Source organism: Bacillus sp. 2175 (assembly GCF_057812155.1).
This window is the reverse complement of the sequence record NZ_CM173819.1, coordinates 4,481,097-4,536,784: the sequence shown is the minus strand read 5'-3', so window position 1 is coordinate 4,536,784 and position 55,688 is coordinate 4,481,097. Positions and strand designations below refer to the sequence as shown.

At 34.6% G+C, this 55,688-nt stretch carries 66 protein-coding genes, 3 pseudogenes and 2 riboswitches (1 of these 71 only partly in view); of the genes and pseudogenes, 38 read left to right on the top strand and 31 right to left on the bottom strand.

Features of this window, described 5'->3' with window-relative positions; genetic code table 11:
* Positions 1-58: 58 nt before the first annotated feature.
* Entirely contained in the window at positions 59-586 is a 528-nt protein-coding gene (hpt, locus tag ACXKY9_RS23570) for a hypoxanthine phosphoribosyltransferase (RefSeq protein ID WP_001019298.1), read from the bottom strand.
* A gap of 161 nt (positions 587-747) precedes the next feature.
* On the opposite strand from hpt, the gene ACXKY9_RS23565 reads away from it, so the two are divergent.
* The 6 genes from ACXKY9_RS23565 to ACXKY9_RS23540 all read left to right on the top strand — a co-directional run bounded on the left by ACXKY9_RS23565 (position 748) and on the right by ACXKY9_RS23540 (position 5,436).
* The gene (locus ACXKY9_RS23565) at positions 748-963 is read left to right on the top strand and encodes a hypothetical protein (RefSeq protein WP_002101491.1); all 216 of its coding nucleotides are present in this window, start codon (positions 748-750) and stop codon (positions 961-963) included.
* Positions 964-1,146: 183 nt separating this feature from the next.
* Positions 1,147-1,479, top strand: coding sequence for a hypothetical protein (locus ACXKY9_RS23560; RefSeq protein WP_000415613.1), 333 nt, complete (start codon positions 1,147-1,149; stop codon positions 1,477-1,479).
* 179 nt (positions 1,480-1,658) lie between these two features.
* Positions 1,659-2,150 (top strand): LPXTG cell wall anchor domain-containing protein, encoded by a 492-nt coding sequence (locus ACXKY9_RS23555; protein ID WP_000728022.1) that lies wholly within the window; start codon positions 1,659-1,661, stop codon positions 2,148-2,150.
* Positions 2,151-2,239: 89 nt separating this feature from the next.
* Positions 2,240-2,860, top strand: coding sequence for a class D sortase (locus ACXKY9_RS23550; RefSeq protein ID WP_000771590.1), 621 nt, complete (start codon positions 2,240-2,242; stop codon positions 2,858-2,860).
* A 39-nt stretch (positions 2,861-2,899) separates the two neighbouring features.
* Positions 2,900-3,589, top strand: a complete 690-nt coding sequence (locus ACXKY9_RS23545) for a response regulator transcription factor (protein WP_000041848.1) — start codon at positions 2,900-2,902, stop codon at positions 3,587-3,589.
* A complete protein-coding gene (locus ACXKY9_RS23540; RefSeq protein ID WP_000715407.1) occupies positions 3,586-5,436 on the top strand; it encodes a sensor histidine kinase in 1,851 nt (616 codons plus the stop codon). Before ACXKY9_RS23545 ends, ACXKY9_RS23540 begins: the two co-directional genes overlap by 4 nt.
* Positions 5,437-5,644: 208 nt before the next feature.
* Here the strand turns inward: ACXKY9_RS23540 and thiT are convergent, their stop codons facing one another.
* Complete coding sequence (gene thiT / locus ACXKY9_RS23535; protein WP_001246585.1) at positions 5,645-6,313, bottom strand: energy-coupled thiamine transporter ThiT; 669 nt, start codon at positions 6,311-6,313, stop codon at positions 5,645-5,647.
* 86 nt (positions 6,314-6,399) lie between these two features.
* Positions 6,400-6,501: riboswitch (TPP riboswitch) on the bottom strand.
* A gap of 194 nt (positions 6,502-6,695) precedes the next feature.
* On the opposite strand from thiT, the gene ACXKY9_RS23530 reads away from it, so the two are divergent.
* Genes ACXKY9_RS23530 through ACXKY9_RS23520 form a run of 3 tightly spaced genes read left to right on the top strand, consistent with a single transcriptional unit; the run spans position 6,696 to position 9,095 of the window.
* Positions 6,696-6,923, top strand: coding sequence for a FeoA family protein (locus ACXKY9_RS23530; protein ID WP_000060512.1), 228 nt, complete (start codon positions 6,696-6,698; stop codon positions 6,921-6,923).
* Positions 6,920-8,908 carry a ferrous iron transport protein B gene (gene feoB, locus ACXKY9_RS23525; protein ID WP_001044844.1) on the top strand — a complete coding sequence of 663 codons (1,989 nt, stop codon included), beginning with the start codon at positions 6,920-6,922 and terminating at the stop codon, positions 8,906-8,908. The genes ACXKY9_RS23530 and feoB overlap by 4 nt, the downstream gene beginning before the upstream one ends.
* Positions 8,909-8,924: 16 nt before the next feature.
* Entirely contained in the window at positions 8,925-9,095 is a 171-nt protein-coding gene (locus tag ACXKY9_RS23520) for a FeoB-associated Cys-rich membrane protein (RefSeq protein WP_000989593.1), read from the top strand.
* Between the two features lie 36 nt (positions 9,096-9,131).
* On the opposite strand, the gene ACXKY9_RS23515 is transcribed toward ACXKY9_RS23520, so the two are convergent.
* Positions 9,132-9,710, bottom strand: coding sequence for a lipoprotein BA_5634 family protein (locus tag ACXKY9_RS23515; RefSeq protein ID WP_000737499.1), 579 nt, complete (start codon positions 9,708-9,710; stop codon positions 9,132-9,134).
* A gap of 403 nt (positions 9,711-10,113) precedes the next feature.
* Between ACXKY9_RS23515 and ACXKY9_RS23510 the strand changes: the two genes are divergently transcribed.
* From ACXKY9_RS23510 to ACXKY9_RS23495, 4 genes are all read left to right on the top strand, one after another.
* Complete coding sequence (locus tag ACXKY9_RS23510) at positions 10,114-10,779, top strand: PspA/IM30 family protein (RefSeq protein WP_000110280.1); 666 nt, start codon at positions 10,114-10,116, stop codon at positions 10,777-10,779.
* A 79-nt stretch (positions 10,780-10,858) separates the two neighbouring features.
* Positions 10,859-11,263, top strand: a complete 405-nt coding sequence (locus ACXKY9_RS23505) for a DUF350 domain-containing protein (protein WP_000220321.1) — start codon at positions 10,859-10,861, stop codon at positions 11,261-11,263.
* Between the two features lie 21 nt (positions 11,264-11,284).
* Positions 11,285-11,791, top strand: coding sequence for a DUF4178 domain-containing protein (locus ACXKY9_RS23500; protein WP_000051746.1), 507 nt, complete (start codon positions 11,285-11,287; stop codon positions 11,789-11,791).
* Between the two features lie 12 nt (positions 11,792-11,803).
* Positions 11,804-12,622 carry a DUF4247 domain-containing protein gene (locus ACXKY9_RS23495; RefSeq protein WP_000071185.1) on the top strand — a complete coding sequence of 273 codons (819 nt, stop codon included), beginning with the start codon at positions 11,804-11,806 and terminating at the stop codon, positions 12,620-12,622.
* A 259-nt stretch (positions 12,623-12,881) separates the two neighbouring features.
* On the opposite strand, the gene ACXKY9_RS23490 is transcribed toward ACXKY9_RS23495, so the two are convergent.
* Positions 12,882-13,754 (bottom strand): YitT family protein, encoded by an 873-nt coding sequence (locus tag ACXKY9_RS23490; RefSeq protein ID WP_000411244.1) that lies wholly within the window; start codon positions 13,752-13,754, stop codon positions 12,882-12,884.
* Positions 13,755-13,941: 187 nt separating this feature from the next.
* The gene (locus tag ACXKY9_RS23485) at positions 13,942-14,979 is read right to left on the bottom strand and encodes a YdcF family protein (protein WP_000990102.1); all 1,038 of its coding nucleotides are present in this window, start codon (positions 14,977-14,979) and stop codon (positions 13,942-13,944) included.
* Positions 14,980-15,652: 673 nt separating this feature from the next.
* Between ACXKY9_RS23485 and ACXKY9_RS23480 the strand changes: the two genes are divergently transcribed.
* Complete coding sequence (locus ACXKY9_RS23480) at positions 15,653-15,886, top strand: spore germination protein (protein WP_002062565.1); 234 nt, start codon at positions 15,653-15,655, stop codon at positions 15,884-15,886.
* A 168-nt stretch (positions 15,887-16,054) separates the two neighbouring features.
* Here the strand turns inward: ACXKY9_RS23480 and cydB are convergent, their stop codons facing one another.
* A complete protein-coding gene (gene cydB / locus ACXKY9_RS23475; protein WP_000017662.1) occupies positions 16,055-17,083 on the bottom strand; it encodes a cytochrome d ubiquinol oxidase subunit II in 1,029 nt (342 codons plus the stop codon).
* Positions 17,073-18,422: a cytochrome ubiquinol oxidase subunit I gene (gene cydA, locus ACXKY9_RS23470; RefSeq protein ID WP_001286194.1), complete on the bottom strand. Its 1,350-nt coding sequence runs from the start codon at positions 18,420-18,422 to the stop codon at positions 17,073-17,075. Before cydA ends, cydB begins: the two co-directional genes overlap by 11 nt.
* A gap of 224 nt (positions 18,423-18,646) precedes the next feature.
* On the opposite strand from cydA, the gene ACXKY9_RS23465 reads away from it, so the two are divergent.
* Entirely contained in the window at positions 18,647-19,210 is a 564-nt protein-coding gene (locus ACXKY9_RS23465) for a beta-class carbonic anhydrase (RefSeq protein ID WP_000838164.1), read from the top strand.
* Here the strand turns inward: ACXKY9_RS23465 and yidD are convergent.
* Positions 19,207-19,443: a membrane protein insertion efficiency factor YidD gene (gene yidD / locus ACXKY9_RS23460; protein ID WP_000809330.1), complete on the bottom strand. Its 237-nt coding sequence runs from the start codon at positions 19,441-19,443 to the stop codon at positions 19,207-19,209. The two genes, ACXKY9_RS23465 and yidD, sit on opposite strands and share 4 nt — an antisense overlap.
* A 128-nt stretch (positions 19,444-19,571) precedes the next feature.
* Here yidD and luxS point away from each other — a divergent pair, with 128 nt between their 5' ends.
* Positions 19,572-20,045 (top strand): S-ribosylhomocysteine lyase LuxS, encoded by a 474-nt coding sequence (gene luxS, locus ACXKY9_RS23455; RefSeq protein ID WP_001141371.1) that lies wholly within the window; start codon positions 19,572-19,574, stop codon positions 20,043-20,045.
* 50 nt (positions 20,046-20,095) lie between these two features.
* Here the strand turns inward: luxS and ACXKY9_RS23450 are convergent, their stop codons facing one another.
* The 4 genes from ACXKY9_RS23450 to ytzI form a co-directional block, all read right to left on the bottom strand.
* Entirely contained in the window at positions 20,096-20,341 is a 246-nt protein-coding gene (locus ACXKY9_RS23450; protein WP_000916672.1) for a YczI family protein, read from the bottom strand.
* 353 nt (positions 20,342-20,694) lie between these two features.
* Positions 20,695-20,922: a DUF3953 domain-containing protein gene (locus tag ACXKY9_RS23445; protein ID WP_000911652.1), complete on the bottom strand. Its 228-nt coding sequence runs from the start codon at positions 20,920-20,922 to the stop codon at positions 20,695-20,697.
* 12 nt (positions 20,923-20,934) lie between these two features.
* Positions 20,935-21,165, bottom strand: a complete 231-nt coding sequence (locus ACXKY9_RS23440) for a DUF3953 domain-containing protein (protein WP_000944457.1) — start codon at positions 21,163-21,165, stop codon at positions 20,935-20,937.
* Position 21,166: 1 nt separating this feature from the next.
* A complete protein-coding gene (gene ytzI, locus ACXKY9_RS23435) occupies positions 21,167-21,316 on the bottom strand; it encodes a YtzI protein (protein ID WP_000472791.1) in 150 nt (49 codons plus the stop codon).
* An 83-nt stretch (positions 21,317-21,399) separates the two neighbouring features.
* On the opposite strand from ytzI, the gene ACXKY9_RS23430 reads away from it, so the two are divergent.
* The 3 genes and pseudogenes from ACXKY9_RS23430 to ACXKY9_RS23420 form a co-directional block, all read left to right on the top strand.
* Positions 21,400-21,717, top strand: coding sequence for a hypothetical protein (locus ACXKY9_RS23430; protein ID WP_000448409.1), 318 nt, complete (start codon positions 21,400-21,402; stop codon positions 21,715-21,717).
* 84 nt (positions 21,718-21,801) lie between these two features.
* Positions 21,802-22,281 (top strand): antimutator 8-oxo-(dGTP/GTP)ase, encoded by a 480-nt coding sequence (mutTA, locus tag ACXKY9_RS23425; RefSeq protein WP_000276385.1) that lies wholly within the window; start codon positions 21,802-21,804, stop codon positions 22,279-22,281.
* Between the two features lie 113 nt (positions 22,282-22,394).
* Positions 22,395-22,517 (top strand): annotated as a pseudogene (locus ACXKY9_RS23420) (DUF3267 domain-containing protein); the annotation flags it as partial.
* 14 nt (positions 22,518-22,531) lie between these two features.
* On the opposite strand, the gene ACXKY9_RS23415 reads toward ACXKY9_RS23420, so the two are convergent.
* Positions 22,532-23,197 (bottom strand): HAD family hydrolase, encoded by a 666-nt coding sequence (locus ACXKY9_RS23415; RefSeq protein ID WP_000617254.1) that lies wholly within the window; start codon positions 23,195-23,197, stop codon positions 22,532-22,534.
* A 92-nt stretch (positions 23,198-23,289) separates the two neighbouring features.
* On the opposite strand from ACXKY9_RS23415, the gene ACXKY9_RS23410 reads away from it, so the two are divergent.
* Both ACXKY9_RS23410 and ACXKY9_RS23405 read left to right on the top strand, forming a co-directional pair.
* Complete coding sequence (locus ACXKY9_RS23410) at positions 23,290-24,402, top strand: hypothetical protein (RefSeq protein WP_000737830.1); 1,113 nt, start codon at positions 23,290-23,292, stop codon at positions 24,400-24,402.
* A gap of 227 nt (positions 24,403-24,629) precedes the next feature.
* Positions 24,630-24,857 carry a hypothetical protein gene (locus tag ACXKY9_RS23405; protein WP_000849112.1) on the top strand — a complete coding sequence of 76 codons (228 nt, stop codon included), beginning with the start codon at positions 24,630-24,632 and terminating at the stop codon, positions 24,855-24,857.
* Positions 24,858-24,891: 34 nt separating this feature from the next.
* On the opposite strand, the gene ACXKY9_RS23400 is transcribed toward ACXKY9_RS23405, so the two are convergent.
* The 3 genes from ACXKY9_RS23400 to ACXKY9_RS23390 are packed head-to-tail and all read right to left on the bottom strand — an operon-like array spanning position 24,892 to position 27,474.
* Positions 24,892-25,698 (bottom strand): ABC transporter permease, encoded by an 807-nt coding sequence (locus ACXKY9_RS23400; RefSeq protein WP_000368771.1) that lies wholly within the window; start codon positions 25,696-25,698, stop codon positions 24,892-24,894.
* Positions 25,691-26,455: an ABC transporter ATP-binding protein gene (locus ACXKY9_RS23395; protein WP_000009025.1), complete on the bottom strand. Its 765-nt coding sequence runs from the start codon at positions 26,453-26,455 to the stop codon at positions 25,691-25,693. The genes ACXKY9_RS23400 and ACXKY9_RS23395 overlap by 8 nt, the downstream gene beginning before the upstream one ends.
* Before the next feature lie 11 nt (positions 26,456-26,466).
* Positions 26,467-27,474, bottom strand: a complete 1,008-nt coding sequence (locus ACXKY9_RS23390; RefSeq protein ID WP_000733151.1) for an ABC transporter substrate-binding protein — start codon at positions 27,472-27,474, stop codon at positions 26,467-26,469.
* 120 nt (positions 27,475-27,594) lie between these two features.
* Between ACXKY9_RS23390 and ACXKY9_RS23385 the strand changes: the two genes are divergently transcribed.
* The 3 genes and pseudogenes from ACXKY9_RS23385 to ACXKY9_RS23375 form a co-directional block, all read left to right on the top strand.
* Positions 27,595-27,891, top strand: a complete 297-nt coding sequence (locus ACXKY9_RS23385) for a DUF3986 family protein (RefSeq protein WP_000455580.1) — start codon at positions 27,595-27,597, stop codon at positions 27,889-27,891.
* A 10-nt stretch (positions 27,892-27,901) separates the two neighbouring features.
* Positions 27,902-28,132, top strand: coding sequence for a hypothetical protein (locus tag ACXKY9_RS23380; RefSeq protein ID WP_000578981.1), 231 nt, complete (start codon positions 27,902-27,904; stop codon positions 28,130-28,132).
* 65 nt (positions 28,133-28,197) lie between these two features.
* Positions 28,198-28,269 (top strand): annotated as a pseudogene (locus tag ACXKY9_RS23375) (DUF2196 domain-containing protein); the annotation flags it as partial.
* Between the two features lie 82 nt (positions 28,270-28,351).
* Here the strand turns inward: ACXKY9_RS23375 and ACXKY9_RS23370 are convergent.
* Positions 28,352-29,605 carry a glycosyltransferase family 39 protein gene (locus ACXKY9_RS23370; protein WP_000956220.1) on the bottom strand — a complete coding sequence of 418 codons (1,254 nt, stop codon included), beginning with the start codon at positions 29,603-29,605 and terminating at the stop codon, positions 28,352-28,354.
* 289 nt (positions 29,606-29,894) lie between these two features.
* On the opposite strand from ACXKY9_RS23370, the gene ACXKY9_RS23365 reads away from it, so the two are divergent.
* The gene (locus ACXKY9_RS23365; RefSeq protein ID WP_000873637.1) at positions 29,895-31,964 is read left to right on the top strand and encodes an LTA synthase family protein; all 2,070 of its coding nucleotides are present in this window, start codon (positions 29,895-29,897) and stop codon (positions 31,962-31,964) included.
* Positions 31,965-32,174: 210 nt separating this feature from the next.
* Here the strand turns inward: ACXKY9_RS23365 and ACXKY9_RS23360 are convergent, their stop codons facing one another.
* A complete protein-coding gene (locus ACXKY9_RS23360) occupies positions 32,175-32,984 on the bottom strand; it encodes an alpha/beta fold hydrolase (protein ID WP_000498275.1) in 810 nt (269 codons plus the stop codon).
* A 250-nt stretch (positions 32,985-33,234) separates the two neighbouring features.
* On the opposite strand from ACXKY9_RS23360, the gene ACXKY9_RS23355 reads away from it, so the two are divergent.
* Complete coding sequence (locus tag ACXKY9_RS23355) at positions 33,235-34,488, top strand: ATP-binding protein (RefSeq protein WP_000664896.1); 1,254 nt, start codon at positions 33,235-33,237, stop codon at positions 34,486-34,488.
* Positions 34,485-35,705, top strand: a complete 1,221-nt coding sequence (locus ACXKY9_RS23350) for an ATP-binding protein (RefSeq protein WP_001032636.1) — start codon at positions 34,485-34,487, stop codon at positions 35,703-35,705. The genes ACXKY9_RS23355 and ACXKY9_RS23350 overlap by 4 nt, the downstream gene beginning before the upstream one ends.
* A gap of 228 nt (positions 35,706-35,933) precedes the next feature.
* On the opposite strand, the pseudogene ACXKY9_RS23345 reads toward ACXKY9_RS23350, so the two are convergent.
* Together ACXKY9_RS23345 and ACXKY9_RS23340 are read right to left on the bottom strand one after the other, a co-directional pair.
* A pseudogene (locus ACXKY9_RS23345) lies at positions 35,934-36,149 on the bottom strand (collagen-like protein); the annotation flags it as partial.
* Positions 36,150-36,400: 251 nt separating this feature from the next.
* A complete protein-coding gene (locus ACXKY9_RS23340; protein WP_000946543.1) occupies positions 36,401-37,051 on the bottom strand; it encodes an HAD family hydrolase in 651 nt (216 codons plus the stop codon).
* A gap of 108 nt (positions 37,052-37,159) precedes the next feature.
* Between ACXKY9_RS23340 and ACXKY9_RS23335 the strand changes: the two genes are divergently transcribed.
* Positions 37,160-37,921 carry a DeoR/GlpR family DNA-binding transcription regulator gene (locus ACXKY9_RS23335; RefSeq protein WP_015382478.1) on the top strand — a complete coding sequence of 254 codons (762 nt, stop codon included), beginning with the start codon at positions 37,160-37,162 and terminating at the stop codon, positions 37,919-37,921.
* Positions 37,922-37,935: 14 nt separating this feature from the next.
* On the top strand, positions 37,936-38,562 hold the full coding sequence (locus ACXKY9_RS23330) for an HAD family hydrolase (protein WP_000676033.1): 627 nt from the start codon (positions 37,936-37,938) through the stop codon (positions 38,560-38,562).
* 21 nt (positions 38,563-38,583) lie between these two features.
* On the opposite strand, the gene ACXKY9_RS23325 is transcribed toward ACXKY9_RS23330, so the two are convergent.
* Positions 38,584-39,504, bottom strand: coding sequence for a Nif3-like dinuclear metal center hexameric protein (locus ACXKY9_RS23325; RefSeq protein ID WP_001111114.1), 921 nt, complete (start codon positions 39,502-39,504; stop codon positions 38,584-38,586).
* A gap of 374 nt (positions 39,505-39,878) precedes the next feature.
* Between ACXKY9_RS23325 and ACXKY9_RS23320 the strand changes: the two genes are divergently transcribed.
* Together ACXKY9_RS23320 and ACXKY9_RS23315 are read left to right on the top strand one after the other, a co-directional pair.
* Positions 39,879-40,202: an iron-sulfur cluster biosynthesis family protein gene (locus ACXKY9_RS23320; RefSeq protein WP_000289569.1), complete on the top strand. Its 324-nt coding sequence runs from the start codon at positions 39,879-39,881 to the stop codon at positions 40,200-40,202.
* Between the two features lie 297 nt (positions 40,203-40,499).
* Entirely contained in the window at positions 40,500-41,405 is a 906-nt protein-coding gene (locus ACXKY9_RS23315) for a DMT family transporter (protein ID WP_001255414.1), read from the top strand.
* 28 nt (positions 41,406-41,433) lie between these two features.
* Here ACXKY9_RS23315 and ACXKY9_RS23310 read toward each other — a convergent pair whose 3' ends face one another.
* A complete protein-coding gene (locus tag ACXKY9_RS23310) occupies positions 41,434-41,655 on the bottom strand; it encodes a hypothetical protein (protein ID WP_000639042.1) in 222 nt (73 codons plus the stop codon).
* A gap of 279 nt (positions 41,656-41,934) precedes the next feature.
* Here ACXKY9_RS23310 and ACXKY9_RS23305 point away from each other — a divergent pair, with 279 nt between their 5' ends.
* On the top strand, positions 41,935-42,318 hold the full coding sequence (locus tag ACXKY9_RS23305) for an ATP synthase subunit I (protein WP_000624933.1): 384 nt from the start codon (positions 41,935-41,937) through the stop codon (positions 42,316-42,318).
* Positions 42,319-42,656: 338 nt separating this feature from the next.
* Here ACXKY9_RS23305 and pckA read toward each other — a convergent pair whose 3' ends face one another.
* Positions 42,657-44,243, bottom strand: coding sequence for a phosphoenolpyruvate carboxykinase (ATP) (gene pckA / locus ACXKY9_RS23300; protein WP_000108802.1), 1,587 nt, complete (start codon positions 44,241-44,243; stop codon positions 42,657-42,659).
* A 228-nt stretch (positions 44,244-44,471) separates the two neighbouring features.
* A riboswitch (SAM riboswitch) is annotated at positions 44,472-44,593 on the top strand.
* Positions 44,594-44,762: 169 nt separating this feature from the next.
* Here pckA and metK point away from each other — a divergent pair.
* Positions 44,763-45,962 carry a methionine adenosyltransferase gene (gene metK, locus ACXKY9_RS23295; protein WP_000163123.1) on the top strand — a complete coding sequence of 400 codons (1,200 nt, stop codon included), beginning with the start codon at positions 44,763-44,765 and terminating at the stop codon, positions 45,960-45,962.
* Between the two features lie 41 nt (positions 45,963-46,003).
* Here the strand turns inward: metK and ACXKY9_RS23290 are convergent, their stop codons facing one another.
* The 3 genes from ACXKY9_RS23290 to ACXKY9_RS23280 are packed head-to-tail and all read right to left on the bottom strand — an operon-like array spanning position 46,004 to position 46,914.
* Positions 46,004-46,528 carry a GNAT family N-acetyltransferase gene (locus ACXKY9_RS23290; protein WP_000464121.1) on the bottom strand — a complete coding sequence of 175 codons (525 nt, stop codon included), beginning with the start codon at positions 46,526-46,528 and terminating at the stop codon, positions 46,004-46,006.
* Positions 46,529-46,548: 20 nt separating this feature from the next.
* Positions 46,549-46,728: a hypothetical protein gene (locus tag ACXKY9_RS23285; RefSeq protein ID WP_000473616.1), complete on the bottom strand. Its 180-nt coding sequence runs from the start codon at positions 46,726-46,728 to the stop codon at positions 46,549-46,551.
* 6 nt (positions 46,729-46,734) lie between these two features.
* On the bottom strand, positions 46,735-46,914 hold the full coding sequence (locus ACXKY9_RS23280) for a hypothetical protein (protein WP_000424800.1): 180 nt from the start codon (positions 46,912-46,914) through the stop codon (positions 46,735-46,737).
* Positions 46,915-47,150: 236 nt separating this feature from the next.
* On the opposite strand from ACXKY9_RS23280, the gene ACXKY9_RS23275 reads away from it, so the two are divergent.
* On the top strand, positions 47,151-47,660 hold the full coding sequence (locus ACXKY9_RS23275) for a MogA/MoaB family molybdenum cofactor biosynthesis protein (RefSeq protein WP_000117124.1): 510 nt from the start codon (positions 47,151-47,153) through the stop codon (positions 47,658-47,660).
* Positions 47,657-48,259, top strand: a complete 603-nt coding sequence (locus tag ACXKY9_RS23270) for a molybdenum cofactor guanylyltransferase (protein WP_000049598.1) — start codon at positions 47,657-47,659, stop codon at positions 48,257-48,259. Before ACXKY9_RS23275 ends, ACXKY9_RS23270 begins: the two co-directional genes overlap by 4 nt.
* Positions 48,260-48,540: 281 nt before the next feature.
* On the opposite strand, the gene ACXKY9_RS23265 is transcribed toward ACXKY9_RS23270, so the two are convergent.
* From ACXKY9_RS23265 to ACXKY9_RS23255, 3 genes are all read right to left on the bottom strand, one after another.
* Positions 48,541-49,683, bottom strand: coding sequence for a glycosyltransferase family 4 protein (locus tag ACXKY9_RS23265; RefSeq protein WP_001261604.1), 1,143 nt, complete (start codon positions 49,681-49,683; stop codon positions 48,541-48,543).
* Positions 49,684-49,695: 12 nt separating this feature from the next.
* Positions 49,696-50,229, bottom strand: coding sequence for a phosphatase PAP2 family protein (locus ACXKY9_RS23260; RefSeq protein ID WP_000868595.1), 534 nt, complete (start codon positions 50,227-50,229; stop codon positions 49,696-49,698).
* A gap of 143 nt (positions 50,230-50,372) precedes the next feature.
* A complete protein-coding gene (locus tag ACXKY9_RS23255; protein WP_000640186.1) occupies positions 50,373-50,885 on the bottom strand; it encodes a gamma carbonic anhydrase in 513 nt (170 codons plus the stop codon).
* 74 nt (positions 50,886-50,959) lie between these two features.
* Between ACXKY9_RS23255 and ACXKY9_RS23250 the strand changes: the two genes are divergently transcribed.
* The 3 genes from ACXKY9_RS23250 (at position 50,960) to ytaF (ending at position 53,747) form a co-directional block, all read left to right on the top strand.
* Entirely contained in the window at positions 50,960-51,763 is an 804-nt protein-coding gene (locus ACXKY9_RS23250; RefSeq protein ID WP_000267423.1) for an alpha/beta hydrolase, read from the top strand.
* A 40-nt stretch (positions 51,764-51,803) separates the two neighbouring features.
* The gene (locus ACXKY9_RS23245) at positions 51,804-52,868 is read left to right on the top strand and encodes a tetraprenyl-beta-curcumene synthase family protein (protein WP_001102461.1); all 1,065 of its coding nucleotides are present in this window, start codon (positions 51,804-51,806) and stop codon (positions 52,866-52,868) included.
* Positions 52,869-53,102: 234 nt separating this feature from the next.
* Positions 53,103-53,747, top strand: coding sequence for a sporulation membrane protein YtaF (ytaF, locus tag ACXKY9_RS23240; protein ID WP_000156906.1), 645 nt, complete (start codon positions 53,103-53,105; stop codon positions 53,745-53,747).
* A 172-nt stretch (positions 53,748-53,919) separates the two neighbouring features.
* Here ytaF and ACXKY9_RS23235 read toward each other — a convergent pair whose 3' ends face one another.
* Positions 53,920-55,221 carry a PepSY-associated TM helix domain-containing protein gene (locus tag ACXKY9_RS23235; protein WP_000867805.1) on the bottom strand — a complete coding sequence of 434 codons (1,302 nt, stop codon included), beginning with the start codon at positions 55,219-55,221 and terminating at the stop codon, positions 53,920-53,922.
* Positions 55,222-55,376: 155 nt separating this feature from the next.
* On the bottom strand, positions 55,377-55,688 hold the end of the coding sequence (locus ACXKY9_RS23230; protein ID WP_000579324.1) for an aspartate/glutamate racemase family protein. The gene runs 363 nt beyond the window's last position; only the last 312 of its 675 coding nucleotides appear in the window; the start codon falls outside the window, past its right edge; the stop codon is at positions 55,377-55,379.

The window sequence follows — 55,688 nt, the reverse complement described above, 5'->3', positions numbered from 1 at the left end:
ATATTAAAAAAATCGCCGATATACATTTTATGTACTATCGATTTTTTAAGTTATACGATTATTCCGTTACAACTGAAGCAATGAATGGTAAGTTACGATATTTTTCCGCACAGTCGATACCGTATCCAACGATGAATTCGTCTGGAATTTGGAAGCCAACATATTCAGCTGTTAAGTCTACTTTACGACGTTCTGGCTTATCAAGTAATGTACAGAACTTGAGTGCTTTTGGTTTATGCATAAAGAAGTGGTCTTTTAGGAAATGAAGTGTTAAACCAGAATCGATAATATCTTCTACAACAATTACGTTTTTCCCAGTAATGTTTACGTCGATATCTTTTAGTAGTTTCACTTTTCCTGTTGTTTCTGTTTGATTTCCGTAGCTAGATGCAGAAATAAAGTCAATTGTTACATCATTTTTGATGTTACGAATTAAATCAGCAGCAAATACGAATGAACCTTTTAATACTGCGATAACTACGATTTCTTCTCCTTCAAAGTCACGTTCGATTTGAAGTGCTAATTCTTTAACTTTTGCTTGTAATTGTTCTTCAGAAATTAAAGTGTCTTTTATTTCAATATTCATTGTAATCCTCCTACAGTGTAAAACTTACGAACATTTCGACTGTAAAGGATAGAATAGAAAAAGTCAAAGGAGATAGTAATTTTTTACAAAGATAACGACAAAATCATCTGATGATATGATATACTAAGTATATTAAGAAAACGCTTCCATAAAGGGTGAATATGATGAAGAAGAAACAGTACACAAGTGTAACATTTATAAAAGCATTACTTTTAACAATTGTTCTTGGCCTGTTGGCTTACGTAATTGATGTACCTGTGATTCGTATTTCATTAATTGGAATGACTTTAGTGTTAGGAGCAATTTCGCATGGTATGATGTCGCAGCTAAAAGAAGCTGGACTTGATGATATGAGAGATCATATAGATAAAAAGTGAGAAACCTTCATTATATAGAGTGAAGGTTTTTTTGTTTCTTACAAAAATGTAAGGTAGTTGTAAGGCAAATCGATAGTTGCATAAGAGCATTTTGGATAAACTATGGGTGTAAGGTAAAAGGCAAGCATATTTTAGGTAAATTAAGTTTTAGGCACTCTATATGTGAAAAAGGAGTAGGAGGGCATGGAGAAACGTTGGACGACCTTTTCTTTTTTAGCGACTAGTAACACCGTAATGCTAGATGGAAAAATGGATTTTTTGCACTTGTTTGATCGTGAAGATGATCATTCTTCTTCTAAATTTACAATGAAATGGAATAAATGGAGCGAGAGTTGTAGGTTTGAAGAAGAGGCCCCTAACGAAGAGCAAAAGATTATTTTAACAAACCCTATTAAAGCGTGGGTTGTTCAACGTCGTAAGTGTAACGTCAAAAATCACTTCAAGAAAACTGAGCCGAGACAATTAGTTATCGCTCCGGCCCGTTCTACTTCCAAATCACGCGAAAGTAACATGTAAATAATTGAGACACACACCCGAAAAAAACATCGTACATATTGCGATGTTTTTTTCTTTTTCTACAATGAAATCTTTAAATGAAATATATTTCATCTGCATCTTATATTTATATCTCTTGCTTATTCTAGTAATACATCCGATGCGAGTAGATGTGAATAAAATATAAGGAGAGAGTGAAAATGAAAAAGAAACTATTACCAATTTGTGCAATGGCACTTTTAACAGTAGGATATTCTTCAGTAGCGAGTGCGGATACTGGAACAGTAACAAAGGAAGAAGAAGCGCAAGTACAACAGGATAAAGCTAAAAAAGAAGAAGCAATCAAGGAACAGCAAAAAAGTGAAATAGAGAAAAAGCAAGCAGCACAAGTACAAGAAAAAAATGATATGGCTAAAAAAGAGGAAACAATAAAAGCTGAGAAAAAAAGTGAAGAAGAGAAAAAGAGAATAGCGCAAGAACAGTTAAAAAACGATATGGCTAAAAAAGAAGCAGCGATAAAAGCCGAGCAAAAGAATGAAGTAGCTAAAAAAGAAGAAGCAAAGCCAGTTGTACAAGGTGAAAAATTACCAAATACAGCATCAAATAATGTAGCAATGATGGGATTAAGTGCATGTCTTGTAGCGGTAGGTACATTATTTGGTTTGAATCGTCGCAATAAGATTAAAGCGTAAATAAAATATTTTCCTATAAAGAATGGGATAATTTCATATATTAAAAATGGTAGGTTACTCCTACCATTTTTGGCATGGAGGAATGAAGAATGAAGTTACTCAATTATATCGGTATCATATTGATGGCTATAGGGCTATTCATGGGATCCTATTATGCTGTGGAATGGTATAAAGGAAGAAGCTCTGCCGGGCAATTAACGGCAGAAGAAATAAAGAGCCTTAAAAATATACAAGATACTCAACTTTCTCATGAAACACCTGTAACTTCTCAAGTGCCTTCTTCTCAAACAGAACATAAAGAAGGAGAAAAGGTAGCGATGTTAAACATACCGAAAATAAAGAAGAAGTTTTCTATATATTGGGGAGCAGATGATACGACTTTGAAAAAAGGAGTGGGTATGTTCGTTAGTGATTTAACGACAACTCCATCTGGAGGGGGACATACTGTACTGAGTGGACATCGAGATACTGTATTTACAGATTTAGAAGAGTTGAAAGAAAAGGATACCCTTGTTTTAGAGTATGATAATAAAACGTACACATATGAAATTCAAAAGACATGGATTACTCATGCGGATGATCGTACTGTTATTATAAAAAAAGAAGAACCGATATTAACACTGACAACTTGTTACCCATTTGATTATATAGGGGATGCACCAGATAGATATATTATCGAGGCGAAGTTAACTGGCAGTTATTCAAAGTGAAATTATAGTTTCTGAAAGCGAGAGGGGGATATATAAGTTATGTCAAAAAACATTTTAATTGTTGAAGATGAAGACATATTACGCGAAATATTAAAAGATTATTTTTTAAGTGAACAATATGTAGTGTTTGAAGCGAGGGACGGGAAAGAGGCTTTAGTTGTATTTGAAGAAGAAGAGGTTGATTTAGTTATTTTAGATATCATGTTGCCAGAACTCGATGGATGGTCTGTTTGCCGAAGGATTAGGAAGACGTCCGAGGTGCCTATTATTATGCTGACGGCGCGTGTAGATGAAGACGATACGTTACTTGGTTTTGAACTTGGAGCAGATGACTATGTGACGAAGCCGTATAGTCCTCCAATTTTATTAGCAAGAGCGAAACGATTATTAGAAAGTAGAAAAGCATCGAAGAAACCTTTAGAGAACGAAGATGATACGTTATCGATTCATGGCATCCATGTCCATTTTCCGTCGCGTACTGTTACTGTTGATGAGGCAGATGTTAGTTTAACGCATACGGAGTTTGAAATATTGGTGTATTTCATGAAAAATCAAGGAATCGTTTTAACGCGAGAGCAACTCATTTCAAGAATTTGGGGATATGAATTTGCTGGCGATGATCGAACGGTGAATAGCCATATTCGTAATTTAAGAAATAAATTAGGAGAGAAAGCAAAGTATATTACAACTGTAGTACGAACTGGTTATAAATTTGAGGGGAATGTATGAAGAAAGGAATTGTACTAAAATTATTTACTCTTACAACAGCATTATGTATGTTGATTTTAGCGACGATATTTATTGGACAAACGATATTTTTTAAACAATATTATGCGAATCGAAAAGTGGAAGATATTAAAGTGAATTTAAATTCTTTTGAGAAGAATTATTTAAATTATGCAGGAAATGCAGAAGAAATTCAGAAACTAGAGCAAGACTTTTTAAGAGAAAATAATACGTGGATTACGACATTAGATAAGAACGGGAATTTAAAACATGCAGATGATTTTTATTTTGAAGTAACGATAGATCGTAGGCAACAAAAGAGCTTTGGACAACAAATATTTAAAATTCCCTTAGGTAATCTCGTCAATATAGAGGAAATTGATAATAAATTATCAGAGCAGTTTTTAGGGCAAGAAATTTATTTTTCTGGAGTGAGAAAAGAAGATAGTTTTATTCCATTCTCTTTTTCTTTATCTAAGCAGAATTTAAGTGGATCTAATAAACCGTTAGAAAAAGCATTTAATGAGAAAATGAGCAAATTAAATGAGGAGAAAAAGAGAGCAGTTGAGGAACAACTTGTTAAGGAAAAGAAACCAGCTGTTCAGGAGCAAGCTGCTCAGGAATTAGGCGTTTACATAGGAGGACGTGTTACAAAAGTACAGTTACCAGATGTAAAAGGTCCTGTGAATCCAATTTATAAAAATGGCATCTTCTTAGATAGCATAAAAGAATTTCAAACTAATTTATTATTAAAAGAGAGCAAGCCCATACAATATACAACACAAACAATGGACTATGAAAAAAATGATATTAAATATAAATTATTAATCAAGCCAATAGAAAAAGACGGATCAGTAACATATATTTATGCGATGGCTTCTTTACAGCCCGTAGATGAAGCTGTACAAATGGTGCAAGATTATTACATCTATATCATTGCATTTGTAGTCGTTCTTATTTTGTTAGCTTCGTTCTATTACTCAAAACAAATTGCCAAACCGTTATTAAAAATAAATGATACGACGAAGAAAATAGCACAATTAGATTTTACAGAAAAAATACCGATTACTTCAAAAGATGAAATTGGAGATTTGTCGAAAAATATTAATGTGCTATCAAATAAACTCCATTCACATATTGGACAGTTAGAAGAAGATATTGAAAAGGAAAGAAAGTTAGAAAATACACGGAAAGAATTCATTTCTGGTGTTTCGCATGAATTAAAAACACCGCTAAGTATTATGAAAAGTTGTATTTCCATTTTAAAAGACGGGGTAGCTGAGCATAAAAAAGAGTATTATTTTCAAGCGATGGAGAGAGAAGTAGACAAAATGGATACTTTAATTTTGGATATGCTTGAGCTAGCTAAATTTGAATCTGGTACATATAAAATGAAAAAGTCTGCGTTTTATATTGATACAGTAATTGAAGATATATGTGAACATCTATCTGTGGAAATAGAGAAAAAAGAACTTCATGTTCATAAAAATATACATTCATTTGAAGTGATTGCAAATCAAGGCCGGATTGAACAAGTCATCGTTAACTTCATTACGAATGCCATACGTTATACACCAAATAAAGAAGATATTATTATTTCTGCAATAGATGAGAAGGATCGTATAAAAGTTTGTATTGAAAATAAAGGTACTCACATTGAAGAAGAACAATTAGATAAAATTTGGGATCGTTTTTATCGCGTGGATACAGCTCGTCAGCGTTCACAAGGTGGGACGGGACTGGGGCTTGCTATTTCTAAAAATATTTTAGAATTACACGATGCTGAATATGGAGTGAAAAATACAGAAGACGGTGTATTATTTTACTTTTACTTACCGAAAAAAGCGTAGATAATGCATGCTACGCTTTTTTTAATTTATTTTCATATTATCTTTACCTAATCTTTATTTTTAAGCGATATAATCTGGTTAGAAAATGAGGTTATGTAAGGAGTCGATGAACCGTGCATAGCAATTGGCTAAGTATAATGGTATTTATTTTCTTTTGCGCATTTATTGTATTTTTAATTAATATTACGATATGAAAAAAGAGCGCTCATTAAGCGCCCTTTTTTTGTGTATTCATTTGATAAGCACTGATGCTTTTGAATAAGCGTGGGGAAGTGAGGAATAAAAATATAAGTAAAACTGTACATAAAATAAAAGAACCAAGCATTGTACTTCCATTTACGATTAATGAATATAACACAGCTGATTGACCTTTCGGCGCATATTGTCCCCAGAAAATAATACCGGCAATAAAGTGACAGAAATAGCGAGCAAAGCTACCGACAAATGTAGCAAGGATAATGTAAACAAGGATTTTCTTACCATGGTTTTGTTTTGCTGAAGGTTTTTCATTGCGACTACCTAAACTTGAATGTTCTTCACTATTTTCATTAGACGTTAAAAGTGCTTTTTGAATTGGACGATAGAATAAGCCAGCAAATCCGATAAAAGCAAAGGCAATGAAGTACTCAATGAATGCTTGAACAGGTGTTAAAATATAAGCATCCCCCACGACTATTTGTAATAGTCCCCAAACTAAACCACCTAAGAAAGCTGATTTAAAGCCCCAGCGGTAAGCGATAATAAAAATAGGAATCATAGCGAATGAGATAGAACCGCCTGTTGGAAGTTTAAGTGATAATGGTAAAATATCGATAATCATGGCGAAGGCTGCAAGAATAGCAGATTCGATCATCGCTTGTAAATTAGTGTTACGCATGTTGTCTCCCCCTAAATCCAAGTTGTACAAAAAAGAATAGATATCATAGGAGGATACGAAATACGTAAATAAAAATGAGGTATGTATTTCGGACGTTTGCACAATCCCTGCGTTAGCATTAACTAACAGGTTCGAAGGGTCGGAACGAAGTGTTCCCTCTCAGCGGCATGGCTCCCCCAGTGATAACGAGATTCTTTATTTGCTATTGTTTATTGTAAGCGAAATGGATGAGAATGGCAAACGAATACAGTATGACAATAATTGAAATAGAATTGTAGCGAAATGTTAATAAATATGAAGCAAAAGGGTATAGTACAAGAGAAATTGGGTGTGGTATAATTTTTTTGAAAATAATTATCATTCTCTTCTGAGGGGGAAGGTTATGAGTTTAGTAGATATTAAAATTGGAGAGAAAGTGTTAGTAAAAAGTATTCAGTCTTTAGATCAGCTATTAAAGCGTAGACTAGCTGCTTTCGGTCTTGCTGAAGGAAGCGAACTTCGCCTGAAACAGAAAGCGATGTTTAAAGGTCCTTGTACATTGGAGTGTCGTGGACAGTTAATTAGTATTCGTCATTGTGACGCGAAAATGATAAAGGTGGAATTAGCGTGAATAAGGTAGCTTTGCTAGGGAATCCGAATACAGGGAAGACATCATTATTTAATGCACTTACTGGTTCTTATGAGTATGTAGGAAACTGGAGCGGTGTAACAGTAGAAAAGAAGGTTGGTAAATTAAAAGATAGACAAGGAACATTAATTGATTTACCAGGTGTTTATGATTTAAATCCAGTTTCACGTGATGAAGGTGTTGTAACAAACTTTCTATTAACAGAAGAATTTAATCATATGTTAAATATCGTAGATTCCTCGCAGTTTGAAAGAAATATGCATTTAACGTTGCAGTTACTTGAATTTGGTAAGCCAGTCTCAATTGGTTTAAACATGGTTGATGTGGCGAAGCAAAGAGGAATTGTCATTGATGTAAAACGATTATCAGAACTATTAGGTGTAACAGTCGTTCCTGTTGTTGCAAGGAGTGGAAAAGGCTGTGAAGAACTGCTTACGACTCTTAAAGAAAATGACAAAAAAGAGAAAAAGCCATTCCTTATTTCATATGGTGTACAAATGGATGAAGGAATTGGAGAAGTAATTGCTCTTTTAGAGACAGTGAATTACGAGCATCCGAGATGGTTAGCACTTCAATTTTTAAGCAATAACGAAGTAGTAGAAAAAGAAATGAAAGCATTACCAATTTATAAGGAACTCATAGCCATTCGATCTCGCTTAGAAGGAAAACTTGATTGTACGTTAGAAGAGCACATTTACAAAACTCGTGAAGCGTATATTGAAAAGTTAAAAACAAATGTTATGAAGCATGAGAAAGAAGGAAAAATTCCTTTTTCAGAAAAAATTGATAGATTAATTACACATAAAATTTTAGGACTTCCAATCTTTTTAGCAGTTATGTTTTTTATTTTTCAGGTTACGTTTACGTGGATTGGTACACCTTTATCTGATATGTTAGATGAGTTTTTTGGTGGCCAGCTTACGGATTGGGTGACGGCTGGACTTACAAGTATTGGAGCTTCTCATTTTATTCAAGCACTCGTTACAGAAGGTATTATTGCCGGTGTTGGTGCTGTATTAGTATTCGTACCACAAATCTTTGCACTATTCTTTTTCATTTCATTATTAGAAGACTCAGGGTATATGGCGCGAATTGCAGTTGTTATGGATAGAATTATGGAGTTTTTCGGCTTAAACGGAAAAGCTTTTATTCCGATGATTATCGGTTTTGGATGTAACGTTCCAGGTATTATGGCTGCGAGAACGATTGAACAGGAGAAAGAACGTTTACTTACCATTTTAGTAACACCATTTATGTCTTGTTCAGCACGATTACCTGTATATGCATTATTTGCGGGCGTATTCTTCCCGCATAGTCAGGCGACTGTTGTATTTTCTTTATATGTTGCAGGGATTGTTCTTGCGTTATTAGTTACAAAAATTATGTCTCTTACGATTTTGAAAGCGGAAAAGTCTATTTTCGTAATTGAATTACCGCCTTACCGTGTGCCACAAGCGAAAACATTATGGCTGAGCACGTGGGAGAAAGGAAAAGGATTTGTTCGTAAAGCTGGTACATTCATCTTTGGTGGTTCGGTTGTCATTTGGTTATTAAACTATGCAGGTCCATCAGGATTTGGTGTTGATATGGGAGACAGTTACTTAGCGATGATTGGTGGATTTATCGCACCGCTATTCGCACCGCTCGGCTTTGGAACGTGGCAAGCTGCAGCATCCCTTTTAACAGGATTTTTAGCGAAGGAAGTTGTCGTTTCTACAATGGCAATTATTTATGCAGTTAAAGAAGATGTGCTTGGAAATGTAATGGGAGTACATTATACAGCATTATCAGCTTATGCATTTATGTTCTTTATTTTATTATATGTTCCGTGTTTAGCGACGGTAGCTGTTATTAAACGTGAAACAGGATCAGCGAAATGGACGATTTTCTCAGTCGTTTATCCACTCGTAGTTGCTTATGTATTAACGCTCATTATATATCAAGTTGGATCCTTACTCGGATTCTAGAAGGAGATGTATTACGATGATGGTCAATATTATAATTGGAGCTATCATTTTTGGTTATGCAGCATACACGTTAGTTAATTTTGTAAAGAGAAGTAAAAAGGGAAAATGCGCAGCATGTTCTTTAAATAAGTCATGTCAGTCGAAAACTTGTAGTCCAGATATGGAACAAGTTGCTCATAATAAATAGAAAAAAGCTTTGCGAATGTCGCAAAGCTTTTTTGTTTTACTTTTTAATTTTTACAAGTTGAGAAGCTTCGACGCCGTTGTAACCAGGGAATTCTTTACTTGGGTCTTTATCAAATTTTAATACACCTACAGATTTTTCATCACCTTTTACATTGTTGTAAGTTGCGTCATCGACAATCGCATACATATCTGTATATGCACGGCCACTTCCGATAATTGTGTTGCCTTCATATTTTAATTTCGCTCCATCAAGTGTAGCATTTTTTACTTTTTCTTTTGCAAATAATACACCTTGTTCTGTTGTTATAGCTGGTAATTTATCAAGTGGTTTCGTGTTGTCTTTTTCATCAACTTTGCTAAGTAACTCTTTTTTCACTAGTTCCTCACCAGTTTTCTTATCCATTACAAGAACTTTTTTACCATCTAATGTTGTCATTTTCATTTTATAGAAGTCTTTTTCTTTCACTTCTTTTTTGTTTTTATCTGTAATTTGCTGAACTTGTTCTTCTGAGCCGTACAGTACAAAACCGTTCGCTTTCTCTCCTAATAAAGAACAACCTGATAATGCTCCAAGTGAAATTGCTGCTGCTAATCCGATTCCTACTAATTTTTTCATGATGATTTCTCCTTTTATATGTTTTATATTAAATACAATTTTTGTATTATTGCTTACAAGTGAAGAAGCTTGTTTGTTGCTTCTGGTATTAGTGTATAAGAAATATTAGAATGCAACTATCGAGTTAGCTTACAGTAACATTACACTTATGTAATTTAGTGAAATTGCACAAAAGTAAGTTAATTTCAAAGAGGAATAATGAGAATATATTAGAAATACAATATTGTATATAGAATGTCATATTATAATGGATGTATTTTGGAAATAACATGTAAGGACATATTAGTTTTGTTATAATAAACACATAGGCTGTAAAAATGAATATTCTTTACTGTAAAGGGAGATTTTTCAGTTTTCCAAGTAGTGAATTTGAAATATGAGGTATATCATAGGAGGAATTTAGATGTCTGTATTTAAACGATTAAGAGATTTAACAATGTCAAATGTGTATTCGTTAATTGAGAAAGCGGAAGATCCAGTTAAGATGACGGATCAATATTTACGCGATATGCAAGCGGATGTACAAGAAGCTGAGAAAAGTGTAGCAGCTCAAATCGCGCTTGAGAAGAAATTCAAAATATTATTTGAAGAGCAAGAAGCACTTGTGAAAAAACGTGAAGAGCAAGCTCATATGGCTGTTCAAGCTAATAACTTAGATCTTGCGCGCCGTGCACTAGAAGAAAAACAAAATGCGGAGCAAAAGATGAATGAGTATAAAGCAAGCTATGAGCAAAATAAAGCTGCTGCTGATAACCTGCGCCTAAAGCTAGAAGAAATGCGTAAGCAATTAAATGAGCTGAAAAATAAACGTGAGACACTTGTAGCGCGTGTAAATGCGGCGAAAGCACAAAAGAATATTAATCAGGCGATGTCTGGATTTGATTCAAACTCAGCAAAAGCTGGTTTAAGCCGTATGGAAGAGAAAGCTCTTCAATTAGAGGCTGAAGCAGAAGCGAGCGGTGAAGTTTATAAGAAAGAAAAATCATTAGATGATGAATTCGCAAGCTTAAACAAAAATTCTGCTGTTGACGATGAATTAGCTCGTATTATGAAGCAGTATGAGAAATAATATAGAATAGAGACAAATGAACCGACATGTCTAAATATATTCATGTCGGTTTTCTATTATATTTAGAGGAGGTTTTGCAATGACATGGACAAATGTATTAGCCATGCTTGTATGGACTGGAGCGAGTGCAGTACTTTTATTTGCAATTATGTGGGTTGATTCAATTTTTACAAAATACAATGATTTAAAAGAAATCAAAAATGGAAATACAGCTGTAACAACTCGTTTTATTATGAAATTATTTGCACAAGGGTACATTTTATCTCAATCAATTACGAAAGCAAATGACTTATGGCAAGCACTTCTTGCATCAGCAGTTTCTTTCGTTATTTTATTAGTGGTAGAAATGTTTATCGAATTCGTATTAAAGAAAATGTCTGGTCTTGATTTAGAAGAAGGTACGAAAGAAGGCAGCGTTGCACATGCGATGTTAGCTGGATCATTACATATTGTTGGTGCACTTATTTTAGGTGCTTGTTTATAAAGAGAAAAGGAGGGGTAAATCATGAGTTTATTTAAACGAATTAAAAATATAATGAAAAGCCCAGAGCCACCGAAGCCGGAAAAGAGTCTTTTAACGTTAGCTCCTGGCGATATGATTGAAGTGTCATTAGTTATGTATGAATTAATTGGGAAAACGAGTATGCATTCGCGTAAGGAAATTGTTTTGACATTGCAAGATGGAAAAGACATTCGTTATTTAAAAATTGAAGATCGTGAAAATACGTATTACAAATTATATACACCAATTGATGGTCGCTTAGATTCAATTGATGAAATTCCGACGACAATTGAAATGGATGATACCGAGTACCATATGGAAGAACAATATAACGGACGTGTTGTTGTGATGGGAAAAACTCCATTCTCAGCTTCAGAAGAACAGTACGTATGGGAATTCCAATCAGACAATCGAAAATTATTGCGTATTGAATGGCAAAATGGTCGCACAATGATGTATGAGGGAGAAGCAATCATTCCTGCTGATGTACAAATTATAAGAGCAACGTAAGGGGGCGTAATCATGTCAAACCGATTGTTTACCATGATTAAATCGTTTGTAATCCCTATACTTGCTATCGTTATATTACTTGTTGTTGCTGGTTATGCCTTATCAGGTTGTCAAGGCGGGCAGACAAAGTCGATTCAAGACCGTTATCCACTTGAATCTGTTGCCAAGGAAGGTAAACAAGAATCTTACGTGTATAGGGCCGCCAATCGGTCAGTTCCTGAAGTAGCGAAGGAACTCATTAACGAAAGAGAACCGAAGCAAGCATCTAAAGAAGACGAAAATCAAATGTTCCTCGTTTATTCTGATAAGATTTATAACCTGCAAAAGGATAAAGAGAAACCATCTGATACGTTAATTGAAATAAGTAATAAAGAATTTGTCCGTCAAAATTACCAACCGTCCTTCTTGCAAGGATATATTATGGGTAGCATATTAAACGATATATTCGGTTCAAAAAGATCATCATCCGGTGATTACCGAGGATATAATGACAGACAAAATCATCAACCAGTTATTCCAGAAAGACCACCTACAAAAGAAGAAAAGAAAACCCCACCTCCAATTACGAAGGAAGGGAAAGGGTCTATCATTAAGCGAGGCGATAATGTAGATTCGAAACCATCAGTAGGTGATAAGGGAAGTATTACTGAAAAAGGAAGTAATACGACGCCCCCACCTTCTACTGGAAGCAAGGGGAAAATTACGAAAACACCAGGCGGTTCAAGCGGATCAGATGTGAAGCCAAAATCATCTATTAAAACGCCGCCAAGGAATACATCTCCTCCGAAAACGAGGGTCGGTGGTTCAGGAAAGATTACGAAGAGAAGATAGTGTAGAGGCCAAAAAGTGGAATTTGCTTTTTGGTCTTTTTTCGTGTTATGGGAATTAATCCCTTTCAGTTGGTACGATTTAGGCATAAGGGGGCGAGTAAAAATATATCAGCGATTATTAGAATATATCGACCACAACTCAAAATATATCAGCGATTATTGAAATATATCGACTTACCGACAAAAACTGACAACGATAGCAACTTAATAATAAAAAGAGGGTGTGCCAAAATTTTGGCACACCCTCTTTTATATAACGATTAATGAATATCACGTTTCTTGAAATTACCGCCTTTTACTTCTGCTACGTCATAAACTGTAATAAAGGCGTGTGGATCGATTTCATTAATAAGTTCTTTCATTTTACTTTCTTCTAAACGGTTAATTACGCAAGAAATTTCTTTGAATTTCTCTCTTGAATAACCACCGTATACTTCGTTATATGTTGCACTTCGGCCTAAACGATCGCGAATTGTTTCTACCATTAATTCAGGCTCTTTTGTAATAATTTTAAATGCTTTTGAACCACTTAAACCAACTTCAACGATATGAATCACTTTCGAAGCGATAAAGTAAGCAATTGCCGAAAGGATAGCTCCTTGAAGACCGAATACCGTTGATACGAAAATAAATACGAACATGTTTAAGAATAAAATAAGGTCACTCGTTCCAAATGGTAACTTACGAGAAAGCAATACAGCAAGCATATCGATCCCATCTAATGCCCCACCGTTACGTAATGCTAGTCCCATACCAAAACCGATGATAATACCACCAACAACTGTAACTAATAATGTATCGCCTTCAATAATAGCTGGTATTCCGTGCATGACAACGGTACCTACTGCTAATGAAGCAATTCCGATAATAGAATAAATCGCAAAGCTTTTACCGATTTGCTTATACCCTAACCAAACGAAAGGAATGTTAATAACTGCGATTAGAGCTCCTAATGGCAATCCAAATAATCTTGAACTAACGATACTTAAACCAGTCACACCACCGTCTGATACGTTATTTGGAATTAATACTGCTTCTAATCCGTACGCTGTGATAAATGCCCCAATAATAATCATCAAAGCTTTTGAAGCAATTTTTAGCTTATTGGGCTTGTTTTTGATAATTTTCTCCATATAATTTCCTCGTTTCAAACTAGTTTCTTATTTGTTACGTAATTCACACCTAAATTTTATTTTAACATTTAATTTGAAAAAATTCTCCTTTAATGGATGTATGCAGGGAATATTATCACCATATTATCTTTAAAATATTTTTGAAATCAGTATAAGAAATCCCATCCTTTCAAAGGATGGGATGCTATTAAGAAAATATAAAACTAAGTACTGATACGAATAAAGCGAAACCTAAAATAGTTCCACATATTTTCATATGGCGCTTACGTCCCATTACGACAATCGCAACATATTCGCGAATCATTGCGTTAGGCCAGTAATAAAATGCAGTTTTTGACCCGATTCCTTGGCTATTAAGACCAGCTTGTCTAGCGTATATGCCAGCGCGGAAAAGGTGGAAATTATTTGTGGTAAAAATACTTTTATATTTACCTTCAGGTTTTAAAGAATCCATAATTTCTTTAGAGAACAACATATTTTGATATGTGTTTACAGAGCGATTTTCTTGCACCGTATGTTCAAGAGGAATTCCTTTTTCAACAGCATAATTTTGCATTGCTTCTGCCTCTGGAAGACCTTCATCTGGACCTTGACCACCAGAGAAAATAATTGTTGGTGGTGTATTTACAGCTGCTTGTTTCCAATAGAAGTCGATAGCTTTATTAATGCGGCTTGCAAGTAATGGTGGTACTTTATCATTAATTAAGCCGCTACCAAGAACGATAATGAAATCTTGATTACGTCTTGGTCTGTTGAATTGGTATAAAAAATATGCGCTTAAGAAGTTAGATAAGTGTATAAAGAAATAGAAGCTTATAAGAGAAATAGCTGCAAAAATAGGCTCTAAATGCGATGAGACCAAACTTGCTGGGTTTATAATAGGGAGTAACATAAAGAATAACATCCCTAAAGCAGCAAGGAGTGTTAAACAGTTAGTGAACCGTCTTCCTTCTCGCTTCATTAAAATTCTAGCATTAAGAAATAGCCCAAACATTAAAGCAACAATACCGAAAGGAAGCATAATAAGAAGTGCTAAAATAGGTAAAATTATAATATAGCGTAGGACATCACTACTTGAATTTACAGATATAATCACACAAAAAAGAAGGAAAAAACAGACAAAGGAATTAAATAAAAAGCCGTTTATTATTTTTCGCGGATCTTTTAAATATGAGATAAGAAAAATAATAAATAATATAAGAGGAATAATTCCGAAATACATCATAAATATAGTACACCTCAATTTGTATAAGAATTTGACATACCTTTTATATTACATGATTTTATAAGTGAAAATGAAAGAAAAAGGATTTTGAATTTTCTCAATAAAATATATGGATACATATGTTACAATATATTCAAAGCGATATATTAAAAGTAAAATGGTTGAAAAGGCACTCAATAGAGTGCTTTTTCTTTTTGTATGCAATTGTGCATATTATATTTTTTTTCAAATGAAGAGGATTACAATATAATTTGTAGACAGACTTTATAAAGCAGAATTTAATACAAACATTTCCCTCTACTTTTTGTATCTAACAATCGTATAACAATAAATAATTCTGTTTTATAGTGTCTGTTTTTGAAAGGTGTCTTTTTTGAAGGCACCTTTTTTTATTAGTATAGATAGTTTTCACTGTTAGCATAGTGTAAACTATCTATACTAAACATTAGCAATCTTCCGTATAAATATTATCAATTTACTATATATTCCAGTGGTGTTAACCTACATATGAAAGGCTTTCTTTTTCAAAATATTACCCCTAATAAAATTTTGAAGAAGTCAACTGTCTCCAAACTTGTCTTTATGCTTAAAGAAAAAGCACTCAAATTGAGTGCTTTTTCTTATTGAAACATGCTATTTTTCTAGGCGATTTTCATAAAATAAAAGTAAAGAAATGAAAGTGGGTGACAAAATGCCGGCAGTTGTGGAAGGTGTTATTATTGAAAACTGCAATGGAACAATTAATGTAGGGGATAAATATAACGTACAGCCGATTGAAAAGACGAAAGCTTATAATGGATCGGGATCATCAAATACAGGAATGAAAGTACAAACGTTTAGCGGGATTAGTACGGCGGATGTAAGGGATAATGATGCGTATGATCAAGTTATTCAATCAACGTTATAATTTTAAAATGCAAAATTGCATAAAGTAACATGTTTGTTGTATGTTACACTCTAGCTGTGAGCTGTTAATGATTCTTCTGTATTATAGTTGTTAGATTAGAAATATAACATCTTATCGAAAATCATACGTACAAAAAAAGACACTTCAAACGAAGTGTCTTTTTTTACTTTAGTGATACCCTTTAGCAGAGTCTTTATGAATTTTATTTTTAAAAATACTGTAGCTCCAAAGCTGATATCCAATAACGATTGGTACCATAACCATTGCAACGAAGAACATAATTTTTAAGTTTAATTGACTACCAGCTGCGTTATATAACGTTGTACTGTATGCATCGTTAATACGAGATGGTAACATTCTTGGGAACATACCTGCAAAGCCAGTTGTCATAAACATTGCGATTGTTAGGCAAACGAATGTGAATGCAAGGCCAATTTTATGTTTGTACACCATAATAAGTGCGAGTACACTCATTAGCATTGCAAGTACTGGAAGAATGAATAGTACCGGATATTCCGTAAAGTTTTGGAATAAGTTTGTCCGATTAGCAGTTGCTACATAGAAGATAGCTAAAATAATAGCAGCTGCCATTGAAAATGGTCTTGCGATTTTATAAGCACGATCAGATACTTCACCAGTCGTTTTAATCATGACCCAAAGGGCACCGGATACGACAAATATAGCAGTGAAGAAAAGACCACCTAATATACCGTAATGGTTTAGTAAGCTAAGTAAATTTCCTTCATAGCCATTTTTTCCGATTTGTAGTCCGTAATAAAGATTAGCGAATGTAACACCGAATAAGAAGGCGATTAGGAAACTGCCAATTGCAAATGCCCATTTACAAGTTTTTTGCCAAATTGGTGAATCATCTTTATGCATGAATTCCAGTCCAGCGGCACGAGCAAATAGTGCAAGTAATACTAAGAATAACGGTGTATATAAATAACTAAACATATTAGCATATGTGACTGGGAAGGCAGCAAATGTTGCGCCACCAGCTGTAATTAACCATACTTCATTACCGCCCCAGAACGGGCCAATTGCTTCTTGTAATTGATTTCGTTCTTGTCGATCTTTCGTAACGAAAGGAAAAATCATTCCGTTACCAAGTGCATACCCGTCAAGAATGAAGTAAACTGTCCAAATCACGCCCCATAAACCGAACCAGATGATTGCAAGCATATCATGAGACATGAGCTACACCTCCCTCAGTAGCAGGTTCTTCTAATGCGGCAGGTCCTTTTTTCGCGAACTTCAGCATTAAGTATACGTCTGCGATTAAAAGTAAAGTGTAGAATAAAATTAAACTAATTAATGAGAACCAAATTTGCGGGACAGATATAGGTGATACAGATTCTGCTGTACGCATTAGTTTATATACTGTCCATGGTTGACGACCTACTTCAGCGACAATCCATCCTGCGTTAATTGCGATATAAGGAAGTAAGACAGACCATATTGTAATTTTCAAATAACGTTTTGAGTTTTCTAGTTTTCCTTTTCGGTTTAAATAGAAGCCATACCAAGTTAATGCCATAAAGAACATGCCGAGTGCAACCATTAAGCGGAAGCTATAATACACGAGGTTAACATTTGGACGTTCATCTTTCGGAATATCTTTTAAACCAACAATTTCGCCATTAAATGAATTTGTGTAGAAGAAGCTTCCGAGTTTTGGAATCGTAAGGAATTCAAAGTTCTTCTCATTTTTTACATCAGGAATTTGAACAATTGAGAAGCCTTGTCCTTTTCCAGTTTCCCAAACTGCTTCCATCGCAGCACCTTTTGCGGGTTGATATTTAGCTGCTGATACACCAGATTGATGTCCCATAAACGGTGTAATTGTTGCGGCGAATAAGCCTAACATTAAACCAAACTTAAATGATTTTTTGAAGAATTCTACTTCATTTTTACGTAATAAGTGATAAGCACTAATTGCCATAACGAAGAAAGCACCTACGATATAACAACCAACTACAGTATGGAAGAACATGTTCCAAGCGTATGGATTCGTAACGAGTGCCCAGAAATCATTTAATTCAGCGCGGCCGTTACGCACGACGTATCCAACAGGGTTTTGCATAAAGCCGTTTGCTGTAATAATCCAAAGGGCGGAAATGTTTGTTCCAAGTGCAACCATCCACATACAGAAGGCACGGAACTTTGGTGAAATTTTGTCTTTACCGAATAACCATATTCCCATGAAAGTAGATTCTAAGAAGAAGGCAACGAGTGCTTCGATTGCGAGAGGGGATCCGAAAATGTCTCCCATATATTTGGAGTACTCAGACCAGTTTGTTCCAAATTGGAATTCCATCGTAATCCCGGTTATAATCCCCATTACGAAGTTAATTGTAAATAATTTACCCCAGAAATTTGCCATTTTACGGTATGTTGGATTCAATGTGCGGGCGTATTGAGTTTCCATACATGCTACTAAAATGACAAGTCCGATTGTCAAAGGTACAAATAAAAAGTGATAAAAAATAGTAATTGCAAATTGAAAACGACTCAGTAACAGAACGTCGGACATAATAAATATTCACTCCTTTTTTACATTATCTACAATCAGTTTATAGTGAAAATACGTTTAAAGTATGTGAAACTTGTTACAAAGATGTGTGTATATTTTGAAAGAATTATGTCGATTATCTGAAAATATCTTATTTTTACTATAAAGCGATATCCTTTTTGAGTTTTTCATATTTTGGTACACTATTTATGTAGTGTAAACGAGAGAAAAGAGGGTCCTTTACTATGAAGTCATTAGAAGAGATTTTGCAGTACAATGAGAAATTTGTTGAAGAGAAAAAATATGAAGAGTTTGTAGCGGGGAAATTTCCAAACAAAAAAATGGTAATTATTTCTTGTATGGATACACGACTTGTTGAACTATTACCAAAAGCGATGAATATGCGTAACGGTGATGTGAAAATTATTAAAGTAGCAGGCGCTGTTATTTCACATCCATTTGGAAGTATTATGCGTAGTATTTTAGTCGCTGTATACGAACTTGGCGCTGATGAAGTATGTGTAGTTGGTCACCATGATTGTGGTATGGCAAAAATTCAAGCAAGTAGTACGATTGAGAGAATGAAAGAACGCGGTATAACAGAAGAGAAATTAGATATGCTTCGTTATTCTGGAATCGATTTAGAACAATTCTTGCGCGGTTTCTCTAGTGTGGAAGAAAGTGTAGAACATAGCGTATCAGTACTTCGCAACCACCCATTACTTCCGGAAGAAGTACCTGTTCACGGTCTTGTTATAGATCCTGATACAGGAAAATTAGATTTAGTTGTGAATGGTTACGACAATTAAGAATTTACTTTGTCATCCTTTTTATCTGGGACAGGATCAAATCCTCCCGGGTGGAAAGGGTGACATTTTAATATACGCTTACAAGTAAGCCAAAAGCCTTTGAATGCACCATGTTTTTGAAACGCTTCTAATCCATAATGAGAACAAGTTGGATAAAAACGGCATGTTGGTGGTGTCATCGGAGAAATGAACTTTTGATAAAAGCGTATAATCCCAATAAAAATCTGTTTCATAACGGTCTCCTTTTCAGCATATTCTTAAAGTATTATAGCACGACTGTACATAATACTTTACTAATGTGCATTTCCGTTATATCATATTGGATATAACGGAATTAAATTAAAAGCGGGAGAGATGTTGTATGCCATCAGTAGAAAGCTTTGAATTAGATCATACGATTGTAAAGGCACCTTATGTAAGACATTGCGGAGTTCACAATGTAGGTAGTGACGGTATTGTAAATAAATTCGATATTCGTTTCTGCCAACCGAATAAACAAGCAATGAAACCAGATGTTATTCATACGTTAGAGCATTTATTAGCATTTAATTTACGTAAATATATTGATCGTTATCCGCACTTTGATATTATCGATATTTCACCGATGGGCTGCCAAACAGGATATTATCTTGTAGTAAGCGGAACACCGACAGTACGAGAAATCATTGATTTATTAGAACTAACATTAAAAGATGCGGTTCAAATTACAGAAATTCCGGCTGCAAATGAAACGCAATGTGGTCAAGCGAAGCTTCACGACTTAGAAGGAGCACAACGCTTAATGAACTTCTGGTTAAGCCAAGATAAAGATGAACTTGAGAAAGTTTTTGGATAAAAAGAAAAACTGCCTGTGAAAGGGCAGTTTTTTTATTGTGCTAAGAGCGACTATACTCTTCTTTTGTATGAAAATATATTAGATACTCCAACATATAAAATAAAGGCAGAACAGAGAAAATAAACAAATGCTTTCGCTTTTTGCTGCTTCTTTATTTCATCGATTCCAAAAAGGATACACATAATACTTAAAAGGATAGACACGTAAGGTAAAAGAATAGTGAAGTTTGCAAAGAAGCTAAATAGGGCGAGAGAAAGAGCGATAGTGGCGATTATAATTTGAATGTTTTTTAACATGGAATCCCCCTTAAGTAGAAAGAAATAGTTACTGAGAGAAAATAATTATAAATGCTAAATTGGTCAAAATTTCATTCTACATATAACGAAAGTAGTTTGATATTAAAAAGAAGAATATGAGACTGGAAACGAAAAAATACGGGATACTCATTGATTTTCGTCCGGATTTCAATTCATTAATTCCTAGAAGAATAAAGAAACAACTGAGAATAAATTGTACGTATGGGAGAAGTGAAAAATTATCGGTAACATGGATATAAGTGCTTAGAATGAGTAAGAGAAGCATGAGAAATGCTAAAAAACTCCGTAATATAGTTAGAGTTAGCATTGTATAGCCTCCTTTAGACCATTTACTAGAATATTTCTGTGAAACCAATAAATAAAGCAGCGGCCCCTGCTAGTAGAGCGAGCAGACTACCTCCTGTTTGTCGTTTTAATATTTCCTCTAAACTTATGGTGAGGGCCATACCTCCTAAAAAGATGAACATATAAGGCATTATTTCTCTACTACCAGTAAAAAATCCATAGATTGCTATAGATAAGGCAATAAGTGATAAAGTAATCCGACCCCCTTTTAGCATAAAAGACCTCCTCTATTTTATGTAGGTAATAATGAGAACTATCCAAATGAAAGCACCGGCAATAATACAAATAAATCCAGTTGCTAATTCCTTTTTCTTTATTTGTTCAAATGCGATGAGAAACATTAAAGCCCCTAATAGAAATTGTGAAAGAGGTAAAAAATTATTTTGACCTGTATATAATCCAATTGCCGACATAACGATCACAGTGAGTGCTACTATGATGCGAAGTATACGAAGCATATTAGGAATTCTCCTTATTCTTTTTTGTATAAGGATTGTCTTCTAGTTTATCGACGGAATGTTTATAAGCATAGCCTTTATTAATTGTCATGATGGAGAGTACGAGGATGATTAGGACGATGATAATACCGATAATTAATATTTTGAACATAAAATCCCTCCTTTTCTTTATTTTACATAATTTTGTAATTGATGAAAACAATAGAAAATAAAAGGATGAAAGAAGGGTGTTACATGGAGACGAAAAAAACATATTATATATCAATAGGAAATGGTCAAATTTCACAAGTGAAGACGGCGGATACGTATAATTTTGAGATTTCCGCAAATGATGAGGAAATTACGGAATTAAGAGAGCACTTTGATCAAGCATATGTAGAAGATTTAGGGTCATTTGTACGCTCCCACGTTCCATTTGTTGAGTATCATCACGATTCAAATAATGACCGATATGATGAACAACTACAAAAAGCATATAAAATGATTTACGATTTAGGAAATCATGAGACGAAAGAATTAGTCGCGCAAATGGGAATAATCAATGGATTGTAATTGGATAATATTATGCAGAAAAGCGAGAATATGCTACAATTTGTGGTAGGAAAAACTTGTAACCATCAATAGGGGAGTAATGGCATGTACAAATTTAAAGATTATTACCACAACACTGTACAATTATCGTTTGAACGTTATCCATTTTCTCCTGAGCCAAAGCATGTTTGGGTTGTATGCCGGTACGGGGATCAATGGTTATTAACGCATCATTTACGTCGCGGTCTTGAATTTCCAGGTGGTAAAGTAGAACTAGGGGAAACACCGGAAGAAGCGGCAGTTCGAGAGGTTCATGAAGAAACCGGCGGCATAGTTTCTGATTTAACTTACTTAGGACAATACAAAGTATCTGGAAAAGACAAAATAATCATTAAAAACATTTATTTTGCAACAATTAGTGCGGTAGAAGAACATACGCATTACGAAGAAACGAAAGGGTCTGTTTTATTAAAAGACATTCCTGACAACATTAAAACGAATAGAAAATTTAGCTTTATAATGCGCGATGACGTATTAGCGCGTACGATGAAACATATAGAAGAAATCGGCTGTTTTACGAAGTAAAGTAGCCGGTTTCTTTTTTTTGTATGTAAGAATAAATGTAAATATATCTTTATATTATTTTGGGTATATTATACAATTTTGTAAAGATATATTTACATTTTAGGAGGGGAAAGATGGATAAAAGAAAAGAAACGACTGTTACTGTTTCGATGGTTAAATTAAACTTTTCTTTATTTTTTATAATAATTGCTTTGTCGTTTGGAATTGGTTATTTGCATATATTTCTTTCGGGTGGGGGCGGATTAAAGTTTCACTTTATCTCCACCTCTAAAAACGAAAGCACCTCCAACAAATCATCTACGATACGTGAATGCTTAAAATTCCCCCAAAACGAATCTTTTTTCCAAACACCAAGAATCCCTACTTGTTCAGAACCAAGCACATCGTTTTCTGGATGATCTCCAACATAAAGACATTCTTCTGCCTTCACATCTAGTCTTTGCAAAGCACGTTCGAAAATTTCAGGATGAGGTTTTTTAATTCCTTCAGCTTCTGAAACGAGAATGGTGTTTGTATACGTATGTATATGTAGTGCTCGAAGGTTGCTCATCTGAAATTCAGTAAAACCATTTGTAATAATACCAATTTTAATGTTTCGCTGTTTTAACTGTTGAAGTAGTTCATGCGTGTTTTTGAAAGGAATACAATGATGTTGGAAGTTTGTAATATAGTCGTGTAGTAGTTGTTCTTGCGTTAAAGTAGTAATGTTGTATTCGGAAAGGAGAGTAGCATATACTTTATCCTTCCACGTATAGCCATTATTATCGAGTTCAAGAAATCGAGAACAATACTTTGATTTCTCTATGCTCTTCAAATGTGAGGCGAAGCGATTATATTGCTCACAAATAAATTGTTCTAAAGATTGGCGCCGATCTAATAGTGTTCCATCTAAGTCGAATAAGATTGCACGAATCATGGGAAGCCTCCTTGCAGTTTTTATAATTAATTATCGCATATTCGTAAAAAAATGATTATGATATTTTGTAGAATGGAATAATGGGGGATTGTATGAAGAAACTGTATGGCAAGTTAGTGTGTTGTATTATAGCAAGCAGTTTAGTTGCAGGATGCGAGAGTGCTATCGAGGTTACGAAAGAAAAAGAAATTTGTAAAACAGAAGAAGAGTGCACGCAAATAGGAGATAAAACATTACAAAAAGTATATAAAAAGATAGAGGGACTTTCAGAACTTGAAAAAGTAGAGGATTATGACATAGAAGAGTATGAAAGTATGAATATGAAAGAGGCGGAACAGAAAAAAGAAGAGGATGACAATTACTTCTTTTTAGCTTCTTATTATATCGATGATGATGAAATTGTAGATCCTTATTTTGAGAAATTGGATCGTAAGAGATTGAATAAAGTTTTTGCAGATGACAAAGTAGCAAAAGATGATTTGTTAAGCCAGCGGCAAGATAGAGAGTATCATGAAACGTTATGGGACATGTACCGCACTCTCATTCCAGTGAAATATCGTGAGAATATAACAGGGTTGGATTTAATAACGGATGGTTATGACGGCGTTGTTGCCCATGTCATGCCAAGTATGGATGACCCGAGAGATTGGTTGCTTAGTTTAGACGTGCTCGATTCTGGGGTGAATATAGATGAAGTGATGAAAACATTAATTCATGAAACGGCTCACGTATTAACGATTGGGCATAAACAAGTACCAGTGGATAGGAAATATTTAGAGGCGTTTGATGAAGAGAAAGACATTTCATCATATCGAAATAAATGTAAAACGGTGTTCTTGAAAAATGGATGTGCGAGAAAAACTTCGTATATTAACCAATTTTATAATGAATTTTGGAAACCAATTGAGCAAGAGTGGACAGAAAAGAAAGTAGAAGAAAGTGAAGAGGCACAAATTGAATTTTATAAAGAAAAGCATGATGATTTTGTATCGCTGTATGGAATAACAAATGTAACGGAGGATATCGCAGATACATTTACAGCGTTCATTTTACAAGATTCAAAAAAGGTGAAAGAAGGAACAGAGTTAAAATATAAAAAAATTGCTTTCTTCTATCAGTTCCCTGAGCTTGTAAAAATGAGAGCGGAAGTGCTGTCGGGATTATATGATGTTTCAAAAACGATAGAACAACAAAGTGGAGACTAATGTGAGGTATGCTTTCGATATAGTTTCGTTAAAGAAAAGCGTGAAGAATTTTTAATTCTTTGCGTTTTTTTATGTTGATAAAATTGAAAATTCTGTATTTTTATTAAAAAGAAGAAGGAACTTTCGGTATAAAATAGAATTAGTATAAAAATGTCACAATTTAGACACAATTATAATGCGCGTGTTGTAGGGACTATAAGTTTACTCTCGAGGAGGTAATGAAACGTATGAAAACGATTCTTGCTGTTGCTGGTCTCATTTGGGTAATGTCTCACGGTTTTCCGATTTTTGAAGGGGAGCAAATTCGTAGTGCTTTGAATGAAAAGTTTAATGATTATCATGTGATAGATCGAAAAGATAATGTCGTTACAGTACGTGTGAAAGACTGTTTCCATACAGTTACGGTTGCGGATGGAAACATTACAAATGAAACGAAAATGTGTGATAAAAGGTAAAAGAAAGAAGCTGACTATAGCGCACTGTTTTGAGTCAGCTTCTTTTTCTTTTTCCAATTAGAATTTTTTCAAATGCCTCAACAAATACATACATAAGAGTTGCAAGAACACATGTGAGTAGTACGCTAAGTAAGACGAGTGTGAAGTTAAAGACTTGGAATCCGTAGCTAATTAAGTAGCCAAGTCCTTGTTTGGAAACGAGAAGTTCTCCGAAAATAACACCGACCCAGGATAAACCAACATTTACTTTTAACGTTGAGATAATTGCTGGAAAGGATGCAGGGAGAACGACTTGCTTATAACATTGCCATTTATTTGCGCCAAATGTGTCCATCACTTTTATATAGTTAGAATCGACTTCTTGAAATGCACTGTAAATAACGAGAATGGTAATGATGATGGAAATGATTACTCCCATTGCGATAGAAGATGAAATGTTTGGACCGAAAATAACGATGATGATTGGACCGAGTGCAACTTTTGGCATTGCATTTAGGACGACGAGGTAAGGATCAAGTACGCGGGCTAGAAGTGGCATCCACCAAAGAAATGTGGCAATAATAGCACCGAGTACCGTTCCGAGAATGAAGCCTACTCCTGTTTCCAGCAATGTCGTCCATATGTGGACCCAAAGTGAACCGTCGATCCATTTCGTTAAGAAGAGATCCCAAATACTCGAAGGAGAACTAAAGAGTAAAGGATCGATCCATTCTTTTTTGCTAGCTATTTCCCATAGTGCAAAGAAAAGAATAAGTAGTAAAAGCTGTAATGAGCGAGCAATCCAAGCACGCCTGCGTTCTTTCTTTCGAAATTGTTCATGTAGTTGTTTTATATTATCCAAGTCGTTCCAGCTCCTTCCATATATCTTGAAAGAGGGCTGGGAAATCGTAGTGATGGCGTGCTTCTAACGGTGATAAAGAACGGATACTTTCCGGGACGATAAAGGTTTTTGCGATTTTTCCAGGATTCGCTTGCAGTAAATAAATACGATCACTCATCGCAATCGCCTCTTCAATATCGTGAGTAACAAGTAGTGATGTTTTCTTATATTTATTTAGTAAGTTGAAAACGAGTTCTTCTAGTTTTAATTTCGTTTGATAATCGAGTGCGGAGAATGGTTCATCTAGTAATAAAATTTTCGGATCAGTTGCTAACGTTCGAACGAGAGCAGCACGTTGACGCATACCGCCGGATAGTTCACGAGGATATTGTCCTTCTACCCCATGTAGACCGACTTGTTTTAAAAGATTTAAAGTATGTTCTTTCATCTGTTCATCATAAATCTTTCGAATATGAAGTCCAAGCATAATATTTTCTTCAATTGTTTTCCACGGGAATAAGTAATCTTGCTGCAACATATATCCCATAGATGAAGTTTTCGTTGTAATTGGTTCACCATCTAAAAAGACGATACCATCAATTGGATCAAGTAGTCCAGCAATGATTGAGAGGAGCGTTGTTTTACCGCAACCACTTGGGCCGAGTATAGAAATAAATTCGCCTTCTTCCACTTGTAAGCTCATATCTTCGAGAATAAGTTTGGCATTCTCTTTTGCGAAAAAACAGTGAGAAACGTTACGTATTTGTAAAAAACTCATACACTTCGCCTCTATTTCTTAATAACGCTTTCGGCAATTTTTGTATTGACGAGCGCTTCATGTGGGACTTCTTTTTGTAATTCACCAGCATCTTTCATAATCGTTTGGAGCTGTTTCCATTCTTCCGCATCTAGTAGTGGATTTGTCGCATAAGAATGTTGTTTTTTATACCGTTCAATTACTTTTACTGTAATGTCTTTCGAAGTGTCTTTAAATAGCGGAGAAACAGCATCAGCAATCTCTTCTGGACTATGTGTATCAACCCATTGCTGTGCTTTATAGAGCGCACGTGTGAACTTTTCAGCAGCAGCTTTATCTTTCTTTAAGAAACTTTCTTTTGCCATGAACGTTGTATAAGGAACAGTACCAGATTCATTTCCGAATGAAGCGACGATATAACCTTTACCTTCTTTTTCGAATATGCTTGCAGTCGGTTCAAAGAGCTGCACAAACTCTCCTGTACCAGATGCAAAGGCATTTGCAATATTAGCAAATTCGATATTTTGAATTAAGTTCGTATCTTTCCGAGGATCAATGCCATTTTTCTTTAAAACGTATTCCCCAACCATTTGCGGCATGCCGCCTTTACGCTGTCCTAAAAATGTAACACCTTTTACGTCATTCCAATTAAAAGAGTCTAGTTTTTTACGTGAAACTAAAAATGTCCCATCTGTTTGTGTAAGCTGTGCAAAGTTAATGACAGGGTCTTTCGCTCCTTGTTGATGAACGTAAATAGACGTTTCAGAACCGACGAGAGCAATATCAATTCCGCCAGATAATAGGGCGGTCATCGTTTTATCGCCACCAGCTGTTGTTTGTAGGTCAATATTTAGTCCTTCATCTTTAAAAAATCCTTTTTCAATCCCGACATATAATGGGGCATAGAAGAGAGAATGGGTAACTTCGCCAACGCGAATGTTTTGAGTTTGTTCTTTCGTACTTTCTTTTTTACTACTACAAGCAGCAAAAGTAAAAACAGCTAGTAACATGATGCAAAAAATCGCGATTAATTTTTTCACTATATAACACCTCCTAGAAGTCACTCTACAAGCATGATATGTAGGTAAGTGCCCATATGTGAGTGTAGATAGCAGGAATTTTTTGGGTGGTAAAGAAGTACAAATATAAGGGGTGATAAAATGGAGTACGAATACGATGATAGCGTACATTTACATCTTGATTATTTCGGGACAGAATGTGATATGGAATCGATCGCTTATAAGAGGAAGAATGAAGACGTATGGGATGTGTATTTTAATTTTGGAGTATACGGTATTCAGAAAGACGATGTAGAGTTAGGTAGGTTTATGGACGAATATGCCGGTTATTACGTTTTTTCTGTACATGCTCGCGATCTTAGTTGGGAATTTGGAAGTGCCCAGTTTGAAGAGTGGGTTTTGAAAAATCGGATAGTAGAAAAAACGCTACAAAAATAGGAGGAATTTTGTGATTGGATTTCTCATCTTATTATTTATTTTTGTGGCCGGATTTTTTATTATGCAAATGCTTATTTACCGATTTGCAAAGAAAAACATCCATAAATATACAAAAATAAAATGGTTTCATATGTGGCTACATATGAATATGAAAAAAGGACCGAGATTAGATTTTTTTGATTTTGTAGTTATAGTGCTCGTATGTATCGTATGGAAAATATGGCTGCTCCCTTTTATATAATACACATACTAATCATTTTCTCTTTTCGTTATAGTAATAGTTGTAAAAAACTTGCATTTATACGTAAAACAGTGAGTGGTGTTGTGAAAGATATTTTGACAAATACAGACACACATACATACGGAATTAAAGTGTGATTACAGAATGGACAAATTGGCCGTGTGTAAAGTGTGGGGGAATAAGAAAGAGGTCGTCCAACGGTGGACGACCTCTTTCTTATTATGCTTGATTAGTGCGGAAGAATGGAAGCTTCTGCACAATGTGAATTAATCCGTATGCAAGAATTAAGCACATAAGAGGATTAATGAAAAATCCATAGCGATTAATTGCTAAGAATAAGTTTGAGAAGATAATGTAAATAATTGAACTTGCTACTAGCATCATAACGCGTTTATGTTTAAATGAATTTAGCATGAAGCAGAAGCTGCTCAAGAATGTACCGATGATAAACACTCTATGACATAGTTGCATAAAGTTGTGAATACGATATTGGTCTACAGCAGGAGCTGTTTTGAATAATTCAATTGTTTTACCGACAGTGAACCAAGAGAACCAATAAGTGAAGTCCGTCTTAAATCCGTTCTTAATTAATTCTTTTGCGTATGCACCTTTGTCATCTAAGCCTTTAGCTCTCATTTCATTTACTATATTTTCATATCCAATTTTATTAAATGGATCTGCACCGGCAATTAGTGGATCTGCACCTTGGGTTGAGAATAAAATAAATTGGTTGAGTGCTAAGTAGTTACGAACAACCCATGCGCCAATAATAAAGAAAGGTCCGATAAACCATAACAATCCGATTCGAATGGATTCTTTAAATCCATATGTAAATAACACAACAAGAACAGGAATGAGCATCATTGGAGCTGGATTTGGACGGAACATAAGTAAAATTGAAACGACAATTCCAAACCATATATGGAATTTCACTTTATTGTATTTCCATGCGAGAACAAATACATATACACATAACGCCAATAAGAATATGGATGGAACTTCTGTTAGCAATGTACGGAAGTATGTATAGTTACTTGGATAAATAGCATATAAAATACTTGCAACAATTCCATAAATGTTTTTTTCGAACAATTCTTTTCCTATTAAGAATACTAATAGCACTGTGCAAAGGTTCATGATCATGTTAATAACAGTTGCTACGTAATAGTAAGGAATTGATGTAATATCAGAAATAATCATAGCGCCAGCTAATAGTAATGGCTGACCTGGTGTAATATATGCATTTTTCCCTGGAACTTCACTAGGTTCTAAATACACATAACCAAATACACCATGTTTTAATAGTTGTTCAGCTGTTAACGAATAGTTAAAGGCATCATTTGCACCATATGTTACTTTGACTAACTCTCCATCTAATCCTGGCTGTTTTACTAAACAAAAAACGTGCAACAGGAAAGAAAGCGCCAAAATTGCATATACCGCTTTAGGCAAACTCTTAAACTTAGTAAGCAAAAATGAGCAACTCCTTTTTTATTAATTCTTTCGTAATTTTATGTGAAATCTTTAATAGTATTAAGGATTTCCAAAACATAGTTATTATATCATAAAGTGGAATGCTGAAATTAAGTTTTTCAAGAATGAGTAATTTGTATACCACAATTTAACTGTTGATTAAGGGAAGATTAAGACAATACATTTATGGTAGAAGCAAGTATGCTGACGAAATATGTAATATATGTTATTTTAATAGAAATAGTTCTTTCGATGCGGGGAAATTAAGACATAGAAACGAGGGAATGAATTGAAGTATGGTTCTACACTTTTTCATCTTCCAAAAAGAAATATATTAATTTCTAGCATTATAAGTAGTATGGTGACTTTATTAGTAATAACTATGCTGTTTATGATTTTAAAGGTTTTTAATTTAGACATGATGAAAGATCATTTAAATCAAAAGCTTGTTTTAAGTGTTATGATGATGTTCATATGGGGCATAACGTTTTATATTACGCATTTCATTAAAAAAGAGATGTCTATACTTAGAGCATCCCTGCGAGTGCATTTTATATTACTTTTATTAGCTCATACAGTAGCGTTATTTTATATTGTCATGCAAGTTAATATGAGTTTCATAGAGGCAATGAATTGGATTTACTTTTATAATATGCAGTTTATATTAAGTTTTGTAGTAATTTATGCGATATATATTCTTGTATATAATTTAATAGGTAAGGTTTTTCTAAGTATGGTTTTAACGAGCTGTACGTTAGTCATTTTATGTATTGTGAATTATTTGAAGCTTATTTTTAGAGGTGATCCGTTATATCCTTCTGATTTCACACAAATTACTCATATGCAATCTGTTATACCGATGGTGATGGACTATTTTAGTTGGAGTTATATTTTTGTCATTATCTTAAGTATCGTAGCTTGTATTGTAGCAGGGATATATATGAGAAGGTATATTCAAAATGTAAAGATTCATCTAGGAATAAGAGCCTTATTAGTAGTAGGATCTATTTTTGTTCTATATGCGTATGGCAATTTTGCGAATACATTTATGAATAAAGTATTTCAAAAATCAGGTGTAGATTTTGTTTTGTGGAATCAAAATGAGAACTACGCTTCAAATGGTTTTATACTTGGGTTTATTAGCAATTTAGATACAACAGTTATGGAAAAACCAAAAAATTATTCTAAAGAAAATATGCTTCAAATAGCAAACGATATAAAAAAACAATATAGTGGAAATATAGGGAGTCAAAAGAAAAAAGAGAAACCGAATATTATTTTTGTAATGAGTGAATCGTTTTGGGATCCGACGAAAGTAACCAACCTTTCTTTTAGTGAAGATCCTGTACCAAATTTACATCATTATATAGAAAACTTTCCTGGGGGACAAACTATTTCTCCTACATTTGGGGGAAATACGGCGAACGTTGAATTTGAGGCATTAACAAGTTATTCAATGAGTTTGTTAAAGCCAGGTTCTATACCATATCAGCAGGTTATTACAAATAAGAAAGAAATTCCATCAATCCCTACGGCGTTGAAAAAAGAAGGGTATTACACAAGTGCAATTCATTCATTTGGTCGCACATTCTTTAAACGTGATGATGTATATAAGGTGTTAGGATTTGATAAGTTTAATGCAGAGGACACGATGAAAAATGTGGATATTGATGGAGATTATATTAGTGATTTAGCGATGAGTAAAGAGATAATTGCTGAGTTAGAGGAACAAAAACAGCCTACATTTATTCATGCAGTTACGATGCAAAATCATTTTCCATTTACAGAGGGCCGATTTGGTGAAAACCTAATAGAAATTAGCGGGCTAGAAAATGAAGAATCAAAGGGAGAATTAGAGACGTATACAGAAGGGTTAAGACGTTCAGATGAGGCACTTCAATATTTAATAGAGCAACTAGATAATTTAGATAGACCTACATTATTAGTATTCTTTGGAGATCATCTTCCATCACTAGGAACAAATAAATCTTTTTATAAAGAAAACGGGTATATAACGAATGAAAAAACACCGAGTGAACGTTTAGCGATGGCGCAAACGCCGCTATTAATGTATGCAAACTTTGATATGCCAAATGATAATTTAGGTTTAGTAAGCCCAATTCATTTTTCTAATCTTATTTTTGATTATGCAGGATTAAATAAATCCTTATTTTATCAATTTTTATCGGAACTTTACAAGGAAATACCAGTGCTTAGAGATGAATTAAAAGTTGATAAAAATGGAGAAGTAATCAATGATTTAACAAAGAAACAAAAAGAAATGTTAGAGCAATATAAAATGCTCCAATATGATTTACTCGTTGGAAATCAATATAGTACAGATATCCTCTTTAAATAAAAGAAACAAAAAGAACTTGTATAACGATACAAGTTCTTTTTTCATAGTATTTAACGGGGTAACCAGACAAGCTGGGTTTAGGGAGTATTACCTGTACATTTAGTATATATGAAAATGTAATCGTTTTATTTGTGTATTTGTGAGAAATATGTGAATTTTATGTTTTGTGAAAAATCTATTATATTAACTTTCGTTCTTGTATTGCAGTTGTTATGCATGTAAAAATTTTATCAGTTCTTTATTTAATTCATCCGCTTGATCGATTGGTGAACCATGACCACTATTTGTAAGAGCATGTAACTGAGAATTTTTAATTCGTTGTTGCGTAAGCTCAGCACTTTTGTAAGGAATTAGTTGGTCGTGAACGCCGTGGAAGATTTTTGTTGGGACGTTAATTTTATTTAAATCTTTCGTTACATCTTCATTTGCAGCTGCTTGTAAAATTTTGATAAGGGCATAAGAAGCGGACTGCATACCGAGATAAGAAAACCATTCAAGGGTTGCAGCCCCTAAGTTTCTATTGAAAAAGGATAAAGATACGTCATTTAAAAATTTTGGTAAATTAGCATACATTTGATTAATGAGAGCATCTGCTTGTTCTTTCGGTACACCGTAAGGGGACTCTTGATTTTTAACGAAAGAGGGGGAGACAGCGTCAATTAATGCGAGCTTAGAAATGCGGCGCCCATGATAGCGAGACATATAGCGAATAGAAAGAGCACCACCAACTGAGAAACCGACTAATGTAGCGTTCTCTACTTGGAGTGCTTCTAGAACAATTGCGATATCATCGGCTAATCGATCATACGTGTAACCAGTCCATGGCTTATCAGATTGCCCATTCCCTCGTATATCCATGGCGATACAACGAAAGCCATGCTCTGGTAAAACATTGAGTTGATATTGATACATTTGATGATTTAAAGGCCATCCGTGAACGAAGAAAACAGTCTTACTACCTGGACCAGGATTAACGTCTTGCACAAAAATATGCACATCTTTCTCGACAGTAACAAACATAAAACTCCCCCTGTTCTATCAATAGGCTCCATTCTAAAAGCTTTGTTTTACTTTTTAGGCCGTCTATATAAAACATCCTCCATAATATACGTATTAATGATCATAGATTTTATGCTCTGTATATAGTCTAAATATATTGCGTTTTTGGTACGATTTTCCTCAAATGTTCGATTTATCTTTGTTTGTCTATGAAAATCATTTATTATAATAAATGGTATTCTTTGAGATGTTATTTTGAAGGGGTGTTGAAGTGAAAGAAAGTTTTCTATCATATAAAGAAGAAGAAAGGAATGCAAAACTCCTTTTATGGGTGTTATATGTCATTGTTATTGTATATCAAATTTTCTATGCAATCGTATTAGAAGATAAATCAATAATGGATAAGGGATACAACATAATATGGCAAGTTATTTGCGGAGTAGCAATACTATGCGTGAATATATATTTACTGAAAAAAGAGAAGGCAAACCTTGTTAAATATGCATGGATATTTGCATACATAGGGATAGAAATCGCTAATATAGTTTCGTATATTTTTTATAATAAGGCGGCGTTTGATGCGACAAATATAATAGAAATTATTCTCATTTTCTTTGTACCCATATTTTTAAATAAAAAATTTTATGTGTTTTTGCTTTCCTCTATTGTAGGAAAATATTTAATTTATTTATTTGTATTAGAGGAAATAAAAGCATTTATGTTCCTTATTATGTGTACACTTATGTTAATAGTTGTATATATCATTTTAAATCGATTTTTACAATATCTTTCAGCCGTAAAGGAAAGTATTGCGATTGCTAGTGAATCACAAAAATTAGCAGTAATCGGAAAAATGGCAGCGACTGTTGGACATGAAATTAAAAATCCACTGGCTTCATTAAAAGGATTTACGCAATTACAACGAGAGAAGCATGAAGAGGATCCTATTTATAAACGTATGATTTTTGAAATAGAAAATATGAATAATATGATAAGCGAGTTGATGGAAGTTGCTACATGCAAACCTTCTATTTATAAGAAACATGATGTAGGAAAAATTGTATTACAAGTAATAACAAGTCTTCGCGGAAAAATGAATGAATTAAACGTGCAGTTTATTTCTAATGTGGAAGAAAAAACAATAGAAGTTGAATGTGATGAACGAAAAATAAGAGGAGTCTTTTTATATACGATAAAAAATGCTTTAGAGGCAATGGAACAAGGTGGCATATTACATTTGCAATTAGAGAATAAAGGGAAAGAATATATAATAATCAGCGTAATCGATAATGGTCATGGTATTAAGCAAGAAAACTTAACCCGTGTTACAGAAGCCTTTTATACAACGAAACAAGATAAAATTGGTCTGGGACTTACGGTAGCGAATCGAATTGTCGCCGAGCACCTTGGTGAGCTGCATATTTCAAGTGAAAGAGATACTGGAACGAGAATAGACATCATTCTCCCAAGGAAGTGTGGAAATACTGAAATCCAAGTGGAAGAAAAGCTAGGAGTTACCATATGAATAAAGGCTATATATTTAAAAATGAAGAAATAAAGGCATTGAAAGTATTTTTAAGTTTATTTTTTATTATATTTTTTGTGTATGATCTTGCCTATGAATTTATCGTACCTTTAATCGCGGGAGAGCAAGAAGGCGTAGGAAAGTTTGAAGATGGTTTAGGTTTATGGCTTTACTTTTTGACGGTAGTATTGTTTTGCAGTGGAATATACTTTATGAAATGGAAGAATGTTTTTGTGGTAAAGTATATTATTCTAATTGGCTATAATGTATTAGATTGTATCCATAACATTATGATTTATTATGGTAGCGATGCGGAATTTGACGGTGGAAATATAGTAGAAGTATTTTTTATTTTGTTTGCACCAATCTTTGTGAACAAAAGATATTTCTGGTTAGTTCCAGCGATACTTGTCGGGAAGTACGCTCTTACAGGAATCATTATTCAATCTTCTCTCGTTTTAATCCCAATGGCATTATATAGTGTATTTACTATTATATGTTGGATTATATTTTTGAGGGTTCAGTCTTACGTTCGTACGCTTGAGATGATGGACAAAGAAATAAAACAGACAGAAAAACTAGCAGCTGTTGGAAAAATGGCAACGGTTATTGGTTATAAGATTAGAAGACCTTTAGCAAACTTAAAAAAACTTGTGAATAAACAAGCCGACAAGCATCCAGAGGATAAAATTTATAGTGATATTATGAAACAAGAAGTAGATCGGATTCATATAATTGCTACAGAACTTAGTGGATTTGAGAAATCTAAATCACTAGAATCAGAAACTCATAACATACAAGAAATTATCTCTTATGTTATTCGAGTTATGGAAAAGCCTGCTTTAAAACAAGGAGTCCACATACAAGGTATTTACAGTAAAGACTTACCGTCCATTACATGTGATGAAAAACGATTAAAACAGGTCTTTTTTAATTTAATCAAAAATGCAATTGAAGCAATGTCAGTTGGGGGAAAAATTACGATTAAAGTTACTGTAAAAGATGGAATCATCGTTCAAGTGAAAGATGAGGGATGTGGTATTCCAAAAGATAAAATTCCAAAGTTAAATGAAGCCTTTTATACAACGAAAGAAACAGGAACTGGTCTAGGTTTAGTAGTTACAGAAAAAATTATTAAAGACCACAATGGTAAAATGAGTTTTGAAAGTGAAGTTGGGGTTGGAACAACGGTTGAGGTTATGTTACCACTGCATTAAATAGAAAAAACATCACTTATTTGGAAGTAATGCTTTTGTGTTCTTCTTAGGTAGACGTTCTAAAAAAGAGGACGATAACGAAAAATAATATATTGATAGTGTAAAAAGAAAATAATGGATGTTTTACTATGAAAAATATATAATGGCTTTGTCTGTTATTTGTTGTAGTTCATTTATATTTCTATTTGTTGACCCGAATCTCGGGTCTTTTTTTTATGAAATGAATTGCTATATGTCAGTGATTAGAAAAATAGAATATACAGCACTTGCAGTAATTCCAGGGGTAATATAAAGGGATATAGCATCTCCTCTTGCAACTGGGTTTCCAGTTGTAATACTAGTCCAAGTTACAGTAGCGGAACCTACTGCCGGAGTAGGATTAAATACTTGAATTTGTCCTACTCCGCTATCCGTTGGTTTAATGGAAAATACCATAGTTCTGGTGTTTCCGTTAGAACTGCTGTTGCGTCTGCCGTCGCAACTAAAGCAATTAAGTGGTACATATACGTTCTCCTTTCTATATTTTGAAAATCTAGTATTTAAAATATAACTTAATATATATATTATGAATTCTATATTTTTGTGTGGCGGATCGTATTTTGTGTCTAGATTTCAAAAATAGGGTGAGAGTGTATTGTATATCGAATTTTTTTCTATAAATACAGAATAATAAGTAGTTATAAAATATCCATTACTTATTTTGAAAATCTAGTATTTAATGAGATGAGAAAATCATCTGTTTTCTTAATAAAATCATCTGGTTGCACAGTAAATGTAGCAGATTGATAGTTTGGTAACCATTGTACGCCAATCGTTCGTACATCTGCCTGTTTTCCAGCAAGTATGTCAGCATCACTATCCCCAATAAAAATTGCTTCGTTTGCATTTACATTTAATGTATTTAATACAAGAAGAATACCTTCAGGGTCAGGTTTTGGCTTCATTACATCATCTCCAGCTACTATACAGTCGAAGAAAGAAACTAATCCTAATGCTTTTAGAGAAATATCCAGGCTTCTTTTTGCTTTTCCAGTTACGATAGCTAACTGAAACCCTTGTTTTTTTAAATGTATTAAAAGGTCTACTATTTCATGATTTCGCTTTACGTAATCATGATGCTTTTCTTCATAACATTCATAGTATCTTTCAACTGCTACTTCTTTTTCTTCAGAAAGTAAGTTCTCATGAATAATACCAACTTCACTTGGACCAAACATAGAAAGAATCTCTGCTTCAGTAATTTCTTTATTATCAAATTGCCAAAAAACGTTTTGAAACGAGTAATAACATAAAGGTAAAGTATCAGCTAGTGTGCCATCAAAATCAAAAATAATTGTACGTAGCATTTTCTCACTTCCGTTTTAAGTTATTTTAAGGTTTATTTAAGAGATTTTGTTGTGATATACTTAAAATAACTTAAAAGTACTTAAAAGTAAATGAAAATGGGTGAGAGTATGAATCAAGAGGAACGTTTAATAAAAATAATGGATTATTTGAATGAACATAGGACGATGAGTTTGAAGATGATGTGTGAGCTATTTCAAGTTTCCAGAGATACAGCAAGAAGAGATATTGTAAAGTTAACAAATGAAACAACAATAATACGAACTCATGGTGGTGTAGCTTTATCATCTTTCCACCGTAAAATATCGGATTATGTAAATCGTGAGGAAAAAGAAATTGAATATAAGATATCTATTGGAAAGCAAGCTGCTTCTTTTGTAGGAGATAATGAAATTATTTATCTTGATGTTTCAACAACTGTTAACTGTATGGCTTCATTTTTGACAGCAAGTAATATAACGGTTGTTACAAATTCAATTGATACAGTAAATCATTTAATGGATATGGAGAATGTAAATATTCATATTTTGGGTGGAGAATTAAATAAACACTCACGTTATATGGCGGGTTTTTCTGCAATGGAGAAACTAAAAGATTATCATTTTGATAAAGTTTTTATTGGATCACCCGGCCTTACAGAAGATGGTGTTTATTATGCGTATGAGGAAGATATTCATTTTAAGCGTCAAATTGTTAAACAAACGAATGGAGTGTTTTTACTTGCCGATGAGACAAAAATGAATCAACGTCAAAACTTTAAGGCACTGTCATTAGAATCAATAGATACAATTATTACGAATGATGTTATTCCCGGCAATTTAGAAAGAGTAGTGAAAGAATATGGAATTGAGCTAATCACTGGAGTGAAGTAAAGGGGGACGCAAAAATGAAGGGAATTATATTTGATATTGACGGAACAATGTTAGATACGGAAAAAGCAGTTTTATATTCATTACAGAGAACGTTGCGAGATGAAGGGATGAATTATTCATTAGAAAAGCTACATTTTGCATTAGGTATTCCTGGTATGGCTGCGTTACAAGAAATTGGTGTGGAAAATATGAAAGCAGTTCATGAGAAATGGATACGTAATATGGCAGATTTTAAGAATGAAATTACAGTATTTAAAGGAATTGCGGAAGTGATTGAAATAGTATCTTCATATAAGATTCGAACAGGTATTGTTACTTCAAAAACACGCCAAGAGTTTATCAATGATTTCAAGCCATTTGGATTACATTCATATTTTGAACACTCTATTTGTGTAGAAGATACAATAAAACATAAACCACATCCAGAGCCACTTGTGACATGTCTAAAAAGATTGAATATAGATGCACAAGAAGCGATATACATAGGTGATTCAGTATATGACTTACAATGCGCAAAACAAGCGGGAGCAAAATTTGGTTTAGCCCTGTGGGGAGCGAAAACAAGGAAAGGATTCGAGGTGGCTGATTATATTTTTCAAACGCCTCATGAAATTTTAAGTTTAGTAAAAAGAGATAGCTAAATTGGCTATCTCTTTAAAAATTTATAACCACCATTTCTCCTGCGGAAGCAAAATAATATCCACATCAAAATTTTCTTTAAACCAATCATACATCAATGTCTCTTTCACTAAATATTCAGAGGCAGAGTGTGACACACCAATTAGAGACATATTCGTTTCTTTTACATAATCCATAATGAGCGAGTATTTATGTCGGCCGTAATCATTGTCGATATGGCAGTGGATTTCTCCTGTAATATATGCTTCAGCACCTTTTTCTTCTGCTTCCTTCATTAAAGATACAACATCGCCACACCCAGCGATAATTGCGATTTTTTTAATGGAATCATGTCGTTTACCTTCGAAGTCTGTGTAAGGAATCTGGAAGAGTTGTTTTAGATGTTTTTGGAGTGCTTCTGTTGATGTTTCATCTATTTCACAAATAAGGCCAATTGGTTCTTGTTCTGGACCTCCATATGCAAAGTCGTCCACTACAGTAGCGTTTAATGCTTTTGCAATTGAAATACTCGTTCCATGCGTTTGATGAAAATCCATTGGTACATGACATGTATATATAGAAAGTTGTTTTTCTTTTATTCCTTGCAAATATTTTTCAGGAATTGGTATGAAACCGCGACCTGATCTTCCAAGCGGATCACCACACTCCATTACAAGGGGATGGTGCATAAAGAGTAAATCACCAGGTGTGGATTGTGAAATGAATGTTTCAAGAATGTCATCTGTAGGGAATACAGCTAAAAATACTTTGTTTACATTTTCAGATCCGTGCATCATAAGGCCGTTAAATAAATCTACAAAATTTGCTTCGAAAAATTGTTGCCAAGGAAATTTGATAGGATCATATATGGCTGGGATAAATCGACTAAAGGCACTATCTTTTCCGTATTTTTCAATTTGGAATAAGTGATCGAGTGATTGCTCTATTTTTTTTAAGGCTGGCATGTTTGATAATCCTCCTTAAGATGATTCTTGCTTTATGAGTTGTTTGTATTCTTCGTAGCAAAATAAGAAGCGGATAGGAAACAAATAAAACCTAGGATCCAGCTAATAGAAGGAGAATAGGGAAGTACATGCTGTAATAGCATTCCGCTAGAAATGAAGAAACTACTAAATAGACCTAATAACATGGGATATCGTTGTAGTTTGAACACGGATAGTAAACATCCTTTCTCCTGCATGAACTACTCATAAAAGCTCGATTACTGAAACTTTATCACATACATTGTATATTAGTCTTAATTTTCTGTATATAACTTTTAAGAAAAATGATGATACAATATATGAATGATAAGAGAAGAGAGGATGAAGATTAACATATGTACGTTACTGTAACAGAAGCAGCATATAAAAAGATTATGGATACGATTCCAAGTGAAGCGAAATATATAAAGTTATTTTACGATAATGAGGGTTGCGGTTGTGTCATGAGCGGAATCATCGATTTAGTAGCTGTAGCAGAGAAAGATGAGCGCGATGTGGATATTGAATCAAGCACAATGAACTTTATCGCTGATCGTACAAAGCTTGTATTTATGGACGATAAGTTAACGGTTGATTGGCATGAAGGTGGAGGAACTTTTCAGTTGAAGAGCCCAAGCCAGTTTTATAATCCAAATATGAAGTTACACGTTCGAATATAGTAAAGGAAAGGTGATTCCAAAATGTATTTTGGAATCACCTTTTTTATTTTATAAGTCGCTATTATTGTCGATTTTTGTTGATAAGTCGATATATTGAAAAAATCGCTGATATAAATGGAGTTGCGCTGATATATTTGGGAAATCGCCGATATAAATGGAGTTGCACCGATATATTCAGAAAATCGCCGATATAATTTCATTTACCAAAACGTTTCAAAAGTAAAAAGATTTTTTCACATAATGAAATGTACATGTGATTGAATTTTCTGTATAATCTTCTTTGCGGAGGGGATACGCATGAGAAGATGGGGAATTGAGTTGTTAATTTTAAGTGTTGTTATTATTTGGGGGATTAACTATACAATTGCGAAGTATGGACTTTTAGAATTTACAGCAATTGAGTTTACTGCACTTCGCATGATGGCGGCGGCACCGCTTCTGTTACTCCTTACCTTTTTTATTGAAAAGTCGGTTTATATGGAGCGAAAGGATATACCTAGATTAATTATCGTTAGCATTGTAGGTATTGTACTGTATCAAACGTTATTTATGGAAACTGTCAAATATACATCTGCTACAAATGCCTCTTTACTCATTTCTATTTCACCTATTTTTACAACTGCATTTGCGATTTTCTTGAAACAAGAAAAGTTTTCTTCTCGAAAGTTAATCGGTTCTATGACTGCCTTTGTTGGTGCAGCATTAGTTTTAGTAGCAGGACATTCGCTTACTAGTTCTTTTTATGGCAATGGAATTGGACTTATTACATCAATATGCTGGGGGCTTTATCCTGTTTTAGCAGGACCATTAATTAAAAAATATTCAGCATTACGTGTTACAGCATGGTCTGCATTAGTGGGTGCGATTCCGCTATTATTGTTAAGTGGTCCACATGTGTTTGTCATGCCATTTCACATTACTCACGGAATGACACTATTTGCTTTACTATATTCTATTTTCTTTGTAACAGTATTTGGTCTAGTAATGTGGTATGTTGGTGTTCAAAAAATTGGGGCGTCACATACGATGGTATATATGTATATAACGCCGCTTGTAGCTGTTTTATTTGCAGCTGTCTGGGCAAATGAATATGTATCGTTTCAACAAATCATCGGTGGAATTATCATTTTTGTCGGTCTATGGTTTGTGAAATCGGAGAAAGTAAAAGTTCATTCTATTGCAGGGGAACCTATATCAAAATAGGAAAACAGATCACCTATGATCTGCTTTCCTATTTTTTTATTTTTGGTAAGAAGATGAGAAATAAGATAGCAGTAATAAGTGGAATTAAGTTTAAAAATGGAATACGGAAGAGTGTAATAAGAATAATACCTGGAAGAAGAACACCGAGGACAGCGTAAAAAATGCTATGGTTTTTCGTGTACCAATACAATGAAAGTCCAATAAGTGCAGGGATAATGAGGTGAATGAGAGCCATTAAAAAATAAATCATTAGACGCCCCCTTTATTTGTGTGCTTATTACATCATATCCGTATGTTCATAGATTGATATCATTTTTTTCATAAATGGACGAAAAAAGTTTGAAAAACCGTCACAAAATATGAGAATATGATGTTTTAAATCTTGTATAATATTATTTCCTAAAAATATTTAAACAACATAAACATACTGTTTATGTTGTTTTTAATTTGAGTGAAATGGATGTAAGGAATATGAATTTGAAAGAAATTTTTTGTTGGATAGATAAAAATTACTGAAGAGGAGAACAGCATGATTAGTATGTCATTAAGATCGTTTAAAATTCAATCGTATTATTTACTAGGTTTTCTTTTACTAGGCTGGATGTTAACGCCGTTTTCAGCTCATTTTCTAGGTGCTGGAATTGGGCTTATTGTAAGTATGTATTGCGTTTGGCTTTTAGGGAGACGAATTGAGAAGCTTGGAGATAGTATTGTAAAGAAGACGAAAGCACCGACACTCGGTATGTTTAACCGTTTTGCAGCTGCAATTTTGGGTGCTATTATTATGTACGAAATTGAGCACCACATGGTTATGTGGGCATTTGCAGTAGGGATTTTGGGTGGGTATTTCTTAATTGTTGTTAATTTAGGATACTATAGCATGAAAGATGAGAAAGAACTAACAAAGAGCTAAAAAAGATAAAAGACTTCTTTTTAGATGGAATAGATGATCCAGCCACGGATAGAAGCGGTCAGGGCCTTTTTTAGCCCCATACGATGTGAAACCCAGTAGGGATATAATGTATATATTCGAAGCTGTAATTTTATAATCTAGGTCATAGATGAAGAGATTAGCGTTTCACTTTATATAAGATATAGAAAGAAGCTTACGTTTTCACGTAAGCTTCTTTTTTATGTAAGTGTGTGTAACCGTTAAGCCGCATTGGGTTTTGTCGGTGAGTACGCGAAACTTTACGGTTACACGACACTTATTCATATGAGTAAAGGGTTATTCCAACAGAAAGTTTTAATTTAAGCGATTGGACCGCCTAAGTTAATAATGTCTTCAGATACGCTGTCGAACTTTTTGAAGTTAGCTTTGAATTCATTTGCAAGTTCGATTGCTTTTGCTTTGTAAGCAGCTTTATCAGCCCAAGTTTGTTCAGGCATTAACACTTCGTCAGGTACACCTGGTACGTGAAGTGGAACTTCAAGACCGAAGATGTCATGTTTAGCTGTTTCAGTTTTCGCAAGTTCACCGTTTAATGCAGCTTGAATCATTGCACGAGTGTAACCTAAGTTCATACGTTTACCAACGCCGTATTCGCCACCAGTCCAGCCAGTGTTTACTAAGAATACTTTCGCATCGTGTTTCTCAATTTTTTCACCAAGCATTTCAGCATAGCGAGATGCATCAAGTGGTAAGAATGGTGAACCGAAGCAAGTTGAGAATGTTGCTTGCGGAGATGTAACACCGCGCTCTGTTCCTGCTAGTTTACTAGTGTAACCACTTAAGAAATGATACATAGCTTGTTCTTTTGATAACTTACTGATTGGAGGCAATACGCCAGATGCATCAGCAGTTAAGAAAATGATTGTATTTGGGTGTCCAGCAACACTTGGCAGTACGATATTGTCGATCGCATGCATAGGGTATGCAGCACGAGTATTTTCTGTTAAAGTAGTATCGTTATAGTCTGCGATACGCGTTTGGTCATTAATGATAACGTTTTCTAAAACAGATCCAAATGTGATTGCATCGAAAATTTGTGGTTCTTTCTCGTGAGAAAGGTTTACACATTTCGCGTAGCAACCGCCTTCAATATTGAATACACCGTTATCAGACCAACCGTGCTCATCATCACCAATTAATTTACGGTTTGGATCAGCAGATAATGTTGTTTTACCTGTTCCAGATAAACCGAAGAATAATGCTACATCGCCTTCTTCACCTACGTTTGCAGAACAGTGCATAGAAAGAATATCTTGTTCAGGTAATAAGAAGTTCATAATAGAGAAGATTGATTTTTTCATTTCTCCAGCGTATTCTGTACCACCAATTAATACGATGCGTTTTTCGAATGAAACCATAATGAATGCTTCAGAGTTTGTACCGTCAACAGCTGGATCAGCTTTGAAATTCGGTGCAGAAACAATTGTGAACTCTGATTCATGAGTCGTTAATTCTTCTTCAGTTGGACGAATGAATAATTGATGTACAAATAAATTGTGCCATGCATATTCGTTAATAACTTGAATTGGTAGGCGGTAATTGCGGTCAGCGCCTGCAAATCCTTTGAAGACGAATAACTCTTCTTTTTCTTTTAAGTATTCTAAAACTTTAGTATATAATTTATTAAAATGTTCTTCAGAAATCGGTTGGTTCACAGCTCCCCAAGCAATTTTGTCAGCAACCGATGCTTCTTTCACAATAAATTTATCTTTAGGAGAACGTCCTGTATATTTTCCTGTTGAAGCAGAAACGGCACCAGTAGAAGTTAATTTCCCTTCATTTCGCATTAATACTTTTTCCACTAATTGCGGAACACTTAGTTGAATCTGTGCATTGCTTCCGTTCAATAATTCGTGTAAACCAATTTGGACATTCACAGTACTCATATTTATATACCATCCTTTTCATTTAATGAAATATTTCTCGTAATCCCCAACAAGAGTATAACACAATTATATAAATAATGTATACTATTTATTTCTTTTTGTTTGTGTGAATGCATTATTTCCTTATTAATATTTCATTTCAGGCGTATTGAGAAAAACTTTCAGGAAAATGTGAATATTAATTGACAAATGAATATCATTTCTTTAGTATAGGTTGGGACGGATACTCTCTTATCCCGAGCTGGCGGAGGGACAGGCCCGATGAAGCCCAGCAACCTCACTTGTATTGATAAATGCAGGTGAATAGGTGCTAAAACCTGTGCGAGGCTACAGGTCTCGAACGATAAGAGCGAAGGGCAAAAAGCAGTATGCAAGTAGCAAATTAAACCTTTCCTCTATGTAAAGTAGGAAAGGTTTTTCTGTATGCTTGTGTGGGAGAATAAATGTATGTCGCAGTTTGTGGCAAATTAAGGATGAGTTCCGTACAATATATACAATTACTGTAGGGAGGTTTACCACATGACAAAAAAACGTCATCTGTTCACATCTGAGTCTGTAACTGAAGGACATCCAGATAAAATTTGTGACCAAATTTCTGATTCAATTTTAGATGCGATCTTATCAAAAGACGCAAATGCACGTGTAGCTTGTGAAACAACTGTAACAACTGGTTTAGTATTGGTAGCGGGGGAAATTACGACTTCTACTTACGTAGATATTCCGAAAATCGTTCGTGAAACAATTCAAGGCATTGGTTACACACGCGCAAAATACGGATTCGATGCAGAAACTTGTGCTGTTTTAACATCTATCGATGAGCAGTCTGCTGACATCGCTATGGGTGTTGACCAAGCGCTAGAAGCACGCGAAGGTCAAATGACTGACGCTGAGATTGAGGCAATTGGTGCAGGAGACCAAGGTTTAATGTTTGGTTTTGCATGTAATGAAACACAAGAATTAATGCCACTTCCAATCTCGCTTGCTCACAAATTAGCTCGCCGTTTAACTGAAGTACGTAAAGATGATACATTATCATACTTACGTCCAGATGGAAAAACGCAAGTTACAGTTGAGTATGATGAAAATGGTAAACCAGTACGTGTTGATACTATCGTAATTTCTACACAACATCATCCAGATGTTACATGGGAAGAAATCGATCGCGACTTAAAAGAGCACGTAATTAAAGCTGTAGTACCAGCAGAATTAATGGATGGAGAAACGAAATTCTTCATTAATCCAACTGGCCGCTTCGTAATTGGTGGACCACAAGGTGATGCTGGTTTAACAGGACGTAAAATCATCGTTGATACTTACGGTGGATACGCTCGCCACGGTGGCGGTGCATTCTCTGGTAAAGATGCAACGAAAGTTGACCGTTCTGCAGCATATGCAGCTCGTTATGTTGCGAAAAACATCGTAGCAGCTGGTCTTGCTGAAAAAGCAGAAGTACAACTTGCATACGCAATCGGTGTAGCACAACCAGTATCAATTTCAGTTGATACATTCGGCACTGGTAAAGTATCTGAAGACGTACTAGTAGAACTAGTTCGTAACAACTTCGATCTTCGCCCGGCTGGTATTATTAAAATGTTAGACTTACGTCGCCCAATTTACAAACAAACAGCAGCTTACGGCCACTTCGGACGTACTGATGTAGATCTATCATGGGAACGTACAGACAAAGCTGCAGCTTTAAAAGAGCAAGCTGGTCTATAATATATGAAAAAAAGCTTTGCGCGGTGAGCGCAAAGCTTTTTTTATTTATAATTACGTTGGAATAAAGCGAAGAGTTCAATGTCATGCCAAGTGCCGTTGCGGAATATAGCTTCTTTACAAGTTCCTTCATGTTGAAAACCAAGTGATTTATATAATTTAACTGCTCTATCGTTAAAAGAAAATACTCGTAAAGAAAGGCGATGTAAATTTAATTCTAAAAATGCATAATCCAATAATAGGGTTAAAGCTTCCTGCCCATAACCTTGCCCCCAGTAATCCTTTTTACCAATATCAATAATGCATTCAGCGTTTCGATTATACGAATCAATATGAATTAAAGAAGTAATACCAATTGGAAGATGCGTAGCTTTTTCTTCAATGATATAGGTCTTAGAGTTCGAAGAATGAATAAATTGCCGGCAAAGTTTTTCTGTGTCTTGAAAGGAATATTTATCAAGAGTGAGTGTAGTTGAACTCATAACGTCTATATCATTATGCCATTTATAATATGTTAGAATATCATCTTCGGAAAACTTTCGTAACTGGATACGGTTGGATTCAAACAATGTAAACACCCCTTTTGTATTTACTGGTTTTTGTTCATTATCTCAACACACGAACTACAATAAATTTGTCCTTCTAATTCAATATACTTTTTCATATTCGTCATGTCATTCGCCGGAAAGGGCATATGAATCCACGCTTTTTCATACGTTTGTATTTCTGTTTTACATGATTTACAAAAGATTGATTTCTTTTTGAACATATGTGATCAACCTTTCATTTGACGTGCTTTACTTGCGCAAAAGGCACTACTTAGTAAAAATAGTGTCGCGAATATAATGCTTACTAATGTAGCGTATGGAATTGCGCCTTTTAAGGAAAAGCCGACAGTGATTGAAGCGATGAATAAGAGGATAAATGTTGTTGTTAATTTTTTATAAAGTTCCATACAATGTAGACCTCCAATTTATTTTTTAGTACAAGTTTTAAAATTGAATTCTATTATGTAGAAAATATAAAGAGTAGCTAAAGATGTGTAGTCTAGGAGTATAAGAAAGTACACTTTCCTTTTTGTGGGTTAGTATACTTATATTGTATCATGGCGCATGATTGGCTTCATACATAATTGTGTAAAGGTATGTATGATAAAATGAAGAAAAGTCTTTAAGAAAGGAAAGATAAAAAATGAGTGTAACTGAACATAAAAAACAAGCTCCAAAAGAAGTGCGTTGCAAGATTGTTACAATTTCCGATACACGTACGGAAGAAACAGATAAGAGCGGACAACTATTACATGAATTGTTAAAAGAAGCGGGACATAAAGTAACTTCTTATGAAATTGTAAAAGATGATAAAGAAAGTATTCAGCAAGCGGTGTTAGCTGGTTATCATAAGGAAGATGTAGATGTTGTATTAACAAATGGCGGTACTGGTATTACGAAACGCGATGTCACAATTGAAGCAGTATCAGCGTTATTAGATAAAGAAATTGTTGGATTTGGTGAGCTGTTCCGTATGATTAGTTATTTAGAAGATATCGGAAGCAGCGCAATGTTAAGTAGAGCGATTGGTGGTACAATTGGGCGCAAAGTAGTCTTCTCGATGCCAGGGTCTAGCGGAGCGGTTCGACTTGCGATGAATAAATTAATTTTACCGGAATTAGGCCATATTACATTTGAGCTGCATCGCCAATGAGTAAGTATGCTGGAATTGTATTAGCGGGCGGTATGTCGAGTAGATTTGGTGAGCCGAAGGCGTTAGCAATTTGGAAGGGAACTACTTTTGTTGAGCATATTGTGAAAGTGATGGGAACTACTTTGCAAGACATTGTAGTAATTAGCCATACTGATATAAAAGAGCGAGTAGAGCAATTCGTACAAGTTCCTGTTATAGAAGACATTCCGCACTATAAAGGAAATGGACCGCTTGCGGGCATTGTATCAGGTATGGAATACATAGAAGCAGATTGGTACGCTATTATGCCTTGCGATGCACCAAACGTTTCGCATCAATGGTTTGCCATTTTACTAGAGCAAACGAGCAATGAATATGATGCGGTTGTACCTATTATTAATGGAAGAAAACAACCGCTACTTGCGGCGTATCATAACCGCGTGAAAGAAAAGATTTATGCTTTACTTCAGGAAGAAAAAAGAAGTATGGGCCAGCTTTTATCACAATGTAATGTGAAGTATGTTTCTGGAGAAGATGTACAAGCGAATGCGGATTGGTTTATAAATGTAAATACGAAAGAAGAATATGTGCAGGCTCAAAAAGACCTTTCAAATGAATGAAAGGTTTTTTGATATACAGAATTGGGGAACAATTACTGTATAAAGGTATGTGAGTAAGTTGATTTTAAGGGGAATTCTTAAAATCATTATACAGTTTAAAATACTGTATAACCATATATTAATTTTTATGGGTTTTTATTACAAGTCTGTTTAGTTATGTTTATTTTTGATATAATTAATATAGAAATAAAACAATGTTTAACCTTATGTATCATTTATTAAACTAAAATTTATGACCATGTAATAAACTCCCTTCGTTTTTTTGAAGGGAGTTTTTCTATTTAAGCAAGCAACTCTGATGCGTTATGCTGCAGGACTTCTTCATAATGGTTAAGCAAACCGCGAAAGATCTCATCCCAGCTCTTTGATTTCGCAAAAGATGAAGCTGATATTCCCATCTGCTCAAGTTTTTCTTCATTTTGTAATAAAAAATAAATGGATGATAGAAATGCATCTTCATTTTTAGGCGGACAAAGAACTCCCGTTTTTCCATCTGTAATAATATTTTTAACCCCGCCACTATTTGCACCAATGACAGGTGTACCGCATGCGAGTGATTCAAGTACGACATTTCCGAATGTTTCAGTAGCTGATGGAAACACCATTATGTTAGAACAAGCATATGCTTCAGCTAAATCTGCACTTTGTAAATAGCCAGTAAAAGTGATATTTGTTTTCGGAACAGCTTCACGTAAACTTGTTGCTAGAGGACCGTCTCCTGCAATGAGCCAATGAATATCGTTTCGAGTATGTGCTGTTTTAACGATAAGGTGTTGCAGCGTATCAATATCTTTTTCAGGAGCAATTCGTCCAACATAGGAAAGGACATACTTCGCTGTAATATTATATTTTTTTCGGAATAGGTCTGTATTGTAAGCAGGATGAAAGAGTGTGCAATCTACACCACGTCCCCATATAGAGAGGGTCTGAAAGCCTTTGTTTTTTAATTGATGTAATGTTTCAAAGGAAGGTACAAAATTTTTTTGCATATGACTATGAAACCATTTTAAATAGTTCCACAGCATATTGGAGAGGAATTCGATTTTGTAATAACGTAAATAGGCATCGAAATCAGTATGATAAGAACCGACAACTGGGATGTTTAACTTTTTTGCATAATACAATCCACAAAGTCCCATGTTGAAAGGTGTGGCAATGTGAATAATGTCAGGTTTAAAGGAAAGTAGTTCCCGTTTAATGCGCGGAGTAGGAAAAGAAAAACGACATTCTGGATATAATATTGTTAACGGGATACTTCTCATCTTATTCACATTCGCTACAAAATTATCTTCAGCTGTATGCTGAGGGGCGAAAACAGAATAGGCGATCTGTTCTTTCTGAAAATATTGTGTTAATCGCTCTAACGTTTTCGCAACCCCGTTAACTTGTGGCGTAAAAGTATCGGTAAAAATGGCGACTCTCATCATATCACTCCTTTATGTGAAAAGTGGGATGAATTGATAAAAAGAGATGATGCCAGAACAAGTGCCAAGGCACATACCGACGAATACATCTGACGGATAGTGAAGGCCTAAATAAATACGTGAAATACCGACGCATAACGCTAACGGTAATAGGAAAGCAAGTAAGCTTGGATTATAGCAAATAAATGGAATGAAGACAGAGAAAACGGCTGTTGTATGACCAGACGGGAAAGAGTGGTCTTTTAATGGATGGACTGGATATTTTGCATCCTGAATTGTTAAATAAGGACGTTTTCGCGGATACCACCTTTTTAATATTTGCACAGGAATATGGCTAATTGCTAACGAAATAGCAGTTGCAATTGCAGCTTGATGCAAAGTTCCCTTTGCGAAAATTAAAAAGAAAAGTGTGAGTCCGATGGAGAAAGTCGCGCCACCGATATGAGTAATATTGCTGAAAAAGATATTTAATGTTTTTTGATCAAAGTAGCGGTTAATTCCTCTGAAAATGTAACATTCTATTTTATATAATCCACTGACCTTCATGAAAATTCTCCTCCCTCATCTACATATATATGGAGATATTAGCTTTTATTTTAATAAGATTTTGTTGAGGGAGTAATAATGTTTTGTAAAGAAAAAGTTAGATTTTATATAAAAAAAGCTGCCAATCTTATGGCAGCGGAAATTTACTTCTGTAATGATTTATAATATTGACCTTTTTCAACGTATTGCGTGCGAATACGCTCCATATCTTTACGGTCTTCTTCTGTTAATTCACGAATGACTTTCGCGGGACGACCGAAAGCTAACGTGTTCGGCGGAATTTTCTTTCCTTGTGAAACGAGGCTTCCAGCGCCGATAAAAGCTCCTTCGCCAATTTCAGCACCATCTAATATAATAGATCCCATTCCAATTAAAGCATCTTTCTTAATATGGCAACTATGTAAAATGACTTGATGCCCAATTGTTACGTCGTTTTCTAAAATAAGAGGATACTGCGGGCTTTGGTGAAGTGTACATTGGTCTTGTACATTTACTCGGTCTCCAATGATTGTCGGTGACACATCACCACGGATGACTGTATTAAACCAAATACTTGATTCCTCGCCAACGGAAACATCGCCTGTAATCGTAACATAGTCAGCGATAAAAGCACTACTCGCAATTTTCGGTTTTTTTTCTTTGTAAGGATATATCATGTAAAGTCTTCCTTTCCTAGAGACTAGTTTTAGTGTATCAAATTATGAGAAAGAGTGAAATGGAGGAGAGCCGTATGTGGAATTATGAAGCGGAGGAAGCAAAAGCTGTCATTGTTATTGTGCACGGCGCAATGGAATATCACGGACGTTACGAAGCCGTTGCGGAAATGTGGAATCATATCGGCTACCACGTCGTGATGGGGGATCTTCCGTCACATGGAACGACTTCAAGAAATAGAGGACATATTGATTCATTTGATGAATACATAGAGGAAGTTAAATTATGGGTGAAAGAAGCAAGAAAGTATAGGTTACCTATTTTTCTATTCGGTCATAGTATGGGTGGTCTTATTGTCATTCGTATGATGCAAGAAACGAAGAGAGAAGATGTAGAGGGTATTATTTTGAGTTCGCCTTGTTTAGGGGTAGTGACTGGACCCTCTGCTCCGCTTCAATTTGCTTCAAGAATATTAAATGTTGTGGCTCCAAAATTGCAATTTGCAACGAATCTTACGGTGGAAATGTCAACACGTAACCATGAAGTGAGAGATGCAATGGAGAATGATTCTTTGTTCTTGCGCAAAGTATCAGTACGTTGGTATAGTGAATTGATTAAGTCTATCGAAATTGCTCATAAAAAAATAGATGATTTTCCAGATGTTCCGCTCTTGCTAATGCAAGCTTGTGAGGATAAACTTGTAGATAAAATACGTGTCCGCACTTGGTTTGATAATGTTAAAATAAGTGATAAGGCTTTTAAAGAATGGCCGAATTGTTATCACGAGCTATTAAATGAGTATGAGCGTGATGAAATTTTGAGTTATATTCAGTCATTTACTGAAATGCATGTCAATAATATAGTAAAAACAAACAAATAAATCATTATTTGTACATTTAATAGAGGAGATGAAGGAAGAAGTGAACGTACCGAGTAATCCCATAACGCTCATGGCGAAAGTATACCGTGATGTGTTTCCGGTTGTACACCATGAGCTAGCGATGTGGAAAGAGCGTGCCTACCATATTCCGAATGATGAGCTTCATAGTCAGGCAATCGCAAGTATTGAGCATAAAACGTTTCATTGTGAGGGCGGTGGCATTTTAGCTCTGCTAGCAAATGAACACCGAGAAGAATGTATTCGTTTTATCGTAGCGTATCAAACGATCAGCGACTATTTAGATAATTTATGTGATCGCAGTACATCACTTGATCCAAATGATTTTGCCGCACTGCATGAATCGATGTTAATGGCATTATCACCTGAAGTAGAAGGTGGCGGTAATTATTATCGTTATCGTGATGATCAAGATGATGGTGGTTATTTAGATGAACTTGTTGAAACATGCCAAGATGTTTTAAAGAAAACGAAGCACTATGACAAAATTGCTCCTGTTCTTCATGAACTTGCTTGTTATTATTGTGATTTGCAAATTCATAAACACGTGAAATTAGAAGAAAGAGAGCCGCGACTGAAAAATTGGTTTGAAGCACATAAAGAAAACTTACCTGAGATGAGTTGGTTTGAATTTTCAGCATGTGCCGGTTCTACACTTGGAATTTTCTGTCTTGTTGCATATGCATTTCATGATGAATTACATGATGAAGATATTGCGAAAATTAGACAAGGATACTTCCCTTACGTACAAGGACTTCATATTTTGCTTGATTATTTCATTGATCAAGAAGAAGACCGTATAGGCGGAGATTTGAATTTCTGTAGTTATTACGAAAACGAGCAAGCGATATTAGATCGGATGAAACACTTTGTAGAAGAAGCAGAGAAGAGCATTGGTGATTTGCCTCATGCGAAGTTTCATCGTCTCATAAGCAGAGGGTTACTTGGTATTTATTTATCAGATCAAAAAGTATCAGCACAAAAGAATATGCACAAAATGGCACGGCGCATTGTAAAGTACGGAGGCCTCACTTCACGATTCTTCTATTGGAACGGGAAGATGTACCGAAAGAAAACAGCGCAGTGATGAAGAAAACCACTAATTTAGTTAAAGACACTCTTATGAGTGTCTTTTTTGTTATTTTGAAAATGGCGTATTTTATCAGTATACAGAAAATAAAAAGGGTCCACGATCTGTTGTATATAGTAGGTGGTGGGCTTTTTCAGTAGCCTCATCTTAAGTAGGAACACTTTTTTTCACCTATCATACAATAACCCAGAAAATAACTTGCTGTTTTTTGTGAAAAGGAGTATGACAATTATGACTATAGTAGCTTTAATTACCATTTTATTACTTTCGTTATCTTCTAGTATAGATAATTTTGGAGTAGGGCTATCTTATGGGATTCGTAATATTCGAATAGGTTTTTTAGCTAACTTTATAATTGCAATTATTGCTTTTATTTTTAGTGAAATGGGTATTTTGTTTGGGCAATATATTTCAAAAGTTTTTCCAGGTACATTATCTGACGTTATTGGTACATTGTTTTTGTTTGTAATTGGTTTACGAATTATTTTAATGACAATTCCACAAAAAAAGAAGGCTAATCAAGAAGTACTTGATGAAGATGAATCTGTTTCGAATGTTATTACTGGATATTTAAAATCTCCTGAAAAAGCTGACCTTGATAGATCAGGGAATATTAGTTTTTTTGAATCTATTGTTCTTGGTATTGCTATATCGATGAATGCTCTAACGAATGGACTAGGTGCAGGTTTATTAAAATTATCTCCATTTGCTATTTCATTATCAGCAGCTGTATTCAGTTTTTTCACTGTTTGGTTAGGAGTTAAATTAGGAAAAAAAGTTGCAAATGTAAAAATTGGATCTTGGACATTAGGACAATTTAGCACAGCTTTAAGTGGATTTATATTATTATTAATCGCTGTACACAATTTGTTTTAAGTACAAATTGTGGTGAATACATTGGGGGGATTTAATTTTAATGGTGGGAAGTGTGTTATTGGCTGGAAAGATAAAAAAGTTATTAATAAAAAAGAAAATGCCATTGAAGATAGATAAGTGATCTAGAGAGAAATAAAAAGCATTTGTACAACGCGTGTACAAATGCTTTTTATTATGATCGTATTTTTGAAAATACATATATAAGAAGTTCAATCGCAAAAATCACTAATACAGATAGTCCGAATAAAGGCATGGCAGCGCCTAGTATAACCATCATGATAAAGAAAACGATTATGCTTTTCTTATCTCTTTGCTTTGGTGGTGCTGCTAATTTTCCTTTCGGCTTTCTTGCTAACCACATTTTTACTCCGTAATAAATAAGAAGTAGTAGAGATAATGTCGTTAGTAAGCATAATATTTTATTTGGCCATCCGAATAAATGTCCTTCATGAAGCGGGATGCCGTAAGTGAACCATTGTGCAAGTAATCCATAATCACGATAGTCCGTTTTTGAAATGAATTCCCCGCTATATTGATCAAAGTAAGCTGTTATCTCTTCATTTGGTGCAACATGCATACCTGTAATACCAGAACCGCTCGATTTCGAAACGGTGAATACACCTTTTGGATCAGCTGGTAGTGAAATAACATATGGCTTCTTTATTTCAATTCCTTTTTGTAATTCATCGACAGAAATTGCTTTCGGTTCATTTGAATTCGATTCAGGCGGAGCTTCTTTTCTTGTTGCCCACGGCAATTCTTTTACCTTTGATTCAGGCGGCGCCATATACAATTTCGGATATCCGAGCGATTCATTCGACGACGCAATTTTATAAATTTGGTTACCCATAAATCCTGACCATGGCAATCCAGATGCGACTAGCAGAACGAGTGGAATTGTAAATATAATACCGATAATAGAATGACGTCGTTTTGCTTTTTCTCGCTTATTGGATGCCGGTTTGTTTTTGAACTGGCGTATACTCATGTACAACCCAGTCACGATTAAAAAGATAGTCCAGCATGCCGCAAGTTCTACAGTATAGTTGACGACAGTGCCACCAACTAAAAGAGAACTATGTAATTCCCTCATTATATTGGCAAACGTTTCACTTGCATTTTGATCCCCAACAATTTGATTATTACTATCTAAATACACATATTTTTGTTGTCCAGTATACTCATTTGCAATGGTAAGTCTCGTATTATAATCCCCATTAAACTCACTAATTTTCGCCACACTATAATGTGGATATTTTTTCTCTGTTAACGAAATAGAATCAGCCATCGAAATAGATTCTGTTTGAGCGCTCTTCCCAAAATATAAATCTTTATAGATGAAATCTTCAACTTCCTCTCGAAATAAATACCCAATTCCGCTCAGTGACAACGTAATAAGAAGTGGCGTAATAAAAAGCCCAGCATAAAAATGCCAACGCCAAAAAATGTAATGAAGCGAACGATTTACTTTCATACTTTCAGTTCCCCTAACCTTCCCTATATGAATAACTACTTATTTAATATAGCGAGATTAAGTGTGATTACTTTGAAAGAATTGTGAAGAAAGTTAAAAGTTTGTGGGATTTTTATTAAACATAAAACACATTTTAGAAGGAGTGTTTTCTATGTTTATGAAGATCTCTTTATATTTGATAAGTACATCCTAACAACCGCTTTCGCAAGACATTGAGAAGAATCAACAAAATCCTCACTAGCCACAACATTCAAATCAGTACATGCGATAATTGCGGTATCTACTTCATCCTTCAACTGCACAATGAGCGCGCTCCATAATTTGCGAGCTTCTTCAACTTCTCCGCTTTTAATATACATAATAATTTGATTAATCATCGTTTGCCATTTTTCATAATGAATGTATTCTATATTCCGTTTTGCAATCCCGTCTTGATAAATACCAGCTTGAACTGTCGCTTCCGTTGC

Coding starts and splice junctions, on each gene's coding strand:
- cydB (WP_000017662.1), bottom strand. CDS start 17,083: ATGTCTCATGATATGCTTGCAATCATCTGGTTCGGTTTATGGGGCGTG.
- ACXKY9_RS23480 (WP_002062565.1), top strand. CDS start 15,653: ATGAAAGTGGGTGACAAAATGCCGGCAGTTGTGGAAGGTGTTATTATT.
- ACXKY9_RS23385 (WP_000455580.1), top strand. CDS start 27,595: ATGGAGTACGAATACGATGATAGCGTACATTTACATCTTGATTATTTC.
- ACXKY9_RS23440 (WP_000944457.1), bottom strand. CDS start 21,165: ATGCTTCGTATACTTCGCATCATAGTAGCACTCACTGTGATCGTTATG.
- pckA (WP_000108802.1), bottom strand. CDS start 44,243: ATGAGTACTGTGAATGTCCAAATTGGTTTACACGAATTATTGAACGGA.
- ytaF (WP_000156906.1), top strand. CDS start 53,103: ATGACTATAGTAGCTTTAATTACCATTTTATTACTTTCGTTATCTTCT.
- ACXKY9_RS23495 (WP_000071185.1), top strand. CDS start 11,804: ATGTCAAACCGATTGTTTACCATGATTAAATCGTTTGTAATCCCTATA.
- ACXKY9_RS23260 (WP_000868595.1), bottom strand. CDS start 50,229: ATGAAGGTCAGTGGATTATATAAAATAGAATGTTACATTTTCAGAGGA.
- ACXKY9_RS23530 (WP_000060512.1), top strand. CDS start 6,696: ATGAGTTTAGTAGATATTAAAATTGGAGAGAAAGTGTTAGTAAAAAGT.
- ACXKY9_RS23485 (WP_000990102.1), bottom strand. CDS start 14,979: ATGATGTATTTCGGAATTATTCCTCTTATATTATTTATTATTTTTCTT.
- ACXKY9_RS23280 (WP_000424800.1), bottom strand. CDS start 46,914: ATGGAACTTTATAAAAAATTAACAACAACATTTATCCTCTTATTCATC.
- ACXKY9_RS23500 (WP_000051746.1), top strand. CDS start 11,285: ATGAGTTTATTTAAACGAATTAAAAATATAATGAAAAGCCCAGAGCCA.
- ACXKY9_RS23330 (WP_000676033.1), top strand. CDS start 37,936: ATGAAGGGAATTATATTTGATATTGACGGAACAATGTTAGATACGGAA.
- ACXKY9_RS23560 (WP_000415613.1), top strand. CDS start 1,147: ATGGAGAAACGTTGGACGACCTTTTCTTTTTTAGCGACTAGTAACACC.
- ACXKY9_RS23510 (WP_000110280.1), top strand. CDS start 10,114: ATGTCTGTATTTAAACGATTAAGAGATTTAACAATGTCAAATGTGTAT.
- metK (WP_000163123.1), top strand. CDS start 44,763: ATGACAAAAAAACGTCATCTGTTCACATCTGAGTCTGTAACTGAAGGA.
- ACXKY9_RS23310 (WP_000639042.1), bottom strand. CDS start 41,655: ATGATTTATTTTTTAATGGCTCTCATTCACCTCATTATCCCTGCACTT.
- ACXKY9_RS23305 (WP_000624933.1), top strand. CDS start 41,935: ATGATTAGTATGTCATTAAGATCGTTTAAAATTCAATCGTATTATTTA.
- ACXKY9_RS23430 (WP_000448409.1), top strand. CDS start 21,400: ATGGAGACGAAAAAAACATATTATATATCAATAGGAAATGGTCAAATT.
- ACXKY9_RS23505 (WP_000220321.1), top strand. CDS start 10,859: ATGACATGGACAAATGTATTAGCCATGCTTGTATGGACTGGAGCGAGT.
- ACXKY9_RS23285 (WP_000473616.1), bottom strand. CDS start 46,728: ATGTTCAAAAAGAAATCAATCTTTTGTAAATCATGTAAAACAGAAATA.
- ACXKY9_RS23340 (WP_000946543.1), bottom strand. CDS start 37,051: ATGCTACGTACAATTATTTTTGATTTTGATGGCACACTAGCTGATACT.
- ACXKY9_RS23545 (WP_000041848.1), top strand. CDS start 2,900: ATGTCAAAAAACATTTTAATTGTTGAAGATGAAGACATATTACGCGAA.
- yidD (WP_000809330.1), bottom strand. CDS start 19,443: ATGAAACAGATTTTTATTGGGATTATACGCTTTTATCAAAAGTTCATT.
- luxS (WP_001141371.1), top strand. CDS start 19,572: ATGCCATCAGTAGAAAGCTTTGAATTAGATCATACGATTGTAAAGGCA.
- ACXKY9_RS23520 (WP_000989593.1), top strand. CDS start 8,925: ATGATGGTCAATATTATAATTGGAGCTATCATTTTTGGTTATGCAGCA.
- ACXKY9_RS23555 (WP_000728022.1), top strand. CDS start 1,659: ATGAAAAAGAAACTATTACCAATTTGTGCAATGGCACTTTTAACAGTA.
- ACXKY9_RS23255 (WP_000640186.1), bottom strand. CDS start 50,885: ATGATATATCCTTACAAAGAAAAAAAACCGAAAATTGCGAGTAGTGCT.
- ACXKY9_RS23320 (WP_000289569.1), top strand. CDS start 39,879: ATGTACGTTACTGTAACAGAAGCAGCATATAAAAAGATTATGGATACG.
- ACXKY9_RS23445 (WP_000911652.1), bottom strand. CDS start 20,922: ATGCTAAAAGGGGGTCGGATTACTTTATCACTTATTGCCTTATCTATA.
- ACXKY9_RS23540 (WP_000715407.1), top strand. CDS start 3,586: ATGAAGAAAGGAATTGTACTAAAATTATTTACTCTTACAACAGCATTA.
- ACXKY9_RS23565 (WP_002101491.1), top strand. CDS start 748: ATGATGAAGAAGAAACAGTACACAAGTGTAACATTTATAAAAGCATTA.
- thiT (WP_001246585.1), bottom strand. CDS start 6,313: ATGCGTAACACTAATTTACAAGCGATGATCGAATCTGCTATTCTTGCA.
- mutTA (WP_000276385.1), top strand. CDS start 21,802: ATGTACAAATTTAAAGATTATTACCACAACACTGTACAATTATCGTTT.
- ACXKY9_RS23415 (WP_000617254.1), bottom strand. CDS start 23,197: ATGATTCGTGCAATCTTATTCGACTTAGATGGAACACTATTAGATCGG.
- ACXKY9_RS23265 (WP_001261604.1), bottom strand. CDS start 49,683: ATGAGAGTCGCCATTTTTACCGATACTTTTACGCCACAAGTTAACGGG.
- ACXKY9_RS23335 (WP_015382478.1), top strand. CDS start 37,160: ATGAATCAAGAGGAACGTTTAATAAAAATAATGGATTATTTGAATGAA.
- ACXKY9_RS23450 (WP_000916672.1), bottom strand. CDS start 20,341: ATGTTAAAAAACATTCAAATTATAATCGCCACTATCGCTCTTTCTCTC.
- ACXKY9_RS23325 (WP_001111114.1), bottom strand. CDS start 39,504: ATGCCAGCCTTAAAAAAAATAGAGCAATCACTCGATCACTTATTCCAA.
- ACXKY9_RS23360 (WP_000498275.1), bottom strand. CDS start 32,984: ATGTTTGTTACTGTCGAGAAAGATGTGCATATTTTTGTGCAAGACGTT.
- ACXKY9_RS23515 (WP_000737499.1), bottom strand. CDS start 9,710: ATGAAAAAATTAGTAGGAATCGGATTAGCAGCAGCAATTTCACTTGGA.
- ACXKY9_RS23490 (WP_000411244.1), bottom strand. CDS start 13,754: ATGGAGAAAATTATCAAAAACAAGCCCAATAAGCTAAAAATTGCTTCA.
- ACXKY9_RS23250 (WP_000267423.1), top strand. CDS start 50,960: ATGTGGAATTATGAAGCGGAGGAAGCAAAAGCTGTCATTGTTATTGTG.
- ACXKY9_RS23550 (WP_000771590.1), top strand. CDS start 2,240: ATGAAGTTACTCAATTATATCGGTATCATATTGATGGCTATAGGGCTA.
- ACXKY9_RS23410 (WP_000737830.1), top strand. CDS start 23,290: ATGAAGAAACTGTATGGCAAGTTAGTGTGTTGTATTATAGCAAGCAGT.
- ytzI (WP_000472791.1), bottom strand. CDS start 21,316: ATGTTCAAAATATTAATTATCGGTATTATCATCGTCCTAATCATCCTC.
- ACXKY9_RS23395 (WP_000009025.1), bottom strand. CDS start 26,455: ATGAGTTTTTTACAAATACGTAACGTTTCTCACTGTTTTTTCGCAAAA.
- ACXKY9_RS23270 (WP_000049598.1), top strand. CDS start 47,657: ATGAGTAAGTATGCTGGAATTGTATTAGCGGGCGGTATGTCGAGTAGA.
- ACXKY9_RS23350 (WP_001032636.1), top strand. CDS start 34,485: ATGAATAAAGGCTATATATTTAAAAATGAAGAAATAAAGGCATTGAAA.
- ACXKY9_RS23315 (WP_001255414.1), top strand. CDS start 40,500: ATGAGAAGATGGGGAATTGAGTTGTTAATTTTAAGTGTTGTTATTATT.
- ACXKY9_RS23275 (WP_000117124.1), top strand. CDS start 47,151: ATGAGTGTAACTGAACATAAAAAACAAGCTCCAAAAGAAGTGCGTTGC.
- ACXKY9_RS23235 (WP_000867805.1), bottom strand. CDS start 55,221: ATGAAAGTAAATCGTTCGCTTCATTACATTTTTTGGCGTTGGCATTTT.
- cydA (WP_001286194.1), bottom strand. CDS start 18,422: ATGTCCGACGTTCTGTTACTGAGTCGTTTTCAATTTGCAATTACTATT.
- ACXKY9_RS23405 (WP_000849112.1), top strand. CDS start 24,630: ATGAAAACGATTCTTGCTGTTGCTGGTCTCATTTGGGTAATGTCTCAC.
- ACXKY9_RS23465 (WP_000838164.1), top strand. CDS start 18,647: ATGAAGTCATTAGAAGAGATTTTGCAGTACAATGAGAAATTTGTTGAA.
- hpt (WP_001019298.1), bottom strand. CDS start 586: ATGAATATTGAAATAAAAGACACTTTAATTTCTGAAGAACAATTACAA.